At 34.0% G+C, this 54,473-nt stretch carries 37 protein-coding genes, 1 other RNA gene and 1 pseudogene; 20 read left to right on the top strand and 19 right to left on the bottom strand.

Features of this window, described 5'->3' with window-relative positions:
- Positions 1-1,591, bottom strand: a 1,591-nt coding sequence (locus DFQ02_RS15135; RefSeq protein ID WP_220340205.1) for a hypothetical protein, incomplete at its 3' end; no start/stop codon positions are given.
- Between the two features lie 690 nt (positions 1,592-2,281).
- Between DFQ02_RS15135 and DFQ02_RS04330 the strand changes: the two genes are divergently transcribed.
- The 3 genes from DFQ02_RS04330 to DFQ02_RS04320 all read left to right on the top strand — a co-directional run bounded on the left by DFQ02_RS04330 (position 2,282) and on the right by DFQ02_RS04320 (position 6,908).
- On the top strand, positions 2,282-3,331 hold the full coding sequence (locus tag DFQ02_RS04330; RefSeq protein WP_116039777.1) for a TlpA family protein disulfide reductase: 1,050 nt from the start codon (positions 2,282-2,284) through the stop codon (positions 3,329-3,331).
- Positions 3,332-3,525: 194 nt separating this feature from the next.
- On the top strand, positions 3,526-4,335 hold the full coding sequence (locus DFQ02_RS04325) for a S8/S53 family peptidase (protein WP_116039776.1): 810 nt from the start codon (positions 3,526-3,528) through the stop codon (positions 4,333-4,335).
- A complete protein-coding gene (locus DFQ02_RS04320) occupies positions 4,275-6,908 on the top strand; it encodes a S8 family serine peptidase (RefSeq protein WP_116039775.1) in 2,634 nt (877 codons plus the stop codon). The genes DFQ02_RS04325 and DFQ02_RS04320 overlap by 61 nt, the downstream gene beginning before the upstream one ends.
- Before the next feature lie 171 nt (positions 6,909-7,079).
- Here DFQ02_RS04320 and DFQ02_RS04315 read toward each other — a convergent pair whose 3' ends face one another.
- The gene (locus DFQ02_RS04315) at positions 7,080-8,630 is read right to left on the bottom strand and encodes an NAD(P)H-hydrate dehydratase (protein WP_116039774.1); all 1,551 of its coding nucleotides are present in this window, start codon (positions 8,628-8,630) and stop codon (positions 7,080-7,082) included.
- Positions 8,631-9,250: 620 nt separating this feature from the next.
- Here DFQ02_RS04315 and thrA point away from each other — a divergent pair.
- The 8 genes from thrA (at position 9,251) to DFQ02_RS04275 (ending at position 17,664) form a co-directional block, all read left to right on the top strand.
- Complete coding sequence (gene thrA / locus DFQ02_RS04310) at positions 9,251-11,695, top strand: bifunctional aspartate kinase/homoserine dehydrogenase I (RefSeq protein WP_116039773.1); 2,445 nt, start codon at positions 9,251-9,253, stop codon at positions 11,693-11,695.
- Between the two features lie 73 nt (positions 11,696-11,768).
- Positions 11,769-12,692, top strand: coding sequence for a homoserine kinase (locus DFQ02_RS04305; RefSeq protein WP_116040046.1), 924 nt, complete (start codon positions 11,769-11,771; stop codon positions 12,690-12,692).
- A gap of 12 nt (positions 12,693-12,704) precedes the next feature.
- The gene (locus DFQ02_RS04300; RefSeq protein ID WP_116039772.1) at positions 12,705-13,085 is read left to right on the top strand and encodes a four helix bundle protein; all 381 of its coding nucleotides are present in this window, start codon (positions 12,705-12,707) and stop codon (positions 13,083-13,085) included.
- Positions 13,086-13,146: 61 nt separating this feature from the next.
- Positions 13,147-14,439: a threonine synthase gene (gene thrC / locus DFQ02_RS04295; protein ID WP_116039771.1), complete on the top strand. Its 1,293-nt coding sequence runs from the start codon at positions 13,147-13,149 to the stop codon at positions 14,437-14,439.
- A gap of 103 nt (positions 14,440-14,542) precedes the next feature.
- The gene (gcvT, locus tag DFQ02_RS04290; protein ID WP_116039770.1) at positions 14,543-15,625 is read left to right on the top strand and encodes a glycine cleavage system aminomethyltransferase GcvT; all 1,083 of its coding nucleotides are present in this window, start codon (positions 14,543-14,545) and stop codon (positions 15,623-15,625) included.
- A gap of 13 nt (positions 15,626-15,638) precedes the next feature.
- Entirely contained in the window at positions 15,639-16,475 is an 837-nt protein-coding gene (locus DFQ02_RS04285; protein ID WP_116039769.1) for a sugar nucleotide-binding protein, read from the top strand.
- 43 nt (positions 16,476-16,518) lie between these two features.
- Positions 16,519-16,812, top strand: a complete 294-nt coding sequence (locus DFQ02_RS04280; RefSeq protein ID WP_116039768.1) for a 4a-hydroxytetrahydrobiopterin dehydratase — start codon at positions 16,519-16,521, stop codon at positions 16,810-16,812.
- 105 nt (positions 16,813-16,917) lie between these two features.
- On the top strand, positions 16,918-17,664 hold the full coding sequence (locus tag DFQ02_RS04275) for a YebC/PmpR family DNA-binding transcriptional regulator (RefSeq protein ID WP_116039767.1): 747 nt from the start codon (positions 16,918-16,920) through the stop codon (positions 17,662-17,664).
- Positions 17,665-17,905: 241 nt separating this feature from the next.
- Here DFQ02_RS04275 and DFQ02_RS04270 read toward each other — a convergent pair whose 3' ends face one another.
- The 5 genes from DFQ02_RS04270 to DFQ02_RS04250 form a co-directional block, all read right to left on the bottom strand.
- Complete coding sequence (locus DFQ02_RS04270) at positions 17,906-18,454, bottom strand: 1-acyl-sn-glycerol-3-phosphate acyltransferase (RefSeq protein WP_116039766.1); 549 nt, start codon at positions 18,452-18,454, stop codon at positions 17,906-17,908.
- 1 nt (position 18,455) lies between these two features.
- Positions 18,456-19,538, bottom strand: coding sequence for an iron-containing alcohol dehydrogenase family protein (locus tag DFQ02_RS04265; protein ID WP_181896349.1), 1,083 nt, complete (start codon positions 19,536-19,538; stop codon positions 18,456-18,458).
- A 102-nt stretch (positions 19,539-19,640) separates the two neighbouring features.
- A complete protein-coding gene (locus tag DFQ02_RS04260; protein ID WP_116039765.1) occupies positions 19,641-20,342 on the bottom strand; it encodes an HAD family hydrolase in 702 nt (233 codons plus the stop codon).
- A 41-nt stretch (positions 20,343-20,383) separates the two neighbouring features.
- Positions 20,384-21,112 (bottom strand): 3-deoxy-manno-octulosonate cytidylyltransferase, encoded by a 729-nt coding sequence (gene kdsB, locus DFQ02_RS04255; protein WP_116039764.1) that lies wholly within the window; start codon positions 21,110-21,112, stop codon positions 20,384-20,386.
- Positions 21,113-21,263: 151 nt separating this feature from the next.
- On the bottom strand, positions 21,264-22,688 hold the full coding sequence (locus tag DFQ02_RS04250) for an ATP-dependent DNA helicase (RefSeq protein WP_116039763.1): 1,425 nt from the start codon (positions 22,686-22,688) through the stop codon (positions 21,264-21,266).
- Between the two features lie 127 nt (positions 22,689-22,815).
- Between DFQ02_RS04250 and DFQ02_RS04245 the strand changes: the two genes are divergently transcribed.
- From DFQ02_RS04245 to DFQ02_RS04225, 5 genes are all read left to right on the top strand, one after another.
- Entirely contained in the window at positions 22,816-23,553 is a 738-nt protein-coding gene (locus DFQ02_RS04245; protein WP_181896348.1) for a hypothetical protein, read from the top strand.
- Complete coding sequence (locus tag DFQ02_RS04240; RefSeq protein WP_181896347.1) at positions 23,537-24,364, top strand: DUF3822 family protein; 828 nt, start codon at positions 23,537-23,539, stop codon at positions 24,362-24,364. Before DFQ02_RS04245 ends, DFQ02_RS04240 begins: the two co-directional genes overlap by 17 nt.
- Positions 24,364-24,909, top strand: a complete 546-nt coding sequence (locus DFQ02_RS04235) for an RsmD family RNA methyltransferase (RefSeq protein WP_116039762.1) — start codon at positions 24,364-24,366, stop codon at positions 24,907-24,909. The genes DFQ02_RS04240 and DFQ02_RS04235 overlap by 1 nt, the downstream gene beginning before the upstream one ends.
- Positions 24,910-25,060: 151 nt before the next feature.
- Entirely contained in the window at positions 25,061-25,972 is a 912-nt protein-coding gene (locus DFQ02_RS04230) for an ester cyclase (protein WP_116039761.1), read from the top strand.
- A 25-nt stretch (positions 25,973-25,997) separates the two neighbouring features.
- On the top strand, positions 25,998-26,747 hold the full coding sequence (locus DFQ02_RS04225; protein ID WP_116039760.1) for a hypothetical protein: 750 nt from the start codon (positions 25,998-26,000) through the stop codon (positions 26,745-26,747).
- Positions 26,748-26,809: 62 nt separating this feature from the next.
- Here the strand turns inward: DFQ02_RS04225 and rnpB are convergent.
- Together rnpB and DFQ02_RS04215 are read right to left on the bottom strand one after the other, a co-directional pair.
- An RNA gene (rnpB, locus tag DFQ02_RS04220) (RNase P RNA component class A) lies at positions 26,810-27,142 on the bottom strand.
- 168 nt (positions 27,143-27,310) lie between these two features.
- Positions 27,311-27,529 carry a hypothetical protein gene (locus DFQ02_RS04215; RefSeq protein WP_116039759.1) on the bottom strand — a complete coding sequence of 73 codons (219 nt, stop codon included), beginning with the start codon at positions 27,527-27,529 and terminating at the stop codon, positions 27,311-27,313.
- Between the two features lie 290 nt (positions 27,530-27,819).
- Here DFQ02_RS04215 and dnaX point away from each other — a divergent pair.
- Together dnaX and miaE are read left to right on the top strand one after the other, a co-directional pair.
- Positions 27,820-29,557 (top strand): annotated as a pseudogene (gene dnaX, locus DFQ02_RS04210) (DNA polymerase III subunit gamma/tau).
- A 12-nt stretch (positions 29,558-29,569) separates the two neighbouring features.
- The gene (gene miaE / locus DFQ02_RS04205) at positions 29,570-30,151 is read left to right on the top strand and encodes a tRNA-(ms[2]io[6]A)-hydroxylase (protein ID WP_116039758.1); all 582 of its coding nucleotides are present in this window, start codon (positions 29,570-29,572) and stop codon (positions 30,149-30,151) included.
- Here the strand turns inward: miaE and DFQ02_RS04200 are convergent.
- The 10 genes from DFQ02_RS04200 to DFQ02_RS04155 form a co-directional block, all read right to left on the bottom strand.
- Positions 30,148-30,678 (bottom strand): porin family protein, encoded by a 531-nt coding sequence (locus tag DFQ02_RS04200; RefSeq protein WP_116039757.1) that lies wholly within the window; start codon positions 30,676-30,678, stop codon positions 30,148-30,150. The genes miaE and DFQ02_RS04200 overlap by 4 nt on opposite strands.
- A gap of 98 nt (positions 30,679-30,776) precedes the next feature.
- The gene (locus DFQ02_RS04195; RefSeq protein WP_116039756.1) at positions 30,777-31,682 is read right to left on the bottom strand and encodes a Ppx/GppA phosphatase family protein; all 906 of its coding nucleotides are present in this window, start codon (positions 31,680-31,682) and stop codon (positions 30,777-30,779) included.
- A gap of 1 nt (position 31,683) precedes the next feature.
- A complete protein-coding gene (ppk1, locus tag DFQ02_RS04190; protein WP_116039755.1) occupies positions 31,684-33,747 on the bottom strand; it encodes a polyphosphate kinase 1 in 2,064 nt (687 codons plus the stop codon).
- 119 nt (positions 33,748-33,866) lie between these two features.
- A complete protein-coding gene (locus DFQ02_RS04185; protein ID WP_449441383.1) occupies positions 33,867-34,859 on the bottom strand; it encodes a PorP/SprF family type IX secretion system membrane protein in 993 nt (330 codons plus the stop codon).
- A 15-nt stretch (positions 34,860-34,874) separates the two neighbouring features.
- A complete protein-coding gene (locus DFQ02_RS04180; protein WP_116039753.1) occupies positions 34,875-44,576 on the bottom strand; it encodes a T9SS type B sorting domain-containing protein in 9,702 nt (3,233 codons plus the stop codon).
- A 367-nt stretch (positions 44,577-44,943) separates the two neighbouring features.
- Entirely contained in the window at positions 44,944-47,394 is a 2,451-nt protein-coding gene (locus DFQ02_RS04175; RefSeq protein WP_116039752.1) for a PorP/SprF family type IX secretion system membrane protein, read from the bottom strand.
- A gap of 1 nt (position 47,395) precedes the next feature.
- Positions 47,396-48,826, bottom strand: a complete 1,431-nt coding sequence (locus DFQ02_RS04170) for a T9SS type B sorting domain-containing protein (protein ID WP_116039751.1) — start codon at positions 48,824-48,826, stop codon at positions 47,396-47,398.
- A 52-nt stretch (positions 48,827-48,878) separates the two neighbouring features.
- The gene (locus tag DFQ02_RS04165) at positions 48,879-50,198 is read right to left on the bottom strand and encodes a hypothetical protein (protein ID WP_116039750.1); all 1,320 of its coding nucleotides are present in this window, start codon (positions 50,196-50,198) and stop codon (positions 48,879-48,881) included.
- Between the two features lie 276 nt (positions 50,199-50,474).
- Positions 50,475-50,921 carry a hypothetical protein gene (locus tag DFQ02_RS04160; RefSeq protein ID WP_116039749.1) on the bottom strand — a complete coding sequence of 149 codons (447 nt, stop codon included), beginning with the start codon at positions 50,919-50,921 and terminating at the stop codon, positions 50,475-50,477.
- Positions 50,922-51,120: 199 nt separating this feature from the next.
- Positions 51,121-51,612: a SixA phosphatase family protein gene (locus DFQ02_RS04155; protein ID WP_116039748.1), complete on the bottom strand. Its 492-nt coding sequence runs from the start codon at positions 51,610-51,612 to the stop codon at positions 51,121-51,123.
- A 297-nt stretch (positions 51,613-51,909) separates the two neighbouring features.
- On the opposite strand from DFQ02_RS04155, the gene DFQ02_RS15130 reads away from it, so the two are divergent.
- Together DFQ02_RS15130 and DFQ02_RS15125 are read left to right on the top strand one after the other, a co-directional pair.
- Positions 51,910-52,086, top strand: coding sequence for a hypothetical protein (locus DFQ02_RS15130; RefSeq protein ID WP_181896346.1), 177 nt, complete (start codon positions 51,910-51,912; stop codon positions 52,084-52,086).
- Positions 52,076-54,473 (top strand): HYR domain-containing protein (locus tag DFQ02_RS15125; RefSeq protein WP_116039747.1); only part of this gene is annotated, 2,398 nt, incomplete at its 3' end. The genes DFQ02_RS15130 and DFQ02_RS15125, both read left to right, overlap by 11 nt.

The raw sequence follows: 54,473 nt of genomic DNA, 5'->3' as shown, positions 1-54,473 counted from the left end.
CTATCTCTCCCTCTGTTGGAGCGTCTGCTATTGCCATTGGCTTACAGTCGTTGATATCCTCTACGTCTGATGGTAGCATTCCTGTCAATACAGGTGGATTATCATCCGCATCAACAGTAAACTTTGTAACACATTGATCTATCTGTTCACATTCATCTGAAATAACATATTTAATTGAAACTACACCTCCATCACAGTAATTCGGAGCTAGTAAACCATCTATGCCAACATCATCCCCCGTTCCATCTGCACTATTGTGATAGGTGATTGTTCCGTTAATTACACCAACTCCACCAGTATAGGTATAGCTATTAGCAGCTTTCCAATTTGTGAAAGCTGTAGCAATATCTTGTGTACAATCAATCAACACTTCACCAGGACAATTAGCAACCAAAGTTTCAAATGGTGCTTCATTAATTGTGATTTCAGCAGGTTCTAATACCGGACATCCTTGATTATAAACTATAAGATAATAGGTGCCTGGTTCTTGAGCTTGGTAAGTAGCACTATTTTGTCCCTCTTCATTTCCATCTTGAACTATGACATCATCTTCTCCTTCTCCTCCTTTTTTATACCAAACATAAACTATTCCTTGTTCACCAAATTCAGGAGTAGAACTACCATATAGTATGGTGAATTCTGCATTACATACCAAATCTTCACCAGTAACATTTGCTGTAGGCGTTAAATTAAACTGTCCACCAGCAAAATCATCTAAAGAGGCTGTTAGCTCCTGAGACGATCGAGTTTCTAATAGCCAGCTAGCATCACAAATATCAACTCCAGACAAAACAGTGGATACATCGACCACACCTTCATAAAAAGCCAATAATTCATAATAAGGTATACTTTTATCAATTAAACATTGTTCATACTCTGCAAGCTCAATTGGATTAGTAGGTTCTGTACAATCATTTTCGACTCCTTCATATTCCCAACCAATGGGTATTGGAAATTCTGTCTTATTGTTTATAGCAATATCTGCATTTACATTAACTAATTCTAATTGTAAATCCGGGCCAGAATCACCATTTCCAAAACCAACCCATTTGTATACAGTTACTGTTGGATTTGTTCCTCCATTGGTGAAATCACTTAAAACTAATAAGTCGCCAATTCCATGTTCAGGATCAAAATAACCATTTCCATCCACCATTACAGGACTGGTCCCGTCTACATAAAACCAGAATCCAATTTGCGCGTCCCCATTAGTGCTTCTTCTATCTCCAGCAAAAAATAAAAACCTTCCTGTTCTTTGCTCTGGAAGGCCAGTTTCCTGATTAACAATTATTGGATTTTCAATTACTACTGCAGCAGCATTTTCAATGTCGTTCTTCGCTTTGGTTTGACCATATGCCCAAACTAAGTGTTGCGCAGCAGTATTGCCTGCTTCCATAAAGTCCTTGGAACCTTCAGTAAATTGATCATCTACAACACCACTTCCATAAGCATCAAGAACATGCTGATGGGTAGGGATAGAAGTTATCTGACTTTGTCCCCATTCAAATGGGTTTCCATCAATGGATACTGTTTGTGCCTGCAATAAACCAGCACTCAATAAAAAAAGCATGACAACACTTAGGTGAACCATACTTTTAATCCGCTGTCTTAAGAAATTAAAACAACACGCAAAACAGTAAGTACTGTTCTTCGGTTTTTGGGTAAAATTGTACATTAACATAACATTTTTGTTTAATTAATAAAACACCATGTTAACATAAATAAGAGATATAACCATGCTCAATGTTGTACAGTTATTTTACAACAAACATTGTTATTAAATTTTGGTAAGACGAGGGCATCTTTAATTCTGCTATTAATCAAATATGCTCTAACATGAAATAAGTAGAGAAAAGAAAACATGTAGATGTGAGGGTATATCAAAAGTAGAAAATATATGCTTGCATAAAAAACTGCAAAAATCACTTTTAGATTATCCGCTTACTTTTTTAGATTATTGACCTCTTTTCTTAATGATTTTGAAAACTTTTAGATAAGCCACGTGTTTTATCCGACGAAGTGATATTTCAATCAAAAGATTAACCAGAAACATTTTTAAAATCGATTCGTTAATTGGCTAAAATATAACTCTATCAAAATAGGCCTAATATCAGTATTTAATTTTTTCCACTATGGCAGCCTTAGTTGTTGACACTTAAAAAATTTTGCCTTTTTGAAGTCTAGTTTTGATTCAAAAACCACGTTATTATGTTAATAATATTCCAAAATTGATTTAAAAGGCTCTACAAATGTGTATTTTTGGGCTGATAAAATTTTATTTATGAAAAAGATACTCTTAATTACCTTAACGCTTTCCTTAATAGCTTGTAAAGAGGGGCCAAAAAACTATGCCACCCTCTCTGGAAAAATAACCAATAAAAATAGTGACTCCTTAGTTATAAGAAGTAGAACGTATTCTAAAACTATTAAGGTAAACGATGATGGCTCATTCTCTGATACTTTAAAAGTGGAAGCAGGTATCTTTAATCTTTTTGATGGTGTAGAATCTACCTATTTATTCCTAAAAGATGGTGTTGCATTAAACCTAACTTTAGATACTGAAGCATTTGATGAAACGATTAGATATACGGGAAAAGGCGCTGAAACCAGTAACTATATAGCTAAAAAAACATTGATTCAGGAAAAGGAATTAAAACCAGACTTATTGAAATTAGAAGAGGAGGCTTTTAAAACCAAGGTTGCTGATATACACAAAAGCTTTACTGAATTATTTGAAAGCTCTAAAAATATGGATTCTGCCTTTGCAGCTAGAGAAAAACAAGGGTTTGACAAAATGCAAGAAGGTCTTTTAAAAATGTACCAGAGACAAAAAGCTATGGCTACTCAATACGATGATTTTAAAGGGAAACCATCTCCTGATTTTGTCAATTACGAAAACTATAAAGGAGGCACTACTTCTTTAAGTGATTTAAAAGGTAAATACGTTTATGTTGATGTTTGGGCCACTTGGTGTGGGCCCTGTAAAAGAGAAATCCCATTTTTAAAAGAAGTGGAAGCAAAATATCATAACAAGAATATTGAATTTGTAAGTATTTCTGTTGATGAAGGGAGAGGTTTTAAGGGAGATACTCCTGAAGAAAAGCTTGCCGCAGCAAAAGCAGGTTGGAAAAAAATGATTGCTGAAAAAGATATGGGAGGCATTCAATTATTTTCTGATAAGGCCTGGAAATCAGACTTTGTTCAAGGCTATAAAATCACTGGGATTCCAAGATTTATATTAATAGATCCCGATGGTAATGTAGTGGATGCCAATGCACCCAGACCTTCAAGTCCAAAGCTTGTTGAGTTATTTGACGACTTAAATATTTAAGCATCTCACACTAAAAATATCTGAGCCTCTTTTTATTGAGGCTTTTTTGTATAATATAGTTATTGTTTTTAATCAAATACACAGTTTTTAATTATAAATAAATATGGCATTTACACCTATATAGTTTATATACTAGCAATATATCATTATATACTATAATTTATTATCTTTCGGAAAATTTTTTATTACTGACTATGATTAAGAATTATTTTAAGGTGAAATTGAGTATTTTACTGTGCTTTTTATTGGCTTCACTAGGATTTTCTCAAACTGAAAAACAGAAAAAACAAACGACTAAAAATTACAATAAAGAGAAGTTAAAAAAATTAGAAACATCATTTGAAACATCCTTTTACGCTGCTTATAATGAAGCGCTCAAAGAAGCTAAAAGAAACAATTGGCCCGTTAAGTATAAGGATGGTAATACAAACTACCACTTAAGAAAAGTATTAAACGGTAAACCCATATACTTAAAAAGTGACAATGCCAATGCTGCCATTTCTACAAGAACCAACTACCTGCATAACGGCGGTGATTTGGGTCTCAACCTAGAAGGACAAAACATGACAGTCTATCTCTGGGAAGTTGATGGTATTGGTCTAACAACCCATGAGGAATACGATGGTCCTGGAGGTACAGATAGGCTTTCCATTGGTGATGATGAAACTACTGTTGATAATCATGCAGCCCACGTTACTGGTACTCTAATTGCTGCCGGGATTAACCCCAGTGTTAAAGGTATGGCGCCTCAAGCCAGTGCTATTGGTTATAATGCTATAAATGACCTATCGGAAGCTACCACCGCTGCTGCTAACGGTATGTTGCTATCAAACCATTCTTACGGATTTGACTCTACTGATTTTGTAGATGATCTTAGTTGGTATTTTGGCGCCTATGTGCAAGAATCTAAAGATTGGGATGACTTAATAGTGCGCCTTATTATTTGGCTGTTTTTTCGGCAGGCAATGCTGGAGCCGATGATGCTTCAAATTCTAACCCCTTAGGAAGTAATAATAGTTATGACAAGCTATTAGGAGATAAAACATCAAAAAATTCTTTAATAGTAGCTTCAGGATCCGATGCAGCAATCAACTTAGATGGTTCGCTTAACGAAGTTAGCAGAAGTACATTTAGCTCAGAAGGTCCAACCGACGACTTAAGAATAAAACCGGATATCACAGGAAATGGTGAAAGTTTGTTGTCTACAGGCAGAGCACCTACTCCTGCTCTCAGGTATAGTAATAATAGTGGTACCTCCATGTCCTCCCCTAATGTTTGTGGTTCTTTATTATTATTACAACAGCATCATAATAATACCAACGGTCATTATATGAAAGCAGCTACTTTAAAAGGTTTAGCTTTACACACGGCAGATGATATATATAATTTAGATGATCAAACACTTGTTGGACCTGATGCTACTTCTGGCTGGGGCTTAATGAATGCCAAAAAAGCGGCTGAAACTATTAGTGAAAATGGTTTTTCAACATGGATTTCTGAAGAAACTTTAAATAACAATGCGTCTTTTTCCATAGATGTGGTTTCTGACGGTTCTAGTCCTTTACTAGCATCCATTTCATGGACTGACCAAGGCGGTACTATAAACCCTACAGGCACTGTAAATAACGGTGTTATTTTATATAATGATGATACTCCTGCCTTGGTAAATGATTTAGACATAAGAATTACACAAGCATCAAACACCTATACACCATGGAAACTAACCGGAGTTGACTCTAACTCGCAAGGAGACAACACAGTGGATCCTTACGAAAGAGTTGATGTTACTGGAGCCTCTGGAGTTTATACCATTACAGTAACTCATAAAGGAACCCTAGTTGGAGGCGCTCAAGATTTCTCTCTTATAATTACTGGGCTTTCGTCTAATTTTACGTTCAACACCTCGGTTGCAGAGCAAACCATTTGTTCTTCAAATGATGCCACTTATAATTTTGATTATTCTGAAACTGGTGGTACTACAACAAACCTTTCTTTAGTAGATGTTCCCACAGGAGCTGTGGCGAATATTACCCCTAATAGTTTAAATGCTGATGGAACGTTTGATGTTACCTTTAGCAATTTAGAAAATGTAAGTGCAAATACCTATAACGTTAGTGTGGTAGGTAATGATGGTTTTGATACCGAAACTAGGGTGATTGAATTAAGAGTTTTACACAGTGATTTTACTCCATATCCGCAAAGCTTATCCTCTCCCGGCAATGGTGCTTTAAATACACCTTCGTCCTTAACTTTAAATTGGGCAGAAAACTTAAATGCTGAAGACTACCTCGTGGAAGTTTCTACAAACCCTTCTTTCTCTTCATTAGTTTTTTCTAGCACAGTAACAGACCTAAGCTATGAATTATCAGGTTTAACAGCAGAGACCGTTTACTACTGGAGAGTAAGACCCAACAATAGATGTAATACTGGTAATTACTCTGAAACCTACAGTTTCCAAGTTGGAAATTTAGACTGTGGAAACAATATTTATACAGCTACCGATTTTACCGATGCGGCCATTGGAACTACAGCTGGAGTATTTGCTTCGGTACCCGTTACAGTGTCTACAGGTGGATTGTATATTGAATCTGTTGAAACTAGTTTTAAAATTAGTCATACTTGGGTGAATGACATTAATATTACCTTAGAAGGACCACCAGAAATTGGTAGCCCGCAAGTTTTATTATTTGACAGTTCCTGCACAACAGACACTGGTGGAGATACCACTAGTCCTGGCGACGGTGATGATTTTGATGTTACCTATTCCGATTTGGGTGCTGCATTAGTTTGTAATGACCCCGCTGTTCCAAGTATTTCTGACACTATAGCACCTATTGAAAGTTTATCTAAATTCATAGACCTTCCTGCGGATGGCGTTTGGACATTACGAATAGGAGATCCAAATAATAATGATGGTGGTGCCGTTACAGAATTTAGTATCGATTTATGTGTTATAAATAATATTATTAATCTTCCAAACCTAACAAACAATGGCTTTAACGCGCCATTAAACAGCACCTATACCTTTTTATCTTCAGATTTTGAAGCGACCACAAGCGGACAAACAGCTGCAGAGCAAATCTATACAATTGTAATGACGCCATCTGTTGGAATTCTTGAAAAAAACAGCGTTTCTATGGATATTGGTGATACTTTCACTCAAGATGATGTTAATACTGGAAAGATTACTTACTCCAATACAGAAACAAGTAGCTTTAATGATGAGTTTAAAGTTGATATAAAAAACTCCGCTAATGGGTGGTTACCTAACCAAACCATTACTATGAATAGCACACTTAGCACAAGTGAATTTGATATTAAAAATGTTTATATCTGGCCAAACCCTACCAATGAAAATATTAATATTAGATTGAATGATTTAACATCGAAAGAAAATGTTAAGGCTAATTTATACGACCTCAGCGGACGTATTATAAATAGTTACAGTTATGAAATAAATTCTAACACCTTAACAAAGTCTATAGCAATACATCATATTGAAAACGGTATTTATTTGTTAGAAATAAAACAAGGTAATGCAAAGTTTACACGTAAGATTGTTGTAAACCAGTACTAAATTAGAAAGCCGCTATGAGCGGCTTTTTTTTATGTTATCAATTATCAAGGTTTTTTCATGCTAAAGTAGTTTCAACATCTTTTTATAATTGCACTTATCACAATTTCTGAGATCCCGAAATACTGAAATAAATTCAGCACAGGCAGGTTCGGGATGACAACTCTACCTTTGCTATTCTTCTCCATCTTCTTCGGGCGGTTGTTGCTCCTCTGGTTGTTTGAACATATCTATAAAGGCCTTTCCTAAATATTGAATAATATGGCTTGCAATCAAGCTTTGGTAACCATAATCTTCAACAGCAATATCTGCTGATTTACCGTGTAAATACACTCCAAAAATTGATGCTACTAAAGGGTTATATCCTTGGGATATTAACCCTGTTATAATACCTGTTAAAACATCACCACTTCCTGCTGTAGACAACCCTGGATTTCCTGTGGTGTTCACATAAAGTTTATCTTCTAAAACCGTCATGGTATTTGCCCCTTTAATAATTATTATCACTTTATGCTTTTTTGAAAAAGCCTTTGCTTTATGAAGTTTGTCAAAGTCGTCTTTCCAGGCACCAATTAAGCGCCCTAACTCTTTTGGATGTGGGGTTAAAACCGTATTTTCAGGAAGTAGTTTAAGTAAAGCTTTCTTTTTAGAAATAATATTGATACCATCGGCATCAATTACCAGATGCGCTTTATTATGTTTCATAAAGGCTTCAAAAGCATTTATGGTTTTAACATCTGTTCCTGCCCCTACTCCAATACCAACCACTGTTGGTACTATATCAAATTTTATATCAGTTATAATCTCTTCATTAGTATCTGTATAAACCATAGCTTCAGGAAAAGCCGTTTGAATGATGTTATAACCACATTTTGGTGTGAAAACCGAGACAAGTCCTGCTCCTGCCGAAAGTGCTCCTTTACTTGCCAAAGTCACCGCTCCTATCTTTCCGTAACTCCCTCCAATGATTAAACTATGCCCAAATTGCCCCTTGTGCGAAAATTTATCTCTTGGGACATAAATTGGTAACACCTCATATTTTCCAATAAGTTCAACAGCTGTTTCGGTAGCGCTAAGAAATTCTTGGTCTAAACCTATATCTAATACTTCCCATTGCACCGTGTATTTTGCTGTTTGAGGTAAAAAGAACACCAACTTTGGTGATACAAAACTTAGGGTATAACTTGCCCAAACGACATCATCGTGACTTTCGGGCACTTCATCGGTCCTTAACCCAGAAGGGATATCAACCGAAAGTGTGAAAGCTTTTGTTGCCCTAAAATGCCTAAAAAGATTCTTAACCCAATCTACCACTGGCCTATTTAAACCTATCCCGAAGATAGCATCAACAATAATATCATCTGGATGAATTTGAGGAAAATCAGCTTCACTCTTCATTAACGTAGGCCACGCTTTCGTTACCGTTTTTATACGATCATAATTAATCAAAAAATCCTTAGAACGTTTATCACTGTAATTAACAACATAGGTTTTAACATTGTATCCGTGTGTGATTAAATGTCGAGCTAATACCAATCCATCACCACCATTGTTTCCTATGCCACAAAATACATGAATGGGTACTTGTGCCCCTTGCATTCGTAAATGCATCCAATTAAAAATTTGGGTTGCCGCACGCTCCATTAATTCTGTAGAAGAAATTTGTTGCCTTTCTATAGTTAACTTGTCACCTTCATAAATCTGCTCTCTTGAAAATATTTTCATCTGTATTTTTTCTAGTTTTCGTCTGTTTATTGAAACTAACTAAATGAATACTTGCCAATTTCCTGTTAAAGGGTTATGGTTTTTCATTCAGCTATTTTGATTATTAATTTTCTAATTCTTCTATAAGAACGTTGAATTTCTTAAAAGAAAATGAAATCTATTTAAGAATTAAACAAAAAAAAACTTTTAGTTTTTTTATTAGTCTAAATGTAATACTTTTGAGCAGCATTATCATAGCTATTATGAACCATTTGTGCCAAAAAATAAGATTTACTTTCGCTTCCTTTACTAAAGGAACAGTTTCTTTTATTGGTACTACTACAACTACTACCCTTTGGGGTTGTTAATTATATACACTTCAGGCTATCTTTGTGATTTTAAAAGGAATCACCATTTAAAAATATATTTTAAACTATCAATTCATTAAAAATGAAACCGACATGATTAGGATAAATTTCTATAAAAATCAAATTGTCATTCTGAATTTATTTCAGAATCTTTTCCTACAAACAAGAATTTGAACCAGAAACAAGTTCAGGTTGACAAAAAGTGTGCTTTTATAGAACTATTTTAAAGATCAAAGGTTGCATGTGACTAATGAACATCAATAAAAACAACACATGAAAGTTTTAAAATTTGGAGGAACTTCTGTAGGTTCTTCAAAAAACATAAATAATGTCATAAACATTTTAGAAGATTATTCTAAAAACGATTCAGTAATCTGCGTAGTTTCTGCTGTTGGGGGTATTACAGACAAGTTGCTTCTTGCTGGAAAAAAGGCTCAAAATAAAGATGCTGCTTTTTTAGAAGTTTTCAATACTATAAAAGAAATTCATTTAAATATTGTAAATGAATTAATACCGCACAACAACGACCATGTCATCGACTTTGTGAATAAGCGATTAGAGGAATTAAAAAGCTTATTGGATGGTATTTTTTTAATTAACGAATTATCCCCAAAGACATCTGATAAATTAGTGAGTTTTGGAGAATTATTATCGTCGTTTATTATTGCTGAGACTATGAAAAGTAGAGGTCTTTCAGCTGATAGGAAAAATTCTCAGGAACTGGTGATTACAAATTCTGTTTTTACCAAAGCTGAGGTTAATTATAGCATTACAAACAAAAACATACAGGATTACTTTAAATCCGTAAATCAAAAAATAACCATTTTACCGGGATTTGTTTCAAAATCTGAAAACGGAGAACAAACAACGCTTGGGCGTGGTGGCTCAGACTTTACTGCAGCTATCATAGCTGCTGCTTTAAAAGTGTCTCAATTAGAAATATGGACTGACGTAAGCGGTATGTTCACTACGAACCCAAAAATTGTAAAACAAGCCTACCCAATAGAGGAGATATCCTATCAAGAAGCTATGGAGTTATCGCATTTTGGAGCCAAGGTACTTTATCCTCCTACGGTGCAACCTGTTTTAGATTTAGAAATTCCAATTTATATAAAAAACACTTTAGAGCCTGAAGCAGCAGGCACTAAAATATCCAATGAAGCCATAAATTCTAAAAAACCTGTGAAAGGTATTAGTAACATAGGAAATATAGCTTTATTAACATTGGAAGGTAGTGGTATGGTGGGAATTCCTGGGTTTTCAAAACGTTTATTTGAAACCCTATCTCAAGAGAAAATTAATGTGATACTCATAACCCAAGCATCCTCAGAACATTCTATTTGCTTAGGAATTGAAGCCAAGGATGCTCAAATGGCTAAAACAGCTATAGATGCTACTTTTGAGAACGAAATAGCCCTTCATAAAATAGAACCTATCATTGTTGAAGCGGATTTATCAATCGTAGCACTTGTAGGTGATAATATGAAAAATCACCAAGGGATTAGTGGAAAATTATTCAGTGCTTTAGGAAAAAATAACGTAAACGTTAGGGCCATTGCTCAAGGTGCATCAGAAAAGAACATCTCAGTTGTTATTGCAGATAATGATGTAAAAAAGGCATTAAATGTTTTACATGAGCAGTTCTTTGAATCTAAAACTAAACAATTAAATGTATTTATCACTGGTGTTGGTAATGTTGGTGAACGTTTGGTTGAGCAGATAAAACAGCAACGCAAATATTTAAAAGATAACCTTAAAATTAACATGCGTATTGTTGGTTTATCAAACTCTAGAAAAATGATTTTTAACGAAAGTGGTATTAATTTAAAATCATGGAAAGAGCAGTTAGCTGATGGTGAACAAGCATCATTACAAGGATTCTTTGATAGAGCTAAAGCACTTAATTTACGTAATAGCATTTTTGTTGACGTAACTGCAAATAAAGATGTTGCGGATTTATATGCTCAATATTTAAGAGAAAGTATTTCGGTAGTTGCCTGTAATAAAATTGCTTGTTCTAGTGATTTTGAGAATTACAAAGAATTAAAACGATTATCATTAAAATACAATGCCCCTTTCTTGTTCGAAACCAATGTTGGTGCAGGCTTACCTGTTATTGACACTTTGAGAAATTTAATTGCTTCTGGTGACAAAGTAAATTCCATTCAAGCAGTGTTATCTGGAAGTTTGAACTTTGTTTTTAATAACTTTAATGATACTACTAAATTTTATGATATTGTTAAGCAAGCTGCTGCCGAGGGGTATACAGAACCTGACCCTAGAATAGATTTAAGTGGTGTAGATGTAGCTAGGAAAATCTTGATTTTAGCTAGAGAAAGTGGTGTTGAAATGAACTTAGAAGATATAGAAAATACATCTTTCCTATCGGAAGCTGGTTTAAAAAGCGATACGGTTGATGATTTTTATCAGACTTTAATTGATGATGAAGCACACTACCAAAGTTTATACGCTTCAGCGAAAGCAAATAACTGTCAATTGAAATATGTTGCCAAATTTGATAATGGTAAAGCCAGTGTTAGCTTGCAAGAAATCCCAGTTGGTCACCCTTTCTATAACTTAGAAGGAAGTGATAACATTGTAATGTTCTATACAGAGCGTTACCCGAAGCAACCCATGATTATTAAAGGTGCAGGTGCCGGTGCAGATGTAACGGCTTCTGGATTATTTGCAGATATTATTAGACTGGGAAATGATTAGTTAAACTATGGAATTGCATAAAGAAAGTGATATTTCCTGCTCTAGTGCTGCAGAAAATTATTTAATAGAAAAAATGAACGAAATAAAGATATTTTCTCCGGCTACAGTTGCCAATGTTTCCTGCGGATTTGATGTCATGGGCTTTTGCTTAGACAGCGTAGGTGATGAAATGGTCATAAGAAAAACGGATAAAAAAGGTATTCATATTACACATATTGAAGGTTTTGATTTACCTTATGAAACTGAGAAAAACGTTTCAGGAGTATCAGCCTTAGCCATGTATAACGATTTAGATTTAGATTTTGGATTTGAAATTGAAATCTATAAAAAAATTAAACCAGGTAGTGGTATTGGAAGTAGTGCTGCTAGTGCTGTAGGTAGTGTTTTTGGAATGAATGAGCTTTTGGGTAGACCCTACAGTAAAACACAATTGACGGAATTTGCTATTAAAGGTGAAGCTTTGGCGAGTAAATGTGAACATGCCGATAATTTAGCACCTGCTATGTTTGGAGGTTTTGCCTTGGTGAAAAGTGTTTCGCCTCTAGAAATACTCGAAATTCCTTCACCATTAGAATTATATGCTACTATCATTCATCCTCAAATTGAAATTAAAACTTCCGAATCTAGAGCGCTGTTACCAAAACAAGTAAAATTAGAGCATGCTATTACACAATGGGCTAATTTTGGAAGTTTAGTTCACGGTTTACATACTAATAATTACGAATTAATAGGCAAATCGTTAAAAGATGTAATTGTAGAACCGCATAGAAGTAAACTAATTCCTCACTTTGATGAAGTAACTAAAGCAGCTATTAATGCCGGTGCTTTAGGTTCTGGAATCTCTGGCTCCGGACCTTCAATTTTTTCATTAAGTAAAGGTGAAGAAACTGCTAATAATGTGAAAGATACCATAGAAAAAATATATTCTAAAACTGGTATTGCATATGATATGCATGTATCAAAAATCAATACCAAAGGAATTAAAATATTGGAGTAAGACCAAAGACTTATGACCGAAGACCAGAATGATATCTTAGAAAAATTTAAGTTTGAAAAACTTATTATTTGGCAGAAATCAATTGACTTTGGGGAAGAAATTGATAAAATGGCAGATACTTTTCCTGAGAAAGAAAAATTCAATTTATCAAGCCAGATTAGAAGAGCTGCTGATTCAATAGCTCTTAACATATCTGAAGGCTCTATTGGCCAATCAAACCCAGAACAAAAGAAATTTATAGGTTATGGTATTCGCTCATTAGCAGAAGTTGTAACCTGCCTATTTAAAGCTGAAAGAAGAAATTATATTAGCAACAACAATTTTATTCAACTATATAATGAAGCACATCACTTAATGAATATGATGTTGGCTTTTAGAAAAAACATTAAATGATTTTATCCGGTTTCAGTTTTCGGTCTTCTGTCACCTGTCATCGGTCAACTTTTGAAAAACCATGAATTATTACTCTCTTAATAAACAAGCACCAAAATCAACCTTCGAAAATGCAGTTGTAAAAGGATTAGCTCCCGATAAAGGACTATATTTTCCTGAAAGTATTACACCATTACCTCATAATTTCTTTAAAAACATAGATAGTCTATCAAATACAGAAATAGCTTTTGAAGCCATCAAGCAATTTGTGTCTCCTGAAATTCCTGAAGCTGTTTTAAAAACTATTGTTGAAGAAACCTTGTCTTTTGATTTCCCGGTTGTAAAACTTAATGATAACATCTCCACCTTGGAATTGTTTCACGGACCAACCATGGCATTTAAAGATGTAGGTGCACGTTTTATGGCAAGATGCCTGGGCTATTTCAACAAAGATAACGATAATGAGGTTACTGTTCTAGTGGCTACCTCTGGAGATACTGGAGGCGCTGTCGCTAATGGATTCTTAGGTGTAAAAGGTGTGAATGTAGTCATCCTCTACCCTAGCGGAAAAGTAAGTGATATTCAAGAAAAGCAATTGACCACTTTAGGTCAAAATATAAAAGCCTTAGAAGTTAATGGCACTTTTGATGACTGTCAAGCCATGGTTAAAACTGCCTTTTTAGATGAGGAGTTAATCAATAAAATGCAATTAACATCTGCCAACTCCATCAATGTGGCACGTTGGTTGCCTCAATTGTTCTACTTTATGTTTGCTTACAAACAACTTTATAAAAAGTATAATAACATTGTATTCTCTGTTCCTAGCGGAAATTTTGGAAATATATGTGCTGGTATGATGGCACAACAACTAGGCTTACCAATTAAACATTTTATTGCTTCAAATAATGTAAATAATGTGGTAACGCGCTATTTACAATCGCAATTATACGAACCAAAGCCATCTATCCAAACCATTAGTAACGCCATGGATGTTGGCGCACCTAGCAATTTCATTCGCATTCAAGAGATATACAAAAATCAATTTGATAATTTAAAAGAAAATGTGTCTTCCTACAGCTTCACTGATGACGAAACCAAAGAAGCTATGTTAGAAATGTATAACGAATTTAATTATGTTGCGGATCCACACGGCGCTGTTGGTTACTTAGGGAGTAAAGAATATTTAAAAGAAAACCCAGAAGCTCATTGTGTATTTTTAGAAACTGCTCATCCTACTAAGTTTTTAGATGTTGTTGAAGAAGTTATTAAAGAAGAACAAGCACTGCCTCAACAAATTCAAGAAGTGATGGGTAAAGAAAAGGTCTCTGTTATTATCTCTAACTATGAAGAGTTAAAAAGCTTCCTTCTCAAATAAGAAATTTTCTCTTCTATTTTATTACCAAGTTTTAAAAATTTTATTTTCAAGAGAGATATTTTTAATTTGTTTAGTTTTACTGCAAACTTTTTAATTTCAAATTATGAAAGACACGGCTCTAACAACAACTCATGAAGCTTTAGGAGCAAAAATGGTTCCCTTTGCAGGATTTAATATGCCTGTTCAATACAAAGGGGTTAATATTGAACATGAAACCGTTAGAAAAGCTGTTGGCGTTTTTGATGTGTCGCATATGGGCGAATTTTTAATTGAAGGCAAACATGCTCTAGACTTAATTCAAAAAGTAAGTAGTAACGATGCTAGCAAGTTAACTGTTGGTAAAGCACAGTACAGTTGCATGCCCAATGAAACAGGTGGCATTGTTGATGACTTAATTATTTATAGAGTAAAAGAAGACACCTACTTGCTAGTTGTAAATGCTAGTAATATTGAAAAAGATTGGGATTGGATTACTTCAAAAAATAATGTTGGAGCAACCATGCGTAACCTTAGTGATGATTACTCATTGCTGGCTATTCAAGGGCCAAAGGCAGTTGAGGCTATGCAAAGTTTAAGCAGCCATGATTTAAAATCTATTAAATTCTATAATTTTATAATTGGAGATTTTGCTGGTATTGAGCATGTGATAATTTCTGCAACTGGATATACTGGAAGCGGAGGCTTTGAAATCTATTGTAAAAACAGTGAAGTTAAACAAATTTGGGATAAAGTTTTTGAAGCGGGATCTGGTTATGGAATTAAACCAATAGGTTTAGCCGCTAGGGATACCTTACGTCTTGAAATGGGCTATTGCCTTTATGGAAACGACATCGATGACACGACCTCTCCAATTGAAGCTGGATTGGGTTGGATAACTAAATTCTCTAAAAAATTCACTAATTCTGAAGCCTTGGAAAACGAAAAACATCGTGGACCAGAAAACAAACTCGTAGCTTTTGAATTAGATGAACGTGGTATTCCGCGTAAAGATTATGATATTGTTGATGACTATGGTAATAAAATTGGGCGCGTTACCTCGGGTACTATGTCCCCTAGCCTTGGTAAAGGTATTGGTCTAGGTTATGTGCCTGTTATGTTTTCAGATGTAAGTACCAAAATCAACATTCAAATTCGTAAAAAAGCAATTCCTGCAACAGTTGTTAAGTTGCCTTTTTACAAGGGTTGAAAATTTTAGCTAAATGAAGCAGGAGGAGAAAGAAAGCAAACATAGAATTTTAATTTTGGGAGCCAGTGGCTTCTTGGGTAATGCCATATACAGAGAACTCTGCTCCTACTTTAAAACCTTTGGTACCTATTGTGTTTCTAATAATAACTTTGAAAAAAACCATCATTTCTTTCAATACAATTTTGAGGAAGATGATATTTACGAAATCTTAGATATTGTAAAACCCACGATAATTATTTCGGCTTTGAGAGGCGATTTTTCCAAGCAAGTACTTTTACATCAACATGTTTCAGAGTATGTTTTTATTAAAAAGATTAAGCTTATATTTCTGTCTTCTGCCAACGTTTTTGATGCTTACAGCAAATACCCTAGCTATGAAAATGACAAAACCCTAAGCAATAGTATATATGGGCATTTCAAGATAAAAATAGAAAATATGCTATTGCGCTTACCAAAAAAACAGGTAGCCATACTAAGGTTACCTATGGTTTTTGGTGCACAATCACCCAGGGTAAAAGAGATTATTCAAAATATAAAAGATAAAGAACCTGTTGAGGTATTTCCTAATCTGGTTATGAATGTAACTACCGATGATAAATTAACGCAACAAATTCATTATATAATAAACAGAAACAAATTTGGAGTATTTCATTTAGGGAGTAAAGATTTGGTTCATCATGACGATTTTATTAAAGAAGTAATAGAAACGCTAACAGATAATAAGGCCATTTACAAACAAGTTTATACTACAAATGAAGAACGCTATCTGGCTGTATTACCCAAAACCAATAAATTACCAAAGCATTTGGAAATTGAAAGTACTCACATTTTAGAAGTCTTAAAAAATTAATTGACACAAATATTAATATTAATTAATTTAACAAAAAATACTAATGCGTAAATTATCGGAACAAGACATAGAAAAAAAACTACTGCATTTTCCAGATTGGGAGTACTTTGACAACGCCATTCATGCCGAATTTGAGTTTGAAAATTTTAGAGATTGTTTTAGTGCCATGAGCCGTATTGCTTTTGAGTGCGAAGCATTAAACCACCACCCCAACTGGAGTAACGTCTACAATGTATTAACTGTTTCACTTTCAACACATGATGCTGGTGGGGTAACCAATAAAGATTTTGAATTGGCTGAGGCTATTGAAACTATTGTAGAACCAGTGGATGATTAATTTTAATTCATACAAACAAACACAATAATTTTTTAAATTTGCCTAGTTTCTAAAAAATTGAAACTTTAGCACACTTTAAATACTTATAACCTTTAACTTAATATTATGGGAAGAGCTTTTGAGTTTAGAAAAGCAAGAAAAATGAAGCGGTGGTCAGCCATGAGTAAAGCCTTTACACGTATTGGTAAAGATATTGTAATGGCTGTTAAAGAAGGTGGCCCCGACCCCGATAGTAATTCCCGTTTACGTGCTGTTATACAGAATGCAAAATCTGTTAACATGCCTAAAGACAATATTGAACGAGCCATAAAACGTGCTTCTGATAAAAATCAAGGCGATTATAAAGAAGTTATTTTTGAAGGTTACGCGCCGCATGGAATTGCCATTTTAGTAGAAACAGCTACCGATAATAATACACGTACTGTTGCTAATGTGCGTAGTTATTTTAATAAATGCGATGGAAGCTTGGGAACTTCTGGATCTGTAGTTTTCATGTTTGACCATACTTGTAACTTCAAAATTAAAGGTGATGGTTTAGACCTTGAAGAATTAGAACTTGAGCTAATAGACTTTGGTGTTGAGGAAATATTTGAAGACACTGATGAAGATGCGGATGGCAATGAATTAAACAGTGTTATAATCTACGCCCCTTTTGAAAGTTTTGGTAAAATTCAAGCCTATTTAGAAGAAAACAATATCGAAATTCTATCATCAGGTTTTGAGCGTATCCCTCAAGTTACAAAACAATTAGACGCGGAAAAGGTTGCCGATGTTGAAAAACTTCTAGAAAAGCTTGAGGAAGATGATGATGTACAAAACGTATATCATACTATGCAAGAACTTACAGAATAATAACATAGCTTTAAAATTAGTTTTATAAAAACACACTTCTTTCATAAATAAGTTTTTTTTTGTGTCAACTTATTTTATGACGTGACTCAGTAAAGCAAAAAGCTATTTCAAATTGAAATAGCTTTTTTTATTTTTCAGCGTATAAGTTGATGTTTCTTTTTAGGGACAAATACTGTTTACTTTATGTTTCATTTACTAATACACCAAAATATTCCCAATTTCTATGCCAATCTTGAAATAATCAAGAATACTCTGGGATTTTCCCCTTAACACCATTAAAATAAGCTTTTATAAATTTGAAATCAGCATCTTTATCATCAGTGGGATAGAATGGTTCTGATATTTTATTTTGCTTATTTTCAAAATCTAGTGTAAACATGATAATTGGCACGTTAGCTTCTTTAGCTATGTAATAAAATCCTGTACGCCATTTTTCTGTTTTCTTTCTGGTGCCTTCTGGTGACATACCTAATCTAAACTCGTCTCTTTCATTAAATATTTTCACAATTTCCTTAACTTTATTTTGGCTTGAAAATCTGTTAACTGGTGCACCACCTAGCGCTCTAAAAACCCATCCAAAAGGAAAGTTGAATAAACTCTTTTTACCAATAAAATTGGTTTTAACACCTAAAACCGAACGAAGAAGAATTCCTATATAGAAATCGTGCCAACTGGTATGCGGAGCAGCTATAATAACGGCTTTTTTTATATTATCTTTTGATAAGTTAGCATTACCTGTAACTTTCCAACCTAAAACTTTGTGATAAATAAATTTAGCCAGCCATTGCATATTACATTTTTTGATACAGTGACTTTAGCTTTTTCCTGGTAATTGTTTTCTTCCAATTTTTTCCTAGCGCATTTTCCCAAAGTGGCACCAAACTTAAGGCTACATCAATCATTATATCAAGCTCTTTGTCAGTCAAATCGGTACAAAGACCTTTTGGCAAGGAAATATCATGCTTTGTTTTCATCTCCTTAAAAAGTTTTACCCCCTCTGGATAAAATTCCTCTAAATGATCAAAAACAATACAATTACCAATACCATGCTTAGTTCCTAACAAATAAGACAACCCATAACTCATGGCGTGTGCCACACCAACTTGCGAGTAAACTATGCTCATTCCTCCGTGCCATGAAGCCATCATAAGTTTTTCTTGCGCTTGAGTATTAGTTAATTCATTTCCTAAAAATATTTCTTTACAAAGTTCTAAAGCCATATTACCATAGCTTTCACTAAAAGCATTTAGGTAAGTGCCTTGAAGCGATTCAACACAATGGATATAGCAGTCCATACCAGTATAAAACCACTGATCTTTAGGTACATCTTTTGTAAGTTCTGAATCTAAAACAACTTGATCAAAAGGTGTGAAATCAGAATTTATTCCTAGTTTCCGTTCAGGCCCTGTAAGTACAGTAGTTCTTGAAACTTCAGCACCTGTACCAGAAATGGTTGGAATACCTACGTGATAAATAGCTTCATTTTTAACTAAATCCCAGCCTTGGTATTCTTCAGCATTTCCTTCATTGGTAAGCATTATTGAAACAGCTTTAGCTATATCTAATAATGTGCCACCTCCAATACCAATAATTCCAGAGGGCCTTTCCTTAGAATTTAAAATAATCTCCTCTACCAGCATATCAATTTGATCTGTTTTAGGTTCTTCTGCTGCAGATATATAAATAATTTTATCATCATAAGATAATGGTATTCTTGAGGTTAGCCATGAATTAGACTTAAAAACATCATCTACCAAAAATATAAACGGAGCATTTATACTCAAGCGTTTTGGGGTCAATATATCGCTTAACTGATTGAAACTACCTCTGCCAAAAATAACTCTTGGCACCATGGGAAAGTTTTTATAACTCATTTATTTCGTTTCTTTTTCGAGATGTAAAAATAAAACTATTTTAATCTTTACAAGCTTAATTGATGTTGTATTTTCTTAAAAATAAATATCATTGTTTTCAATTTAATCTAATAGTTTAAGAAGTTCTCTTAAGCTTTTTATTGTTTTATACTTTTTTCCGTTAGTTTCTTTTTCGCTCACTTGTTCATGAGCCCAAGTGGTATGAAATGGCACATGAATAGCATGCGATTTTAGGTTGATTAGTGGTAATACATCAGACTTAAGTGAGTTCCCAATCATTAAAAACTCAGAAGGCTCTATATCTAAATGATTAAGTAACCTAGAATAGTTAAACTCTTTTTTATCGCTCAATACTTCAATATGATGAAAATAACTTGTTAATCCAGACTTTTCTAATTTTCTTTCTTGATCTAATAAATCGCCTTTAGTTGCTAAAATTAACCGATACTTTTTGGAAAGCAATTTTAATACCTCTTCTACTCCATCTAACAACTCTACTGGTTTGTTTAACATATCCTTACCAATATTCAATATTTTTTCAATGGTTTTATGAGGCACATTATAGTTTGAAAGCTCAAGCGCCGACTGTACCATAGATAATATAAAGGCTTTAACCCCATAGCCATAAAGCTCTAAATTGGCTATTTCCATTTTAAATAGCTCTTGGTCTATTTTATTAGGTGTTTCGTATTCCGACAACAATTTACAAAACGTTTCTTCTGCTTCTCTAAAGTAAGTTTCGTTTACCCATAAGGTGTCATCGGCATCAAAACCTATAACTTTTATGTTTTTATATTCACTCATCTACAAGTTCTATGTTTCTTAATCAGAGAAATTATTGTAACCTATTTCCAGGCTTTTTTGGCTCGCTCTAAATCTTCTGGGGTATCAATTTCAATACCTTGAACATTCGTTTCAACCATTTTAATTCGTTTACCATATTCTAAATACCTTAGCTGTTCTAGTTTTTCAGCAGCCTCTAAAGTTTTCATTGGTAATCTATAAAAATCTAAAATAGCCTGCTTTCTAAACGCATAAACCCCTTTGTGTTTGTAATATTTCACCTTTACGCTTTCATCGCGTAAATAAGGAATGGGGCTTCTAGAAAAATACAAAGCGAAGTTTGATTGGTCTATAATTACCTTAACCGTATTGGGGTTTTTAATCTCATCAGCATCAGTTATGTGAACCATCAAGGATGCCAAATCAACCTCATTATCATCATCGGCTTTAAAAACCTGAATTAATTTTGATAATGACTCTTTATCTGTGAAAGGTTCATCTCCTTGAACATTAATTACAACATCAATATCCATATTTTCAACAGCCTCGGCTATTCTATCGCTTCCACAATCATGTTGTTTTATACTCATAATAGCCTTTCCACCATTATTAACAATTTCATTATAGATAATATCGCTATCTGTTACAACAAAAACATCATCAAACAAATGGGTTGCCACAGTTGCTTCATAGGTTCTTAAAATCACCGATTTACCATTCAAATCTTGCAAGAGTTTTCCTGGAAACCTAGAAGCACTATAACGTGCGGGAATCATTGAAATTATTTTCATCTATTAACTTTTATTTTTTTATAAGGGTCAGATATAATTCACCAATACGCTTTGTGATGGGTATATTCATTTAGTTACTATGGCTCGTTTCATACATTATATATCAATTCACAATCAAAAGTAAATAATTATTTCAAGGAAGAAATAATATTTAAACTTCAAAAAAATCATCTCTAAAACCTATAAGATACAATTTTTCTTTGGCTCTTGTTACGGCGGTATAAAGCCAACGTAAATAGTCTTTGTCTATACCATTTGGCAAATAAGGTTGCTCTACAAAAACGGTATGCCATTGCCCTCCCTGAGATTTATGACATGTAATAGCATAAGAGAATTTTACTTGTAATGCATTGAAATGTTTATTACCCTTAATTTTTAGAAACCTGCGATAATTACTCGATTCGTTTTCAAAATCTTTAGCTACTTCTTGATAAAGTTTGTTGGAGTCCTCATAAGATAAAGACGGGGTTTCTGCGTTTATGGTATCTAAAAGTAATACGGTCTCAAAAGGGCGCATTCTAGGGTAATCAACCATCCTAATTTTTACGGATGCAAATCTAAAACCATAAAGATCTTCAATACTAAAGATTTCTAAAACTTCAATAATATCTCCGTTAGCAATAAAACCTGCCTCGGTAGTAGGTTTAATCCAGAAATAGTTATTCTTAACCACCATTAAATAATCACCAGTAGACAATTCGTTATCATTAAAAAGAATTCTACTTCGTATCTGCTCATTATATAAATTTGCTCTTTTATTACTTCTTACAATAATAGTTGTTTCTTCATTGCCTAAGTCAGAATACGCCCCATTAATAGCATCCATTATTTCATGACCGTCAATGAGTCTAACAATATCTTTAAAACCATTTATATCAAACTTAAAATAATTCTGATTCTCAGTAGAGAGCACTTCTCTTAAAACAGTAGCATTTGCTAAAATACCCGAATCATATTCTTGCCTTACTACCTCGTCTAGTTCCATTTTACTCACCTCTTTGTTGTAGTTAAGACTAATGGAGTTCTCATCTAATGCAGGGCTAAGGTCTAACTTAACAGGTGGCAGTTGAGCAGTATCTCCAATTAAAAGTAATTTACATTTGTGACCCGAATATACATACTGCATTAAATCATCTAATAATGAACCATTTTCAAAAAGCTTAGATTCACCAGGAGTATCTGGAATCATAGAGGCTTCATCTACAATAAAAATAGTATCCTTGTGCTTATTGGGCTGCAAAACAAATTTTACACCACCGTTTTTCTCTTTCTTTGGGAAGTATATTTTTTTATGGATTGTAAACGCCTCTTTTTTAGAGTAATTAGAAATTACCTTAGCGGCTCTACCAGTTGGTGCCATTAAAACAGCACTCTTTTTTGCTTTCCATAAGTTAGTAACAATAGTACCAATTATTGTAGTTTTACCAGTACCCGCATATCCCTTTAAAACGTATAAAGCATTAGGCGATTTACTAAAAATAAAATCTGACAACTGCTGCAGAACAATATCCTGTTTTAGTGTGGGTTGAAACGGAAATTGCTGTTTTATAAGGGAATAAAATTCTGGAGGCGTCATTAAGGATTTAGCAAAAAATAAATTATTCAAATATAGAAATGATTTTTATTAGCTGGGTGTTTTAACGATTAAAAAAAAATTGTAGATTTGCGAAAGACCTTTGATAACTTTTAATTAAAAAACAACAATGTTAACATTTATCCTTATTGCAGTTGGTGTTATTGTGCTAACAATAGTATTAGTTAAATTAATAGACAAATTTGTGCCAGCTAAAGCCAAACCTTTTTTAACTATAGCCCTTTGGTTATTAATTGCATTTTTAGGCTATCAAACATATATGTCGATATACGAACCTATCCAATTTAATAAGGTTAAGAAAAAGCGTTATGCTCAAATAATTGAAAGTTTAGTTGATATTAGAGATGCACAGTTAGCACATAAAACTGTAACAGGAAAATTTGCCAAAGACTTTGACGGTTTAGTAAAGTTCATTGATACTGCTGAATTTACAATTACGCAAAGAAGAGACTCTAGTGTTATTGATGATGCTTTAACTAGATTATATCAAGTAGATACCTATAAAGATATTGTTATCATTGATACTCTAGGATTTGTTTCAATTAAGGATTCATTGTTTAAAAATTCTGATAGATATAAAACCATGATGAATGTACCTGTTGGAAAGGCTGGAGAGAAATTTAAATTGCAAGCAGGTTTTCTAGAACAAAACGGTATTAATATTCCTGTTTTTGAAGCCTCTGTTAAAAAGAATGTTATTTTACATGATCAAAACCCAGATTTATTGGTTCAAGAAAACCAAGTTGTATCAGTTGATGGTGTAAACGGAGATGCTCTAAAAGTGGGATCAATGGATGAGGTAAATACATCTGGAAATTGGCCTAAAACTTATGGCGATAACGAGTAGTAACAGCACTAAAAATAAACTAACTAATTTAGAACTGTCCATTCAAATAAGTTTGAATGGACTTTCTTTTTGTATCCTAGAAAGACATACCAAAACAATAACCACACTCAAACAAATTAGTTTCAACAAAAAGCTAAACCCACTAGAGTTATTGGATCAATTAAAAGGGTTGTTTAATTCAGAAATCACACTTCAAATAAGCTTTAGCAAAGTACATGTTATTCATGATAATGAGTTGTCTACACTTGTACCAAAATCTTTATTTAATGAAGATGCTTTAGCAGATTACTTAAAATTTAATTCTAGGATATTAAAGTCTGATTACATAACATATGACCATATAAATTTAAACGAAAGTGTATGTGTATATGTGCCTTACATTAATATAAATAACTTTTTGTATGATAGGTACGGAGAGTTCACCTTTAGGCATATTTCATCTGTTTTAATTGAATCAATTCTTCAATTGGAAAAGAACTCTGAAAGCACAAAATTTTATGTAAATGTAAGTTCAAACCACTTTGAACTCATTATTGTAGATAAGTCTAAATTATTATTCTACAACACATTTGAGTACGCTACCAAAGAAGATTTTATATACTATATTTTATTCACTGCAGAGCAACTAAACTTAAACCCAGAAGTTTTCAATCTTATTTTTATTGGTGATATAGATAAAGACGATGAATTCTACAAAATTGCGTATAAATATATACGGCATGTTAATTTTGGTAACAGAAATGATTCATTTAAATACTCTGAAACACCCAATTCTATATCTTCAAATTTTGCTTTAATTAAAAGTTTTTAATGCGCATAATATCAGGAACATACAAAAGAAGGAAGATTGTAGCTCCAAAAAATCTTCCTGTTCGTCCAACCACAGATATGGCTAAGGAATCGTTATTTAATATTATAAATAACCTTTACTATTTTGAAGATGTTGTTGCATTAGATTTGTTTGCTGGTACTGGTAATATAAGTTATGAATTTGCTTCAAGAGGAACACAAAATATTATTAGCGTTGATCAAAATTTTAACTGTATAAAGTTTATAAACAAAACTGCAGAAATGTTTGAAATGCCCATTCAAACAATAAAAAGTGATGTATTTAAATTTTTAGAAAAGTCTACCATAAAGTCTGATATTATTTTTGCTGATCCACCTTATAATTTTACTCTTGAACAGTTTACTGCTATACCAGATTTAGTTTTCGGTAATAATCTGCTAGAAGAAAACGGACTTTTAATAATTGAGCATTCAAAACATACAGACTTATCCAATTTACATCATTATAGTTACTCCAAAAGTTATGGCGGTAACGTTTTTAGTTTTTTTGAAACAAGCAAAACTTAACTCTTTATATTCTATAATTATTTTTTTTTCAGTATATTAGGGTTCTCCTTAAGAGTCCCTGACTCTATTATTAACTTCATTCTATTTCATAAAAGGTTATACCTTTTATGGTTGTGGTAAAATTATATTACTAACCTAAAACCATAACTAAATGAAAAAACTTTTTCTAATTGGGCTAGCATTAGTTCTGTTTATTGCTTGCCAAAACAAACCACAGCGCTATTTCGCCGAATCAGCCGAAACTACTGCCTTAAAATCTGGCATTGAAGCTTACGAGTCTGGAGATTGGGAAAAATGGCAAAGTCATTTTGTAGATACCGCAAAAATATTTGTGAATTCAACAAAGCCTTTGAGTGTTTCTGACAGAGCCAAAGAATTACAAACTATGGCAGATGCTATGGCCTCATATGGGTTTAACCATGATAAAGAATACATAGAAATGGTGTTGGACAAGGATGACGAAACATGGGTCTACTATTGGGCAACACACAAGTCTACAGTGGCCACCACCAAAAAAGAATTGATTATTCCCGTTCATCTGGCTGTGCAATTTGTTGATGGAAAAATTGTTGAAGAACACGTGTATTACGATGGCACCTCTATGAATTCAGAATTTGAAGACATTGCGAGCATGTCTGAATCGGATCTCAACAAAATGGATGCCATTGCACAAGTGGTTGATGGCTGGAATACACATGATATTTCAAATTTGAAGGCTCTATCTGTCCCAAATTTAACTCGATCCTCAAATGGTACCCTGGAGGTAAAAACCATTGAAGAATATGAAACCTTCATGAATACATTTGTTACTGCTTTCCCTGATTTCACGGTTAAGGTCAACAATGTAGATATCAACGACAATAAAATTTATATTGCTTGGACAGTTACTGGTACACATAATGGTGATTTTATGGGCAATGCACCAACTGGAAAGAAGATTGAAACTGATGGATTTAGTGTATGGACTTTAAATGCCGATGGGCAATTTGTGAGTGAGGAGGCTTATTATGATAATTTAACCATATTCGAAAAACTTGGTATCTCGCCACCCTTAACAAACTAATATTAATAAACTAATAATCATCATTATGAAAACTATCAAAAAAACAATTTTTTCTGCAATCATCTTATGTTTAGTCATTAATCTATCCTCTGCCCAACAAATGTACTGGGTACATCAGGATAACGTAAAACCATCAACGTTTATGGAATACGAAAAAATAGCCAAAGAATTTAATGCAGCCTGTGTTGAATACAATTTTCAAGGCAAATGGTTAACCACAACTATGGATGATTTTAGGTATTTATATGTATCGCCAATTGAAAATTTTGCCACCTTAGACGAAAGACCATTCGCAGATATGGCTAAAGCTATGGGTGAAGACTTTGGAAAATTATTTGAACGATTTGACCAATGCTATGACAGCCACTTCGATTATATTATTGTACTTAGTAATGAACTAAGTTACATGCCAGATGGTATAACTCAAACTCAAGAAGGACAAGATTATCGTGATTTTTATTTTATTCACTATTTACCAAAAGACCATCAAAAAATTAAAGAAGGTATGCAAGCTGTTAAGGAAATGTACACTAGTAAAGGTTCTAAAAATCATTACAGAGTTTACCATTCTGGATTTGGCGCAGCAGAAAACTATTACATGGTTGCCATGTCTAGTAAAGATGCCATAGATTCAGCAACAAAATCTGAAGAAAACAAAAAATTACTAGGACCTGAACGTTATGATACCTTTATGAAAGTAATGAATTATGCCACAAAAGTTGAAGAAGTGACAGGAGAAATAAGGAGAGATTTATCTTATTCTCCAAAAGAGTAATTAGTCTAATAAACTGTATTTAACTATAAACCCTTCTTGAATTTAAGAAGGGTTTATTATTATATTTAAGTAAATCTATAAGCCGAATTCTGTATCACGTCCAAGCGTGACCCTTATCATTTATCTCAGTGCATTGTTACCAATACACTTTAGCTGTCTACCCTCCAACATTGGGCGTGCAACCCTTAAACGTTGGTATACATGACATTGCACCACATAGAGTTTACCTGATTTCACTACAGCATAACCTGTACATACTTTCTGTTGCACTTTTCCTAACCTCTCGACTGGTGGCCGTTAACCACTATGTTGCACTGCGGTGTTCGGACTTTCCTCCCAGAGTGCTGAACTTGTTTCAGTACCTTTTTCAACAAAGCAAAAAACTACATTGATTAGATGCTAAAATAAATTCAGCACTTGAGCGATAAGGCAATTTACTTAAGTACAAAAATACAATAGTAATTCTAAATTTATTAAAGTTTTTTTATTCTCTAAGATTTGAAGAAAGAATCTATGATAAAGTTTAGTAGGTTTCGATATTGCCTCTATACAATATTTTAAAATTATAAAATGTTTATGGATTGCAAAATATAAATTATTAGAACTGTAACACCACCACTAAAGAAAAGTCCATTACTCCAATAAAAAGCTCTAGAGCCCCAAGTATCTCTTAGCTTTTTACTGTACAATCTTTTGTAAAAGCCATCAAAAAACTTCCAAAAAAGAACCGTAACCATTAAAAAAATCAATACTGGTATTATTATTAACCAAACAGTTTCCATTATATGCATTTAAAAATCTATTCTTTATGACTTAAATAATTATTTAAATTTAAGTTATTTTGTTGTTATAATCAAGTTTAACCTCTGTAGAATACTTGTTAATAACTCCTTTTAAATAGTACGTTTAGAATTCTAATTTGTAAGTTGAATTTTTAACTTTGTTATAGTCTAAATGTCATTTCGATTGTTTCGAGTTTATTTGAAATGTATCGAGAAACTTTTTGAGACTAAAATTTACTTGTTTTCGATAAATTTTATATCGAAAATCACTCAAACTGACGTAAATTTCTATGGAGCACTTTGTAGTATCAGCCAGAAAGTATAGACCACAAACCTTTAAGGATGTTGTTGGCCAACAGGCTATTACCAATACGCTCTTAAATGCCATTGAAAATAATCATTTAGCACAAGCTTTATTATTTACTGGCCCACGTGGCGTTGGTAAAACAACCTGCGCACGAATATTGGCCAAAATGATTAATAGTGATGGTACAGAAACAGATGAAGACTTTGCTTTTAATATTTTTGAGTTGGATGCGGCCTCTAACAACTCGGTTGATGATATTAGAAATCTAACAGACCAAGTTAGAATTCCACCCCAAGTTGGAAAATATAAGGTATATATTATTGACGAGGTACACATGTTGTCTCAGGCAGCCTTTAATGCTTTTTTAAAAACCTTAGAGGAGCCGCCTAAACATTGTATTTTTATTTTAGCAACTACTGAAAAGCATAAAATTATACCCACTATTCTGTCTCGGTGCCAGATTTTCGATTTTAAACGAATTACAGTAAAAGATGCCAAAGAGTATCTAAAATATATTGCACAAGAACAAGATGTTGAAGCTGAAGATGATGCTTTACACATTATAGCCCAAAAAGCAGATGGCGCTATGAGAGATGCGCTTTCTATTTTTGATAGAGTGGTTAGTTTTTCTGGTAAAAATCTCACTAGACAAGCGGTAACAGAAAATTTAAATGTACTGGATTACGAAACTTATTTTGAAAGCACTGACTTAATTCTACAAAATAAAATACCAGAACTGCTATTACTTTTTAATAAAACACTTTCGAAAGGTTTTGATGGTCATCATTACATTGCAGGTTTAGCATCTCATTTTAGAGATTTATTGGTTAGTAAAACCGAAAACACTATTCCTCTTTTAGAAGTTGGTGACCAGACAAAACAAAAATATTTAGAACAGTCTAGAAAGGCTTCAAGAGACTTTTTAATACAAGGGATCAATTTGGCAAACGATTGTGACCTCAAATATAAATCGAGTAAAAATCAACGTTTATTGGTTGAACTTTGTCTTATGCAACTTGCCTCTATCACTTTTGATGGAGAAAAAAAAAAATAGCAGACATTACATAATTCCGCCTAGCTATTTTAAAAACAAAGGTATTAATCCCTTAACAGTTATTGTCCCCAAACAACAAAAAGATGCTATAATTTCTGAGGATGTTAAACAAGAAGATGTGTTAAGTAGCCCAAATGAAACACCTACTAAGGTTGTTGAATCTTTTCAGGTTAAAGAACCTCCTAAAATAATACTTAAACAAGAAGGCAAGCGTACTTCTGGATTGTCTTTAAGTAGTTTAAAAACTAAAAAAGAACATCAAATAAGGCAAATGAATGTTATTATTGATGAAGAAGATTTGCCTAAAGACGATTTTACTGAAAGAGAACTCATAAAAGTTTGGGATGCCTATATTGAAAACTTACAAAAGTCAGGAAAACGTAATTTAGCTTCCATTTTATCTATAGATAAACCTAAAGTTGCAGAAACCATAATTCATCTAGAATACCCAACAGAAACAAATAAACTAGAAATTGAACGCAATCAGTACGATTTATTAGCGTTTATAAGAAAATCACTTAATAACTTCGATATAAATCTTGCCATTACTGTTAATGAAGTAATGGAAAAACAATACGCCTATACACCTATTGAAAAGTTTGAAAGGCTTAAAGAAAAAAACCCAAATATTGAATTGTTAAAGAAAACGTTTAATCTGGATGTTTAAAACCATAAAAAGATGCTAGGACTCAAATTACCAACAGACCCACGATGGGTGAATATTGTTGAAAAAAACATTGAGGAAATTTTAACCGATCATGCCTTTTGCGAGCAGAAGGCAACCAGTACCGCCATTTCATTAATTGTTAGTTTCCCTGAATATACAGAGTTAGTTCAAGAAATGGTGGCTTTGGTAAAAGAAGAAATCAGTCATTTCAAAATGGTTCATGATAAAATTTTAGAACGAGGCTGGGTTTTAGGTCGTGATAGAAAAGATGAGTATGTTGTACAACTCTTAAAATTCTTTCCAAAAGGAGGTAGTAGAACAACGCAATTAGTACATAGGTTACTTTATGCTGGTTTAATTGAAGCTAGAAGTTGTGAACGTTTCAGGTTACTTTCAGAAGCATTAGAAGACAAAGAATTAGCAGAGTTTTATAGAAAGTTAATGGTAAGCGAAGCTAATCACTATACCATGTTTTTAGGTTTTGCCAGAAAGTATGGAAATAAAAAAGAAGTTGATACCAAATGGCAACAACTTCTTGAATATGAAGCTAAAATCATGTCTAATCTAGGAAAAAAGGAGACAGTTCATGGTTAAAACTTATAACCAAATCCAAATTGAATATTTGTATTAGTAGCTTCAAAACTCTCAATATCGTCTAAAGCATTTACAAATCCATAGGTGTATCTAGCATCTAAAAATAATTGATGGGATACCTTAAATTCTATACCACCAACACCTGAATATGCGAAATTTCTAAATCCATCTTCGTATTCATGCACCTTAATTCCAACTTGAGGCCCAAGCCCTAGTCTTAGTTTTTCGCTAATCTTAAATTTGAAATATGCAGGAACTTGTATATAATCTATTCTAATAGATTCATCTTTCCCTCCTTCAGAAGAAAACTGAAGTTCAGGTACTAAAGCAACACCTTTAGATAGTCCAAATTCTCCAAAGAAACCAATCATAAAGCCATTTCTATGCTTATTACTAAAGGTAGCATCTGGTTCAAAATCCATATTTGAAATGTTTAAACCAGCACGAACACCAAATTTTGTTTCTTGGGAAAATCCATAAATGGTTGATAAACCAATAAATACGGCTAAGAGTAATGTTTTTTTCATAATTAATAGGTTTGGGTTTATTTAAATGCAAACATTCTTAAAGCGAAGATATATTTTTTAAACAAATTTGAAATATTTTAAAGGTAAAGTGCAGAATTTTACTGTGTATTACTAGAAACTGTATCAAAATATATACTTTTTATAATCCCATCTGCCAACCCTATTTTAGGCACATAAATGTTTTTTGATCCACTCCATTTCATTGCGGAAAGATAAATTCTCATGGCTGGAATAATAACATCTGCCCTATCTTGATTTAAATCTAACTCTGTTATCCTTTCCTCATATGAATAGGTTTGCAACGTGTTATAGTAAGATGTCATATAAAAATATGATAGTGGTTTCCCTAAGGGTTTACCCGAAATTTTGAATATTTTATTGATGTTTCCTCCAGAACCTAAAACTGATATTTTAGAATAATGCTTTGCATTATCTTCAATCCATTGTTGCAGTTCATGCCATGTTTCCTTTATAACCATATCATTGAGTAACCTAACAGTTCCTATTTTAAAAGATCTTGATATTATTTGGTTTCCTCTATGGATCACAGTAAATTCTGTACTACCTCCACCAACGTCCACATATAAGTATGTCTTTTCAGGATCGATGTATTTATTTAAATCTGTAGCTGCAATAATAGCTGCTTCTTCTTCTCCTCCTATTATATCAATATTAATACCTGCATGTTCTAAAACTTCATCAACAACGGCTTTGCCGTTTTTAGATTCTCTCATTGCAGAGGTTGCACAAGCTTTATATTTAACTACTTTATGCGATTGCATGAGTAGTTTAAATGCTAGCATGGTGTCAAGCATCCTTTTAATGTTTTCTTTTGAAATTCGCTGCTTTATAAAAACATCAGCACCTAAACGAATGGGAACCCTCACTAAAGAATTCTTTTTAAATCTTACTGGCTTACCTTTTTCTTCTATTACATTTGAAATTAATAACCTAACAGCATTAGATCCAATATCAATGGCAGCGTATTTTTTTATTGAAAGCATATTAATCTTTGAGCTTATCTAGATAATAATCATAGATGGCAATTTGTGATCTTACTTTACGATTATCGTCTGTTTTATATTCATTTTCATTGGAAGTATTAATTAACCGTGCTTTTACATTATCACTCCAACAAATATTGAATGTATCTATTACTTCCTGTTTAATTTCACGATCATATATTGGACAACTTACTTCTACCCTATTGTGTATGTTTCTGGTCATCCAATCTGCAGAAGATATATACACTTTTGCAGCTTCTCCTTTTCCAAATATATAAACTCTAGGATGTTCTAAAAATTTATCAACAACACTAATTACCTTAATATTCTCACTCATACCTTCTATACCGGGAATTAAACAACATATTCCTCGAATTATCATATCAATCTTTACACCAGCGTTACTAGCTTCATATAACTTATCAACCATAGCGTAATTTGATAAACTATTCATCTTAACTCTTATATAACCCTCTTCACCTTTATTACTTTTCTCAATCTCTTCATTTATCAGTTTAAAAAACCGTTTTTCAGTATAATGAGGAGATACAATTAAGTGCTTGTAGGAATAGACACGATAATTAGTCTCGAAGAAATTAAAAATCTTATTAAGCTCCTTTAAAATAGCTTGATTGTATGTGAATAGTGTGTAATCTGTGTATATTTTGGCAGTTGACTCATTGAAATTTCCCGTACTAATAAAACCATAGCGTTTAAGTTTGCCTCCTTCTTCACGCTCTATAACACACATTTTACTATGCACTTTTAATCCTGGAACCCCAAAGTGAAGATTAACACCTTCCTTTTTCATTTCTTCTGCATAGTGTATGTTAGCTTCCTCATCAAAGCGAGCTCTTAATTCAATAGATACCGTAACGGCTTTTCCATTAATGGCAGCATTCATTAAAGCACTGGCGACATGCGAAATTTCAGCTAATCTATAAATGGTGATTTTTATGGTTCTTACTTTAGGGTCTAAAGCCGCTTCCCTTAAAAATTTAACTATATAAGAAAAAGTATGATAAGGAGCATGAACCATATAGTCTTTTTGCTTAATTGCTTTGAAAAGACTAGTTTTTAAACTCAATCCTTTCACTTGTAAGGCCTCATTTCTATCATACATTAAATCGGTTCTACCCAGACTGGGAAAACTCATATAATCACGTTTATTATGATAACGCCCGCCAGGAATAATACTATCAGTGTTATCTACACCCATCATCTCCATTAAATGACGTAAAGTGTCTTCATCTATGGTTTTATCATAAACAAAACGAACCGGATCACCTACTTCTCTGTGTTTAACACTATCTGAAATCTTTTCAATAAAACTCTTACTTAAATCACTTTCAAAATCAAGTTCAGCATCTCTGGTAATTTTTACCATATGAGCTGAAATGGTTTCGTAATCAAAAATGCTGAAAATATCACTCAAACAATACCTAAGCAAATCATCATACATAATTATATAATTATTCCCGTTTTGCTTTGGAAGCACTATAAATCTACTAATTCCTTTAGGGATTTCGATGAGTGCGTATTGCTTGGCACCATCTTTCATCTGCATTTTCACTGCCAAATACGCTGCAGTATCTTTAAGATTGGGTAGTTGTACTAAATCATTTAATACTATGGTAACTAACTCAGAGCTTACATTCTGAAAAAAATAATTCTTAATAAAATCGTGTTGACTGCTATCTATTTCAGTTTCATTTATAACATAGATATTTTCTTCCTTAAGTCTATTATCTATTTCATCTAAAACTTCTATACTTTCTGCTTGTTGATCGATAACAATTTGAGTTATGATTTCAAGTAATTCAGTGGCTGGAATACCTCCTAACTGATTTTTACCTTCTTTACCTGCGTCTACAATTCGTTTAACAGTGGCGTATCTTACCTTAAAAAATTCATCTAAATTATTTGAAAATATTCCTAAAAACCTAAGCCTTTCAATTAAGGGAACATTCTCATCAGCTGCTTCTTGTAAAACTCTGGCATTAAACTGTAACCAACTTATTTCTCTATTTATGTACTTATCATTAACAGTTTCTGTGGCAATCATACTATTAGGATTAATATCCTAACAAATATATTCTATTTAAGATTAAAAATGAATTCAGCCTACTTTAAATTTGCCTCAAATATAGACCCAGAAATTTAGTGATTTTTTTAAGGAAAAATCTATTTCATATCACTGCGTGTTACACTTTGTGTACACGGACAATTGCTAATACCTTGCAAGAAGTCAATACCCACAGTAACCACATGTGTCCCAGAATTATAACCAGACAAATCATTTGTAGTCACCTGATAAGCATACCCAAAATAGAAAAGTGATTTTTTAAAACCAACCATAGGACCTATGTTTAGAGGTTTCAACAACTGGTCATTTAGAAAACGGTAAGAGATGCCTCCCCAGAAATAATCATCGTTTCTGTCGTATTTTCTAAACTTGAAGTTTATATCGGTAGCAGAACGCTTGTCACTGGTGAACATTTGATATAAAATAGAGGGTTCAAATTCTAAACGGTTCCTTTTATGAATAGTACCCCTAAAAGTATAACCAGAATATATCTGATAATTTAAAAGCAAATTAGGCTCAAAAATACGTTCTGATGAATCAAAATCCTTATCTAAAACATTATTTAAGTTTAAGCTTAAAAAGAACCCTTTAAGCCTATAAAGGGCCCCTATATCAAAGTTATGGTTGGTTGTTCTTCTATCGTCGGTTATATACGGATCTATGGTTGGGTTCTCATAAGTAGTATTAAAGTTATTAATATCTATTCGAAAATTATTAATGTTATATGAAAGACCAAACGATAAATACATTTTAGAATAATAATCTAACACCAAATGATGCGCAAAAGAAAACTTAGCACCTGTTTGAATAGTATTTCCATTTCTATCATTATACAACGATAATCCAACACCTGTTCTATCTGCTATCCTTACATCACCATATAAAGATTGGTTGTCTGGTGCGCCTTTTATACCAACCCATTGGGTTAACCCGTTCGCTCTAATTTTAACATTATCACCAATACCAGCATAAGTAGGTGAGATAACAAAATTATTATCTGCCAAATATTGTGTAAATACAGGTAAATTGAGCTCTTGAGCAAAACTACTTACTACAAAAACAAATAGTATATATGTGAGGGCTTTTTTAATCATAATCTTAAGTATTTACCTATATAGTGTAAAATGACCTACAAATTCTCTTTTATCTTTAGCATCATTAAGTTTAACCACATACCAATAATCTCCTGTTGGTAGTTCTTTTCCATTATAGGTACCATCCCATTTCTCATCTACACCAAGTGTGGCTATTTTACGACCATATCTATCAAAAATATCAAAGGTTAAGTTTCTATATTGCGTTGTGCATCCGGGTCCCCAACCACCATTTCTTGGCACAAAATAGTTTGTAATACATACATCTATAAATTCAAAATAACGAGATGCTGTAGCTATACAACCATTACTATCTGTAACAGTAACCGTGTATTCTCCCGATTCATAAATGATGAATGTTCCTGTATCTTTATAGGGTTCAAAATCGACCTCATTTACACGTTGAATCGCATATTCATAGTTCCCAGAACCACCACTAGCCTGTGCCAAAATTTCATTAATAGTGCCATCGCTTAAAGCAATTTCTAAAGGGTCATATTGAATAATATCAAAAAAGGCTACTTGTTCACAACCATTAGTATGCCGCACAGTGATGGATTGGTTCAAGCCTGCAGGTAGATCTATAAATATATTGTTAGTCTGGAAGTTTACACCATCTAATGAGTAATCTACTTCGGCAGGATCCACACTAGAATCTAGAATTACAGTCACGGCATTGCTAGAGGCGTCAGCTACATCTGTACAGTACTCGACCTCAACTGATGGATCTAATCTTACAGATTCAGGGAATGTTATATTCCATTCAGATTCACATCCTTGAGCATCTATCACATAAACTATATGGTCACCACCGTTTAATCCAGTAAAATCAAATATAGTCTGTGTTGGTGCGCCCATAGTATAAGCACCATTAATGTCATCTAAAGCTACACTATATGGTAAGCTTCCTCCTGAAATATCTATACTAAACTCCCCATTCATATCACCTTCACAAACCTCGGGCAATATAGAGTTTTGTACAATGCTCAAGATTACGGGAGCAGCTTCAACAACTTCAATATCTTCAAGTAAGACGTAACATCCTAATTCATCTTGAACTATAATATCGTAAAATCCTGAAGCCAATTCATCAAATAAAGGTTCATCAAAAAATTGATCCAATCTAGGCGTAATAGCATACTTAATAATACCTGTTCCACCAGAAGCCAAGACTTCAATAATTCCATCATTTTCACCATTACAAGTAATATCGGTTACCGTAAATTGTGCCACTAATGGTTCTGAAGGTTCTGTGATGATTACAGTAGCTGAAGTTACCTCACAATCAACACTTTCTACATGTACTTGGTAGGTTCCAATTGGTAAATCAGTAAAGACACCTGGACTGTTTTGTATGGCTCCAAGGATATCATTTCCAGAACCATCCTGTAAGGTATAAATATAATTTCCTAAACCACCCTGCGCCTCGGCTACGATAACACCTGTTGAATCTCCAGCACAGTTAACCGTTGCGTTGGTTATGTCCAGATTAATAGTCAATGGGTCTATTGGTTCTATAGTAATGCTATTAGAAACACTGGCCACACAACCATTAGCATCTCTTATGTAATATTCATAGGTTCCTGGACTTACAGGGAAGGTTATTGAGCTATTGAAAGAACCCAATACTGTTGTAAAAGTATCTGTATTACTATACTCATAGGTTCCTGTGCCTCCAGTTGCACTCAAGGTGAGTGTGGCATCATTTACGCAGGTTTGTGTGCTTGTAGCTACCAACGAAGCTATTATTTGTGTCGGCTCATCTATTACTACATCTGGTGTTGTATATGAACAGTTATAACCATCGGTTACTGTAACATTATAAGTTCCAGCACCCAATCCATTAAATACTGGTGACGTTTGTGGACCCGAAGTACTCACTGTTGGGGCAATCATATTCAGTGTATAACTATAATTACCACCTTGCCCTCCAGTAACATTATTTATGGTAATGGTAGCATTAGCATCTCCAAAACAGTTTAATAATGTTGGTGTAGCTAAGATTGTTGCATCTATGGGGGTTGGCAAATTAAGGGTTATATTTTCTGAAACGATACAGCCTCCAGCATCCATCACATTAACTATATAAGATCCAGCCGTAAGGTTTGTAAACGTTCCATTTGATGAATAGGGCACGGTTGCGGTTCCAGTTAATTCATATTGATAATCACCCCAACCACCACTGGCTATAGCCGTTATAGTACCTTGATTGTCATTACAGGTTACATTAGATGTTTCGGACAATGAAAGCATCAATGCCGTTATAGGTGAATCTATAGTAATCATATTTGTTGTAGTTGAACAGAACGGACTTGCTGTTTCTGTAATTTCAACATAATAACTACCAGCATTCATTCCGTTCACTACTTGAGGATTCGTAGATGTATTACCAGCCAAAACACCACTCACAGATACTCCTGAACTATTAAATACTTCATAATTATATGCTCCGGAATAACCATTTACACTAAACTCGAATGCACCATTGTTATCTCCAAAACAAGTTATTGCTGTTGTTGCTGTAGCTATTGCTTCTATAATATCAAAAGGAGCGATTGTCAATGCAGGAGTATCAATACTACATCCGGTATCTAAATCATTAACTTGGAAATAATAGGTTCCTGGGGCTGTAATAGTAAACGTATTTGAAACTTGAGACGTACCACTAGGCAATAGTTGATAGCTAAAATTACCCGAACCTCCTGTAACAGATATTGAAACCGTTCCTGTATTGTTACAATCTATTGGTGTGGCTATAGCTGCTGAAGCCATATTTAATGCTGGTAACGGGTTAATATTTACAGAACTTGATGCTGTACAACCATTAGCATCCCTTACATAGATATCAATGGTTTGAACACTGCCTGTATCTATGATATTAAATGTATTGGTAGTAAAATAGTTGATACCATCTATACTATAAGCAAATGGAGCAGTTCCTCCACTCTCGGTAATAGTAAGCGTTGATGTATTCACTGAGTTATCTGGTGCACAAGCAAAATCGGTTGCCAATCCCGAAACCCCTAATAGCAATGGTTCCCCAATAACAACAGGTTCCGTGGTTATACAATTTCTACCTGAAGTTACCGTAATATCATAAGTTCCAGCTGGCAAGCCTGTGAAAATATTCGAATTTTGTGCTCCCATGAGTACAGGTCCTGAAGTAATCTCATAAATGTATGGCGGATTATCATTACTTGCTGCTAAGTTTACAGTAATAGTACCATCGTTTCCTCCATTACAACTCACGTTGGTAGCAACAGGTGTAAATATAACTGGAGTTGCAGCATCCAAAATAACATCTATTTGGTCTGTACAAGCCGTTGTTGTATCAGCTATAGTTATGGTAAAAGTCCCACTTGGCAGACTATTAAATACATTAGATACTTGTGGTCCTGATAAAATAGGTCCTGAGGTGATTTCATAAGTGTAATTTCCAGAACCACCATAACCTGTTACGGTAATAATACCATCGTTATTGTTACAGGAAGGCAATGCTGATACCTGAGCATTAATTTGTATGGGCGGATAAATAGTGATTGAATCTGTTGCCGTACAACCATTTCCGTCACGAATAGTTACGGTATAGGTACCCGGAGTTGAAACTATAAAGGTAGTGCTTGATTGGAAATTTACACCATCAATACTGTAAGTAACAGGTGTTACTTCGCCTCCACCGGGTACAGCGGTAAAAGTATAAGAACCACCATATGAAGTACATTGGTCGTCTGCTATAGCAGGTACTGTTACTGTTGGTAATGTATCATCTGTAATTGTAACATCAAGTGGTAGAGCAATGTTACATCCATTTAAATCGCGCACATAAACATCCCAATCGTTACTTGCTGTTGGATCTAAGAAAGCTAAGCTACTTGACGTCCAATCACCTGCACTGGGTATAGTACCATCAACTACAAAAGCATATTCATAAGGGGGTGTACCACCACCAGCGTTTACAGCAACTTGTGCATCTTGGTTACAGTTAGCATTTATGTTGGTCACCTCGGCAAGTATTAACTCTGTTGGTTCTTTAATTTGGAAATTCACAATCGCTGTACATTGCGTTGAGCCTAGATCCGTTTCAGAAACTAACAAGTAGTAATCTCCTGGAGCCAGTCCAGATACACTGTCACTATAATTTGCACCTCCTAAACCAAGAACACTTCCAGTAATTCCAGTAGTGGTATTGGTCAGGTTTTCGAATACTTCCCAAGTCAAGTCTGCACCATCATAGCCTGTAACTGTAAAATCAAAACTACCATTATTTAAAGCTGGTAATTCATAACAGGTAACATCTGTAGGTGTTCCCGTTACTGCTATAGAAGATGGACTTGGAATGGCGGGTACTTGTTCTATATAAGTACATCCAGTACTAGTGTCTAATACTTCAAAAACATAGCTTACATCAAACAATAAACCAGAAAACTGGTGGTTCCTTTCGTTAGGCGAAACATTAGAAACTGGCAATCCATTAGGCGTAACGCCATCAGTCGGACTGAAAGTTGTAGTACCATCATAAATACGAACTCTAAAAGGCCCTGTACCATTAATAATTTCTATATTATAAGAAACACCAGCTATACAGGTTCCTCCCGCACTGGTGTTGATATCCAAATTATCTACATCAGAAGCTACCAAATAAGGGCCGAAGTTATACTCGCAGCCATTACCATCTATAATTCTTAAATAATAGCTCCCAAAAGTTAAATCATTAAATATAACATTGTCATTTGGTGTAGGTCCAAATGGATTCGTTGAAGACGTAGTAGCTACTGCTCCAGAACTATTTAAAAGCGTATAAGTATAATTAGGTACACCTCCAGTTATATTCAAAATCTGAATAGCACCAAGTACATTACCTCCAACACCACATGTAATAGGTGTAATTATTTCTGACCCTAATGTAATAGCATTGGGTTCATTAACCGTTACTGAACCATTAAACACACAACTATTAGCATCTTGTACAATATAATTGTATGATCCAGTAGTTAGTCCGTTATATACAGTTTGTGAAGTAAAACCTGAACCATTAAAACTTACTAAATAAGGTGGCACTCCTAGCGTTTCATCAATATCAATAGATACAATACCACTGGCATCTCCGTTACAGAATACATCCGTGGCTGTAGCTATAGCAGATGGATTTGTAATAGGTTGTATAGTCACCACATTGGTTAACGCCACACAGCCTAAAGCATCAGTAACTCTGTATTGATAATCTCCTATTTGTGTATTATTATAGACATATGTTGGATTTCCCGTAACTGAAAATGCACCTCCGTTAAATGACATTTCATAAGTATATGGTGCTGTACCCCCTGAAACCGAAACGTCAACTTCTGCGTCTGGGTTTACTGTACAATCCAATCCTTTGATTAAACTAGCCGAAGCAGTTATTTGATCTGCAATAGTTTCTGTAGGCAAGGCAAAAGTACAGCCAAAAGCATCTCTAACCGTAATATCGTAAGTACCAGGTATTAAGTTTGAAAAAATGGGACTTGATTGGTACACGCTTCCATTAATACTATACTCATAAGGCGGATTACCCCCTGAAGCACTTACTTCAAAGGAAGAAGCATTCGTCCCATCAAAACAGTAATCGGCGTTGATTATTGTTGCAGTTGGATTACTTGGAGAGCTTAAATTAAAAGTCGTTGTAACAGTACAACTATTGGCATCGGTAACCGTGATCGTATAAATTCCTGATTGGGTTAGTCCTCCAAACATAATGCTTCCCTGAGGTCCTAAAACAGTACTATCAGGTTGTTCCAGTTCATAACTATAACTACCCCAACCACCTGATGCATTTATTATTACACTACCATCAGCGTTACAAGTAATTGGCGATTCTGTTGCTGAAACTATTAATGCAGATGGTGGTCCACTTATGCTTAATGTATCTGTTGCTGTACAATTTGTGGTTGTATCTGTGATAACTATGACATAATTACCTGAAGCCAATCCGCTTAAACTAATTGGTGAAGCTCCCGCTGTAGATGCTCCTCCATTTATAGTATAGGTGAACCCTGATGTTCCCGAAACCGTAAATTGAGCTGAGCCATCTGAGGCTCCAAAACAAGTGACATTACTTAAAGCTTGTCCCACTACTGTTAATGCTGGTAATGGATCGATAGTAAAGCTTTCACTATAAGTACAATCATTGGCATCTCTTATCTGGAAGGTATAAGTACCTGGTGCCAATCCAGTAAATATATTTGAGGACTGGTAAGCTGTTGCTAATCCTGATGGCGCCATGATTTGGTACTCTAAAGGCGCTGTACCTCCTATTATACTTGTGATGGTCACATCTGAAGTGTTTGACGGACAAGTTAAAGGTGTACTACTAAAAGCCATATCGGTTGGCGGATCTAAAGCATCAATTGTAATAGGAGCTAATGCTGAAGAACAACCACTGGCGTCTCTTACAGTAACTGTATAAGTTCCATTAGTTAATCCAGAGAATGTATTTCCTACTTGAAAGTTTACCCCATCTATACTATATTCATACGGTGACGTTCCTCCTGTTACACCCGATATCGTAATCACCCCACTCGTGGTACAAGTTAACGGTGTTGTTAATGTAGCCGTTCCTGTTATTGGGGCTTGCGTAGTTATGGTGATAGTTTGTGCTACAGTGGCACATATATCAGTGTCATAAGAATATTGTACTACGACATCATAACTACCAGCAGAAAGCCCTGAAAATACATTTGAGCTCACAAAAGTAGTTCCCCCATCAATACTATACATCAAACCATTACCATTGGCATTGACTACATTTACAGTTATTGAACCACTATTTGGGTCATCGGCACACAAGATGTTATTTTGGTTAATATTAAATTCTGGAGGTAAAATCTCATCAACAGTAATTGATGTTGAAGCTTCACACCCATTGAAATCTATAACCGTAATGTTGTATGTTCCAGCTGTTGTAACTATATATTCTGGATAATCTTGGGACACCGTTGTACTATTGATAAAATAGTTATAAGGTGGTGTACCGCCAACCGGATAAATGGTTATTTCACCATCGGTACAGGTTAAAGGTTGAGTTAAAGCAGCTGTTACAGTAATTACTGGAGGACTAATTATGTCGATATCACCAGTAAAAATACAACCATCATCAGTAGTTACCGTATATGTATATGTTCCTGGATTTAGATCTGCAAATGTGTAATTACTATCCATAATAGGGCCTACACTATTAACTAAAGTACCTCCTTGAGATAGACTATAATAATATTGTGGAAGCGCATCGTTTACTTGTAATTGAATACTGCCTTTATCCCCATTACAATCGGGCTGAGTAACTACTGTAGTTAAGTTGGCATCACGTTGTCTCACATATATGCTAGGTGTTTGAAAAGTACATGGAAACGAGTCGGCTACAGTTTGTTGAATGTAAACTGTATAATACCCAGGTGTATTTACGGCAAACGTATTGGATGATTGATATGTACCATTAGGATCCAAGCTATATTCATAGCCAGAAGGCACACCGCCAACGGTTACACTTCCTAGTGTTGTACAAATAATATCTTCAGCAGATATGGTTGGGTTTAATAAGTTTTGGTACACATTAAAATAGAAAACACTAAAACAACCACCTGGATAAGTAATAACTAACCTAAACTCGCCTGCTGCATTTGCTGTATAATCTGGCCCAGTTGCTACTTGACTCCATGTACAGGCATCATTTTCATTAGCACAATCATCTATTGTCATTGCAGGGCAGCTATTTTCATCTAATTGCTCCCATACTATTGATGCCGCATCACTAATTCCTGTATTTATTGTTCTTGTTTCATTAGCTCCACACAAGAAAATGTATGGTAATTGTTTCCCGTCATTAGGACAAGTAACAACTTGATCTGCATAGGGAATAACTGGGTTAGTTTGTGTGGTTCCATAAAGAGCTACCGTTATAGCTTCTTGAATAGAAATACAGGTTGAAGTTGTTGTATTGGTTACGTAGTAAGTTCCCACTTCAGTAGCCGTATAGGTTTGCCCTGTACCTATTACAGGTGTTCCAGTTGGACTGGTAGACCACGAATAGTTATCATATCCAGAAGCTGCTGTTAAAACAACACTAGATCCACATAATATTTCAGTTCTTGTAAAATCACAATCGGATATATCTACAATAAAGTTTGTAGACCCCGGAACTCCTAAGCACTCTACCGTAGCAAAGCTTCCTTCTTCTTCAATTATAGTTGGGTTAATCACTCCTCTATAAGTTGCAAAAGCTTGGTTCATAATTTCATTAGAACAAGCTTGACTTAAATCATAACAGTTTGGTACCACCTGAACAGCCAAACGAATAACAAAAGCAGGATCATCAACTTCAACCGACTGATCTGGGATGCTAAAAATTAGTGTTCTTGTTACTGGATCCCAAGATTGCAATGTTGCTCCTCCTGCATTGGTTAAATCTATATCGGTAGTTGGATCGAAAACAATATTATCTGGCAGTACATCTTTAATAGTAAACTCGGTAACATTATCATTACCTACACTTTGATAAGTTATTTCATAGAATAATTGGTCTCCTAAATACACATCATCTCCATCAATATCATCTCCAGAAGTATCTAATACTACCTTGGTTAAATGAATATCTGGAGCAATGATATCTACTGCAAATGCCCCTAGAAAAGCAAATATTGGGTCTGCCTGCCCTCTAGCTACTTGTAATCTAAAATCGGCTGAGGTATCTCCATTCTTAATAAACTCGGGCTCCGAATTAAGTATTTCCAAAAACCCTGTATCATATCCTAAAGTATTATCACTGTATGGGACTCTTGGGTGAGACACTCCATTTTCATTTTCTATTACGGAGCCAAAAAACTTATTGGCTGATCTTAATGGTGTGGTCACCTCTTTACCATTAATTTCCAACTTAGTGGCTCGTTTTGTTCTATCACCATCCAAAGCAGCATAAGCAAATTGCAAATCAATATTTCCAGCAGGAGGTGTAGCAAAGCCTGTCACAGGAACCGTTTCTTGGTGCCCATTATATATATGGCTAAATCCATCAAAAATATTAAATGATTTTGTATGCAGGTTAGGATCCTCATAAATGACGATTAAGGTCCACCCTGCTGCTAGACCTGTTGAATTGTTTAAACCTAAACTAGATGTCACATTTGCAACGGTATAAGTTCCCTCTACATTAGAAAGTCCTGTCAACAAATCAGTTACTTCAGCATAACAAGCATAAGGTGTATTTCCTGGTTCACCAGTTTCTGCTATAATGGGACTGGCTATGGCATCATAAATAATTTCACCAGTAATATCGGTATAATTAGTACTTCCAGGTAATTTAAATTTGACTTGATTTATATCTGACCTACTACCACTCTGTAATATAGCCCCCCAGTACAACCCAGCGTATGCAACCCTATAACATGTTGTTGCACTACCATCTGGTTGTAAATGTAGTGACAGATCTGCACTACTTGAACTAAAGGTAGAGGCATCACTATCAATATCAATATATTGCATAGAAATATCCTGATTGTCTTTAGTAAGGTCATTAAAATCATTATTACTTTCTCCAAGCGTAGCATTACCCACTACAAGCATACTACCTCGTACTTCCACATTTTTTCTCAGGGAAAAAGGCTCGTAAGTTTGGGCAGACAACTGAATACCAAACAAAAGAAGTATAACAACAAGTCTATAGCTTACATAAGTAGTTTTTTTCATGCTAATTTTTTTATTTTATTCCCTTTTATTGAGGCTACAAAAGGAAATACACTTTGTTATATTCTTATAAAATTTAGTTGAATATGCATGTATATTTTGCTGAAATAGGTCATTCAACCTTAATAAACAGCATTTAAACGAGGTAAATATCGTGTTTTTTTTTATAACTAAGAAGTAAATTTACATATTTTAATGCTTTTCATCGATATTTTAATGCTTTTAAGCGCTTCATGATGTTTTATTTGTAATATATATATTACAATATGGGTTTGTTTATAAAGTTAACTTATTTAACATTCACCTTATGATATAAAAAAATCGAGTAGAAACTCTACTCGATTTTAAAATATTCATACTATAGTAAAAATTAATTTTCTATTTTAACAATGGACATATTACCATTATACGGTTTATCTCCTTTAGCTTCTAAAGCATTTTTTGCTCCATCTATGTAATCAAACTTCTCGTAGTATATAAAATACTTGTTTGAATTCACATCAAAGAAAAAGTTAATATTGAGCTGACCTGCTGCAACCGCTTTTCTCAAAAATTCATCTCTTTTTTCTTCTGAATCATGAACCGCAATAACCATATAAAATCCGTTTTCCTCATTACTAACATCCTTAATAATTTTAATACTATCACTTTGCTCTTCACCAAAATCAAAATCTTCTTCACTTAATGGTTCATTACTAGGATCTGTAAACTTCTTAATTTGTTCTAGAGCAACTCTATCTTTTTCATATCTATCTTGCTGATTTTGATAGGCAGCTCGTTTAATTCTGCGTTTTCTTTCAATCTCGGTAGCTTTATTGATTGTTTCTAAATTAGCAACCAAGTTTTCCTTAATTCTTATGGTTTTTAATCGCTCTGCCTTTAATTCCTCAATAGTTTTCAAATAACTAGCAGATAAAGGATCTAATTTATCTCGCTTCTTTCCTTTTCGTTTAATAAGAACAGCTTCCAACTCCTGAATTTTGATTTCCTGTTCTTCAATGACCTTATCTATTTCGTTTTTAATAGACTCTATTTCAGAATTTTCAGCACTAATACTCTTAAATGGTTTAGGCGCCACATAAATTCCTTGTTCACTTAAATCATTTTCCTCTTTTAAATCATCTAAATCTTGTTGTTTGATGTTAACTTTATCAGATAACCTATCAATCAACAAATTTTGTATATTTTTTGATGCTTCAGCCATTTGATTTAAATCATTAATTGACTTAAGAGTTTCATCATCTATTTCTGGCTGCTGTAAACTATCCTTCTTAATAACTTGCGCTTCTAATTGAGAAGTGGCCTCTACCTCTTCTCGCTTAACCTGCTCTAAGGCTTCTTTTTCCGCCTGTAATCTTTCTGCTTCTAATCGTGCTTTTTCTTCCTCTGCTGCTTTAATTCTTTCGGCCTCAAGCCTTGCAGCTGCTTCGGCTTTATGTTTTTCTTCCTCTAGTCTAGCTTTCTCTTTAGCTTCAGCTTCTAAACGTGCTTCTTCTCTTGCCTTAGCTTCTGCTTCTTTTTTACGCTTTAGAGCAAGCGCTCTGGCTTTGGCTTCAGCTTCGCGTTTTTCTTGTAACTCTATTGCTGCTTGCGCTTTAGCTTCTTCTGCAAGCTTTATCCTATTTGCTTCTTCTTGTGCTATTCTTTCTGCTTCACGCTTAGCGGCCTCTTCTACTTTTCGATTCTCTTCTTCTAAATTAGCCACATCTACTGGATCAACGTCATTATTTTCTAATTCATCATCTTTAATAGGTGTACTACTTTCTTTCTCCTGTTTAACTCTTCTCGACTTTAATCCACCTGGAGTAGCTGATCCTGTTTTTTTAGTTGGATTTTTACTAGCAAGAACTCGCCTTACTTTTCTTGAAGATGTGAAAACAGATTTTTCTTCATCATCCCCACTATAATTAAATCTTTGGTTCTTAAATCTATATGCCAATGTAACTTCATGTGAACTACCAAACTCAACTAAATCCCCCATAGATTGCTCATAATTATATTCTATGGCAATTTGTTCGCTTATATTAATACCAACTCCTACAGAGGCTCCATATAATGTATTATATCCTATTTGACCCCAAAGTCCCTTTGGAATTGACAACATAGCTAATCCAGATAAGACTGTTTTATCTTTTCTGAATTCAGACCTAAATAGACTGGAAAATTTGCTTTCATCAAAAAAACCTCTACTATTCACATAGCCCGTATACATAATATGAGCCTGTAAACTCTGAGCAGGGTTTTCTTCTATTAACTTTGAACTATTCAAATTATAAGAAACTAAATTATTTACCGAAAAGCCAAAGTCAAAAAAACCAGTACCATAATTAATACCTGGGTTTAGGGTTAACAAAAAGTTTTTTGGTATATTTTGAAGCGTTGGGTCAGGTTCATTTATAATGACGTTTCCTTCATTAATACCACTTTGATACGCACCTACATTAAGCCCGAAAGTTAAATTACTCTCTCTATTAAGTGACACATTGTAAGCAAAATTTAAAATACCACCAAAGGTCGTTTGTACACCATAGTCTTGTTGAAAAAGACTTACTCCCAGTCCTATATTTTCACTAAACCGTCCAGAATAACCAAATAAAAAAGTCTGTGGTGCATTATCAAATTGGACCCATTGTCTTTTATTTGTAAAAGTTATATACCTGTTTTGTTCTCTAACAAAACTAAAGGTAGGATTTACAGCATGTCTGTTAAACTTCAAAGAATTTCTTACAGGTAGGTCTAATGCAACAACACCATTCTCTTGAGAATGGCTGATTTGTAGCGTATATAAAAATAGTATACAATATAGCAGGTATTTATGCATGTTATTTAACAACTGTAATAGATCCTTTACGTGTTTTATTATTTGGGGTTGTTATTATATAATAATACACTGGGTTTACATCTTTAAAACTTATATTTTCTGGCCAGTTATTTTGATAATCGTTAGTGTTTAAAACTATTTTTCCCTGCTCGCTTACTATCATAACCTGAGCACCCGATCCACTTACATACTCTTGCGGAATTATCCAGGTATCATTTATACCATCTCCATTAGGGCTAATTAAGTTTGGAATTTTAGAAACATTAGGAAAAGGTTCTGTAACTCTAAACAAAAATTCTTTAGAAGACAAACACCCAACCGTTTGATTAATGTTTACCTTATAATTTCCAGCACTATTAATTTCATAACTGCTAGATGTAGCTCCTGAAATTTCTGAACCATTTATATACCATTTATATATTGGTGTATTTGCATTAGTGGTTACTGTAGCTACTAAAGTTTGACCCTCCTCTAACATATTTACATCATCTACATCTATACTGCTGGTAAAACCAGTATTTTCCAGATCTATAGTAGCACTTGCTGTACAATTTCCTAAATCTATATTAACTGAATAAGTACCAGCTTCATTGGTTTCTATCATTTGGCCAGTAGCTCCAACAATTCTTTCACCATCTTTAAACCATTCATAACTGTCTCCTGCTATTGTACTTAAAGTTGTTGGGCCGTCTTCTTGACAATATGGATTACCCAAAAGTGAATTTATAGCTGTTGTTGTTTCCCCACTTGAAGCTTCGCTTACAGTCACTCTATTTGAAAAGGAATCTGATGTGCAGGTTCCGTAATTAGTCTCTACAAAATAAGTACCCGATTCGGTAACTTCTAATGTATCTCCAGAGGATATGAAAACAGATGCCGAAGGACCTGTTTCTTTATACCAATTAAATGTTAATGAGGGATACTGTAACGGTGAATCATTCATAGCATCTCCAGGATTATCAATAGTTAACATATAACTTCCACCAGAACAAAACACTGCGGTTTCAATTAAATTATTGATTGTAAATGGTGAATCTTGAATCTTGTAGTAAGCTGCAAAAACATCTGAGCCACTACTAGTTGCAATAGGCGACGTACTTTTAATTCTTACTCTATAGGCTTCACCAGCTGTGTCTATTGGCAAAGAAAAACTTAAGGTTGCTGGTGAACTTGTAACACTTCCAGCCGTTGTTGTAAAAACAATTTCAGCATTAGTGAAATCTCCTGTTTCATCAGAAAGCTCAACAATAAATTGATTAGACCCTGTTAAAGCTGTATCTGGTGAAAAAGAAAAAGTAACATTGTAGGTATTAAATGAAGAACTAGCACAAGCCTGAGTAAAACCCAAATTTGGTTTACTAATAACTATTTGTGCTTGTATTAATGAAAATGAGAGCACACCAAAAAGTAATAAGGTAATATTCTTCTTCATAAGTAGGTTTTTTTATTACTATGTAATACACTCTAAAACAACTAACTATTATCTAATCCTCATCAACCTCAGGTTTATTAATAGCAATTATTTTATTAATTCTTAGCCTGTAATCTGGTCTTCTCTGGTTTTCAATATCTATAAAAGTCTCTTTATTACTACTTTTAGAGTAAACATTAAAGAAAGCAGCATTTCCATACCAATTCTCTAAATCATCATTATTATTGTTATAAGCAGTAAAAATATTGCCGTTACAGTTATTGAAATACATATCTGTGAACTTAATTTTTTCAAGATTTCCTTGATTGATTGATATTCTATCATCTAGTATAACGGCAGGATTAAATCCAGAAATAACACTTTTGTTCATATCTAAAGCAGCATCTTGCCCCACATAAACACCCTCTTTAACTAATCCTTTTTCAATATCTTCCTCTAAATTTTCTGTGTCGTTAAAAATTGTAATGTTTTTAGCCACCACAAATGTAGATTTTTTGGAAAAGTCAACTTCTTCTCTTTTATCATAAGACAACACTTTCAGGCAACGAGAACCTTCACTACTTGAAATATAAGGAGACCTAATAGCTAGAGAATTATTTAACCTACATTGGGTTCCATAATTAAATTTAAAGTCGTTACTATTAGCTTTATAAGATACTGCCTGATTTAGAGTAATATCTCCACCCCAAATCTCAAAAGCATCACCAGCAGTATAGGTTACCATAATATTTTCTAAAATAGTTTCAGACCCTATACCTGCTAAAAGTAAACCGTTAAAATACCCTGCTCCTCTAACTCTTTTTCCTGAGTATTCAATTCTTACATATTTAAGAATACCCGAGCTACTTTCTGAATTATTACCCCCATAATTAGTATTTACGTAATTTTCAGGCTGTAGTTTACTATGAAAGCTTGCTACAGATCCGTTACCAAATTTATTTAAAGGCGCATCACCCAAAAGAATAAGTCCTCCCCAGTCACCTGCCTTCTTAACACTTTTATTGGACGAAAAGATTATGGGGTCTGTTTCTGTGCCTTCAGCAACTATTTTAGATCCTTTTGAAATTGTTAAAGAAGCTTTAGTATCATAATCTCCCAAGATTACCGTGCCTGGTTCAATATACAGTGTTGATTCATTTGTAACGAACACACTACCTATAAGCAGATACGTATCTCTTTTATATAGCTTGGTATCTTTGGTTATATTACCTGTTATAATTTGAGTTGGCTCTCTATAATATTCTTTACCAGGTTGAAACTCTGTCCAATTATTCAACCAATTGGTAGCTCCTATAATGCCTTTTTCCTGTTGAGCAAAAAGGTTTACAGAAACTAAAAGTAACATCCATATTAGTACATTAAGCTGTTTCATAATCAAGTATTTATGATTTCAGTAGAAATGGTTTATCAATTAATTTTTCAAATATAAAACTAATTCCACGAAATACCAAATAAATCGATAAAAGGTTTAATTTATGTAATATTTTTCATATTTTATCGACAAAATACTTTTTAATAAGATTAAATATAATTGGTTAATCTTTCAACATAATGGTTTATTTAAGTCACAAAAAAATATACCACCAACATGAAAGCAAAAAAAAGGAGCTCCTAAAGAGCTCCTTAATAAAAGTATATTTTGAAATTACTAATGAAATTCACTGTATTCATGAAGTGATTTTAGTGTATCTTCGTAAAATAAAATAGCAGAGACTAAGTCATCGGTATCTGAATAGGGTAATATTCGTTGCTGAAACACCTTATTCTTTTCTATAAAATCATCAGTCGCTTCAAATTGTTCATCTAAAATTTTTCTATTGTCATTATCATTCGGAATACCTAAAGTAGACATCGTAATTCCTGGTTTAGTAGCAAAAGCGATGTAAGGCATTAGCTGCACTAAACTTTCAATTCTTTCAATATACAATACCAGTAACTCACCTTTTTGCTTTCTATCTAATTCATCTTTGCTATGATATTTCTTAATAGCCACTTTATCATTAATGATACTTTTTGGTTGTTTCTTTTTTTGAGCAAAACTAAGCCCAGTAACTAGGAAAAGACAAAAACCAAGTAGGAATATTTTTGTTTTCATAAAAATAGATTTGAGGTTCAGTGCGCTAATTTATACATTTTATCGTTAAAAACAATCGTTTTATCGATTTATTTGATATTTTTTTATTTTATGTAAGAAATAACACCTTTTTAAACTTAATGTATTTGAATAAAGTAGGAAGTCACAAAACACATATGTAACTTGAAAAACCAAGTATGAATAATATATTTAAACTCTGTTACCCCTTTAAGTCTCTTGGAAATAACTTCCTAATCGTCTTTCCTTTATTGAGCTCATTCCAACTATGGATATCAAACTCAATAGTAACCACGCCACAGGTAGGCACATTGTTTATATAATCATTGCCATAAGTATTCACAAAGGCCGTAATGGCATGATTATGTCCAAAAATTAATAAATTTTGCATTTCATCATCACAGTTTTTAATGACTTCTACCAAATCGTTTCCTGAAAAATCATACAATTTGTATTTTAACTCTATTCGCTCTTTATCAATTCTAAAGTTATCCATAAAAATATTAGCTGTGGTCCTAGCTCTTACAGCATCACTTGATAAAATTTTATCAAATTTTAGATCATTGGTCTGCGATAAATAGCTTGAAACCAGTACCGCATCTTTATACCCTCTACTGTTCAATGGCCGTTCATGATCTATAACATCATGCTCCCATGAAGACTTGGCATGTCTTATTAAGGTTAATTTTCTCATAGTTATTGGATAAAATGTTGTTTTTTATCGATTAAATGTTGTTTTTTTCGATAAAAAGAACTTTATTTGCTTATTGTAATTGTAAAATTACGACTTTAATTAACCAAAATTCAATTAATTATGGATTATAAAAACCTTAGTAAGAGGTATTATTAAATGTTCAAGTCGTTAAATCATACAGTTAATCCGATTAAACGAGTCTAAAAAACTCTTTGTCGACTTTTTGAGTGATTTAACATGTTTTTTTGAATAAATTAAGACATATATGTTGCTTTGTTATAGCTATTAACTGAAATCATGACCCCAAATCTAAATTTCACTACAAAAGTCTTTAATGCCCTTGTTGGCATTATTCCCTCATTACTTTTTTTAAGAAGCAAAGCATGGTTGCCTAACAACATTGTTGTGCATCCTATTTATATATCTAAAAATCTTGCTAAAGTCAATACAAATCTACAAGCTTATGAAAACTAATACTTATAGTCTAATTGCAATTATCCGCAGTAAAACGATATTATTGTTTGCGATATCTTTTTTATTAGCAGGAATTTCTGAGGTAAATGCTCAGTGTACTGTACCAAATAATATGACAGGTGCCCAATTAGTTACTTTTGTTACTACAAATGCAGCGACGTGTGATGGTACTGTTATTATCCCTAATGGTATTGATATATTTATAAGTGTTGATACCACTATACCTTCTAGCATAGATAGAGTTATTATAGAAGATGGTGGTCAAATTATTTGGACTGCAAACGCCACATTAACTTTAGCCCCAAATACCGCAATTGTTATTGAAAACACTACAGACCTTAATACCAGTAATGGTACTGCAGCTTTGTCTACTATAGGACCTTGTAATAACAATAAAAGGATAAATATTGGTACAGTTGAATATACGGCTTGTACTGGAGGAGGAAATGTATGTATTATCTTTAGTGAAGTAGTAGCTGCAGGAGGTACCATACAGATTGATCCAAACATTGATATTGATCCAGGTCTTGGAGAGAATCAGTTTTGTTTTGAACCTACCTTTGTCGATTTGGAATTAAATGGGTTTGTTGAAGGCACTCCTACTTATTTATGGACAGTAGTTTCTTCCCCTTCTGGGGCAACAGTTGATTTTGCCCCAAGTAATACTGTTGAAGATCCTACTATTACAGTTTCAGAACCTGGTCAATATGAGTTTAATGTTGCTGTTACAGTATCCTTGAGTGATGAATGTACAAGCACATTTATTACCGTTGATGCTGATATTGAAATGGAGTTTATTGCCGGTGTAACTGGAACTTTAATGACTGTTGAGCCTGATAGCGATGGATGTAGTTTAACGGTTGATTTTACGGGATCATCAAGTGGTGGGCTTAACACGGAATATGATTGGAATTTTGGAGATGGTAATAGTGTTGATAATATTCAAAATCCATCTCATATTTATGCACAAGATGGAACCTACACTGTAACACTTACTATATATGATCCTGACGCTATTATGGGATGTAATAGTGTTACTGTTTCGGACGATATTACAATTACAGACACTGCACCAACTATTACTTGTCCTCCTACTGTTAATGTGAGTGCTGATAATGGCTTCTGTTATGCGTCTAATGTTGCCCTTGGTGATCCAACCGTGGGTGACGATTGTGACACAAATGATTTAACAATTACCAAAAATATTCCCGATAACTTTCAATTCCCTGTTGGCTCAACTACTGTAACATGGACTGTTGAAGATGCTTCGGGTAATACTGCTACTTGTGATCAAACGGTTACCGTTACTGATAGCGAAAACCCTACCATTACTTGTGCAACTCTTGATGCTTCCTATGATACTGACAATGGGGTTTGTACTTTTACAGTTCCTGACGCTAGTTTAAATCCAACTAGTGCTTTAGATAATTGTGGTGTTGCATCTGTAATCAATGACTATAATAATGGTTCAACTCTTAACGGTGCTGTTTTCCCGTTAGGAACTACTCCTGTTGTTTGGACCATTACGGATGGTAGCGGAAATAAAGCTTCTTGTAGCATTAACGTTGTTGTTGAAGATAATGAAAACCCTACGATTACTTGTGCAACTCCTGATGCTTCTTATGATACTGATAATGGGGTTTGTACTTTTACAGTTCCTGATGCTAGTTTAAATCCAACTAGTGCTTTAGATAATTGTGGTGTTGCATCTGTAATCAATGACTATAATAATGGTTCAACTCTGAACGGCGCTGTTTTCCAATTAGGTACTACAACAGTTATTTGGACTGTTACCGATGGCTCTGGAAATAAAGCTTCTTGTAGTATTGATGTCGTGGTTACCGATAACCAAGCACCTGTATTCGATTGTGACTTATTGTCTCAAATAGATTTTAACTCCGATTCAGATACCGTATGTTCTAACAGTACGGATGTATCGGTGCCTCAGGCTAATGATAATTGTGATGGTACTATAAACGCTGTTGGTACTAGAAGTGACAACGCTGCGCTTAATGACCCTTGGCCATTAGGTACGACTACCATTACTTGGACGTTTACAGATACTGCTGGTAATGATACTGTATGTACACAAGATGTCGTGGTTACTGATAACCAAGCACCTGTATTCGATTGTGACTCATTGTCTCAAATAGATTTTAACTCCGATTCAGACACTGTATGTTCTAACAGTACGGATGTATCGGTGCCTCAGGCTAATGATAATTGTGATGGTACTATAAACGCTGTTGGTACTAGAAGTGACAACGCTGCGCTTAATGACCCTTGGCCATTAGGTACGACTACCATTACTTGGACGTTTACAGATACTGCTGGTAATGATACTGTATGTACACAAGATGTCGTGGTTACTGATAACCAAGCACCTT

This window comes from Seonamhaeicola aphaedonensis (assembly GCF_003386195.1).
Classification (GTDB): Bacteria; Bacteroidota; Bacteroidia; order Flavobacteriales; family Flavobacteriaceae; genus Seonamhaeicola; species Seonamhaeicola aphaedonensis.
Note: the sequence above shows the minus strand (reverse complement) of the source record. Positions and strands in the feature narration are given on the sequence as shown.

Excerpts from the sequence above, each read along its gene's own strand:
- DFQ02_RS04300 (WP_116039772.1), top strand. The coding sequence starts at position 12,705 with ATGACCGAAGACCAGAATGATATCTTAGAAAAATTTAAGTTTGAAAAA.
- DFQ02_RS04155 (WP_116039748.1), bottom strand. The coding sequence starts at position 51,612 with ATGAGAAAATTAACCTTAATAAGACATGCCAAGTCTTCATGGGAGCAT.
- DFQ02_RS04225 (WP_116039760.1), top strand. The coding sequence starts at position 25,998 with ATGAAAACTATCAAAAAAACAATTTTTTCTGCAATCATCTTATGTTTA.
- DFQ02_RS04305 (WP_116040046.1), top strand. The coding sequence starts at position 11,769 with ATGAACGAAATAAAGATATTTTCTCCGGCTACAGTTGCCAATGTTTCC.
- DFQ02_RS04215 (WP_116039759.1), bottom strand. The coding sequence starts at position 27,529 with ATGGAAACTGTTTGGTTAATAATAATACCAGTATTGATTTTTTTAATG.
- DFQ02_RS04240 (WP_181896347.1), top strand. The coding sequence starts at position 23,537 with ATGGCGATAACGAGTAGTAACAGCACTAAAAATAAACTAACTAATTTA.
- DFQ02_RS04280 (WP_116039768.1), top strand. The coding sequence starts at position 16,519 with ATGCGTAAATTATCGGAACAAGACATAGAAAAAAAACTACTGCATTTT.
- DFQ02_RS04235 (WP_116039762.1), top strand. The coding sequence starts at position 24,364 with ATGCGCATAATATCAGGAACATACAAAAGAAGGAAGATTGTAGCTCCA.
- miaE (WP_116039758.1), top strand. The coding sequence starts at position 29,570 with ATGCTAGGACTCAAATTACCAACAGACCCACGATGGGTGAATATTGTT.
- DFQ02_RS04260 (WP_116039765.1), bottom strand. The coding sequence starts at position 20,342 with ATGAGTGAATATAAAAACATAAAAGTTATAGGTTTTGATGCCGATGAC.
- DFQ02_RS04250 (WP_116039763.1), bottom strand. The coding sequence starts at position 22,688 with ATGACGCCTCCAGAATTTTATTCCCTTATAAAACAGCAATTTCCGTTT.
- DFQ02_RS04165 (WP_116039750.1), bottom strand. The coding sequence starts at position 50,198 with ATGAAACAGCTTAATGTACTAATATGGATGTTACTTTTAGTTTCTGTA.
- thrA (WP_116039773.1), top strand. The coding sequence starts at position 9,251 with ATGAAAGTTTTAAAATTTGGAGGAACTTCTGTAGGTTCTTCAAAAAAC.
- DFQ02_RS04330 (WP_116039777.1), top strand. The coding sequence starts at position 2,282 with ATGAAAAAGATACTCTTAATTACCTTAACGCTTTCCTTAATAGCTTGT.
- DFQ02_RS04325 (WP_116039776.1), top strand. The coding sequence starts at position 3,526 with ATGATTAAGAATTATTTTAAGGTGAAATTGAGTATTTTACTGTGCTTT.
- DFQ02_RS04285 (WP_116039769.1), top strand. The coding sequence starts at position 15,639 with ATGAAGCAGGAGGAGAAAGAAAGCAAACATAGAATTTTAATTTTGGGA.
- DFQ02_RS04175 (WP_116039752.1), bottom strand. The coding sequence starts at position 47,394 with ATGCATAAATACCTGCTATATTGTATACTATTTTTATATACGCTACAA.
- DFQ02_RS04195 (WP_116039756.1), bottom strand. The coding sequence starts at position 31,682 with ATGCTTTCAATAAAAAAATACGCTGCCATTGATATTGGATCTAATGCT.
- thrC (WP_116039771.1), top strand. The coding sequence starts at position 13,147 with ATGAATTATTACTCTCTTAATAAACAAGCACCAAAATCAACCTTCGAA.
- DFQ02_RS04230 (WP_116039761.1), top strand. The coding sequence starts at position 25,061 with ATGAAAAAACTTTTTCTAATTGGGCTAGCATTAGTTCTGTTTATTGCT.
- DFQ02_RS04315 (WP_116039774.1), bottom strand. The coding sequence starts at position 8,630 with ATGAAAATATTTTCAAGAGAGCAGATTTATGAAGGTGACAAGTTAACT.
- gcvT (WP_116039770.1), top strand. The coding sequence starts at position 14,543 with ATGAAAGACACGGCTCTAACAACAACTCATGAAGCTTTAGGAGCAAAA.
- DFQ02_RS04160 (WP_116039749.1), bottom strand. The coding sequence starts at position 50,921 with ATGAAAACAAAAATATTCCTACTTGGTTTTTGTCTTTTCCTAGTTACT.
- DFQ02_RS04270 (WP_116039766.1), bottom strand. The coding sequence starts at position 18,454 with ATGCAATGGCTGGCTAAATTTATTTATCACAAAGTTTTAGGTTGGAAA.
- kdsB (WP_116039764.1), bottom strand. The coding sequence starts at position 21,112 with ATGAAAATAATTTCAATGATTCCCGCACGTTATAGTGCTTCTAGGTTT.
- DFQ02_RS04245 (WP_181896348.1), top strand. The coding sequence starts at position 22,816 with ATGTTAACATTTATCCTTATTGCAGTTGGTGTTATTGTGCTAACAATA.
- DFQ02_RS15130 (WP_181896346.1), top strand. The coding sequence starts at position 51,910 with ATGACCCCAAATCTAAATTTCACTACAAAAGTCTTTAATGCCCTTGTT.
- DFQ02_RS04170 (WP_116039751.1), bottom strand. The coding sequence starts at position 48,826 with ATGAAGAAGAATATTACCTTATTACTTTTTGGTGTGCTCTCATTTTCA.
- ppk1 (WP_116039755.1), bottom strand. The coding sequence starts at position 33,747 with ATGATTGCCACAGAAACTGTTAATGATAAGTACATAAATAGAGAAATA.
- DFQ02_RS04265 (WP_181896349.1), bottom strand. The coding sequence starts at position 19,538 with ATGAGTTATAAAAACTTTCCCATGGTGCCAAGAGTTATTTTTGGCAGA.
- DFQ02_RS04180 (WP_116039753.1), bottom strand. The coding sequence starts at position 44,576 with ATGAAAAAAACTACTTATGTAAGCTATAGACTTGTTGTTATACTTCTT.
- DFQ02_RS04275 (WP_116039767.1), top strand. The coding sequence starts at position 16,918 with ATGGGAAGAGCTTTTGAGTTTAGAAAAGCAAGAAAAATGAAGCGGTGG.
- DFQ02_RS04200 (WP_116039757.1), bottom strand. The coding sequence starts at position 30,678 with ATGAAAAAAACATTACTCTTAGCCGTATTTATTGGTTTATCAACCATT.